Source organism: Siphonobacter sp. BAB-5405, from assembly GCF_002872335.1.
In the GTDB taxonomy this organism is placed as follows: Bacteria; Bacteroidota; Bacteroidia; order Cytophagales; family Spirosomataceae; genus Siphonobacter.
This window is the reverse complement of sequence record NZ_NJAG01000027.1, coordinates 1-57,671: the sequence shown is the minus strand read 5'-3', so window position 1 is coordinate 57,671 and position 57,671 is coordinate 1. Positions and strand designations below refer to the sequence as shown.

At 45.6% G+C, this 57,671-nt stretch carries 51 protein-coding genes, 2 tRNA genes and 2 pseudogenes (1 of these 55 running past the window's edge); 18 read left to right on the top strand and 37 right to left on the bottom strand.

What is annotated here, in order from left to right:
• Positions 1-915: the 5' portion of an anthranilate synthase component I family protein gene (locus BWI97_RS18450; protein ID WP_233207903.1), read on the bottom strand. 501 nt of this gene lie to the left of the window's left edge; only the first 915 of its 1,416 coding nucleotides appear in the window; it begins with the start codon at positions 913-915; the stop codon falls past the left edge of the window.
• A gap of 346 nt (positions 916-1,261) precedes the next feature.
• Between BWI97_RS18450 and BWI97_RS18445 the strand changes: the two genes are divergently transcribed.
• Positions 1,262-1,648: a hypothetical protein gene (locus BWI97_RS18445; RefSeq protein WP_102202283.1), complete on the top strand. Its 387-nt coding sequence runs from the start codon at positions 1,262-1,264 to the stop codon at positions 1,646-1,648.
• A gap of 76 nt (positions 1,649-1,724) precedes the next feature.
• Here BWI97_RS18445 and BWI97_RS18440 read toward each other — a convergent pair whose 3' ends face one another.
• Positions 1,725-3,194, bottom strand: a complete 1,470-nt coding sequence (locus BWI97_RS18440; protein ID WP_094808300.1) for a Gfo/Idh/MocA family protein — start codon at positions 3,192-3,194, stop codon at positions 1,725-1,727.
• A gap of 45 nt (positions 3,195-3,239) precedes the next feature.
• Positions 3,240-4,181 carry a sugar phosphate isomerase/epimerase gene (locus tag BWI97_RS18435; RefSeq protein ID WP_094808299.1) on the bottom strand — a complete coding sequence of 314 codons (942 nt, stop codon included), beginning with the start codon at positions 4,179-4,181 and terminating at the stop codon, positions 3,240-3,242.
• 357 nt (positions 4,182-4,538) lie between these two features.
• Between BWI97_RS18435 and BWI97_RS18430 the strand changes: the two genes are divergently transcribed.
• Positions 4,539-5,810 (top strand): 4-hydroxy-3-methylbut-2-enyl diphosphate reductase, encoded by a 1,272-nt coding sequence (locus BWI97_RS18430; protein ID WP_102202282.1) that lies wholly within the window; start codon positions 4,539-4,541, stop codon positions 5,808-5,810.
• An 82-nt stretch (positions 5,811-5,892) separates the two neighbouring features.
• Here the strand turns inward: BWI97_RS18430 and BWI97_RS18425 are convergent, their stop codons facing one another.
• Positions 5,893-6,708 carry a 3'-5' exonuclease gene (locus BWI97_RS18425; RefSeq protein ID WP_094808297.1) on the bottom strand — a complete coding sequence of 272 codons (816 nt, stop codon included), beginning with the start codon at positions 6,706-6,708 and terminating at the stop codon, positions 5,893-5,895.
• A 202-nt stretch (positions 6,709-6,910) separates the two neighbouring features.
• On the opposite strand from BWI97_RS18425, the gene guaB reads away from it, so the two are divergent.
• Entirely contained in the window at positions 6,911-8,380 is a 1,470-nt protein-coding gene (gene guaB, locus BWI97_RS18420) for an IMP dehydrogenase (protein WP_094808296.1), read from the top strand.
• Positions 8,381-8,564: 184 nt separating this feature from the next.
• Here the strand turns inward: guaB and der are convergent, their stop codons facing one another.
• Positions 8,565-9,872 (bottom strand): ribosome biogenesis GTPase Der, encoded by a 1,308-nt coding sequence (gene der, locus BWI97_RS18415; RefSeq protein ID WP_102202281.1) that lies wholly within the window; start codon positions 9,870-9,872, stop codon positions 8,565-8,567.
• A 178-nt stretch (positions 9,873-10,050) separates the two neighbouring features.
• Positions 10,051-10,950 (bottom strand): GTPase Era, encoded by a 900-nt coding sequence (era, locus tag BWI97_RS18410; protein WP_102202280.1) that lies wholly within the window; start codon positions 10,948-10,950, stop codon positions 10,051-10,053.
• 151 nt (positions 10,951-11,101) lie between these two features.
• On the opposite strand from era, the gene BWI97_RS18405 reads away from it, so the two are divergent.
• Positions 11,102-11,174 (top strand) — tRNA-Met (locus BWI97_RS18405).
• Between the two features lie 37 nt (positions 11,175-11,211).
• Positions 11,212-11,283 (top strand) — tRNA-Arg (locus BWI97_RS27710).
• Between the two features lie 438 nt (positions 11,284-11,721).
• Here the strand turns inward: BWI97_RS27710 and BWI97_RS18400 are convergent.
• From BWI97_RS18400 to BWI97_RS18375, 6 genes are all read right to left on the bottom strand, one after another.
• On the bottom strand, positions 11,722-12,924 hold the full coding sequence (locus tag BWI97_RS18400) for a VapE domain-containing protein (RefSeq protein WP_102202279.1): 1,203 nt from the start codon (positions 12,922-12,924) through the stop codon (positions 11,722-11,724).
• Positions 12,925-12,951: 27 nt separating this feature from the next.
• Positions 12,952-13,326, bottom strand: coding sequence for a hypothetical protein (locus BWI97_RS18395; RefSeq protein WP_102202278.1), 375 nt, complete (start codon positions 13,324-13,326; stop codon positions 12,952-12,954).
• A 138-nt stretch (positions 13,327-13,464) separates the two neighbouring features.
• Complete coding sequence (locus BWI97_RS18390) at positions 13,465-14,310, bottom strand: hypothetical protein (protein ID WP_102202277.1); 846 nt, start codon at positions 14,308-14,310, stop codon at positions 13,465-13,467.
• On the bottom strand, positions 14,298-14,771 hold the full coding sequence (locus BWI97_RS18385; protein ID WP_102202276.1) for a hypothetical protein: 474 nt from the start codon (positions 14,769-14,771) through the stop codon (positions 14,298-14,300). Before BWI97_RS18385 ends, BWI97_RS18390 begins: the two co-directional genes overlap by 13 nt.
• Positions 14,768-15,163, bottom strand: coding sequence for a hypothetical protein (locus BWI97_RS18380; RefSeq protein WP_102202275.1), 396 nt, complete (start codon positions 15,161-15,163; stop codon positions 14,768-14,770). Before BWI97_RS18380 ends, BWI97_RS18385 begins: the two co-directional genes overlap by 4 nt.
• A gap of 163 nt (positions 15,164-15,326) precedes the next feature.
• Positions 15,327-15,557, bottom strand: coding sequence for a hypothetical protein (locus BWI97_RS18375; protein WP_102202274.1), 231 nt, complete (start codon positions 15,555-15,557; stop codon positions 15,327-15,329).
• Positions 15,558-15,683: 126 nt separating this feature from the next.
• Here BWI97_RS18375 and BWI97_RS18370 point away from each other — a divergent pair, with 126 nt between their 5' ends.
• Positions 15,684-16,445: a helix-turn-helix domain-containing protein gene (locus BWI97_RS18370; protein ID WP_102202273.1), complete on the top strand. Its 762-nt coding sequence runs from the start codon at positions 15,684-15,686 to the stop codon at positions 16,443-16,445.
• A gap of 235 nt (positions 16,446-16,680) precedes the next feature.
• On the top strand, positions 16,681-17,469 hold the full coding sequence (locus BWI97_RS18365) for an HNH endonuclease (RefSeq protein ID WP_158242788.1): 789 nt from the start codon (positions 16,681-16,683) through the stop codon (positions 17,467-17,469).
• Between the two features lie 470 nt (positions 17,470-17,939).
• Here BWI97_RS18365 and BWI97_RS18360 read toward each other — a convergent pair whose 3' ends face one another.
• From BWI97_RS18360 to BWI97_RS18325, 8 genes are all read right to left on the bottom strand, one after another.
• On the bottom strand, positions 17,940-19,547 hold the full coding sequence (locus BWI97_RS18360) for an SIR2 family protein (protein WP_102202271.1): 1,608 nt from the start codon (positions 19,545-19,547) through the stop codon (positions 17,940-17,942).
• Between the two features lie 42 nt (positions 19,548-19,589).
• Positions 19,590-20,546: a hypothetical protein gene (locus tag BWI97_RS18355; RefSeq protein ID WP_102202270.1), complete on the bottom strand. Its 957-nt coding sequence runs from the start codon at positions 20,544-20,546 to the stop codon at positions 19,590-19,592.
• A gap of 5 nt (positions 20,547-20,551) precedes the next feature.
• On the bottom strand, positions 20,552-21,451 hold the full coding sequence (locus BWI97_RS18350) for an NACHT domain-containing NTPase (protein ID WP_102202269.1): 900 nt from the start codon (positions 21,449-21,451) through the stop codon (positions 20,552-20,554).
• Between the two features lie 836 nt (positions 21,452-22,287).
• Positions 22,288-23,124, bottom strand: coding sequence for a DUF3800 domain-containing protein (locus BWI97_RS18345; RefSeq protein WP_102202268.1), 837 nt, complete (start codon positions 23,122-23,124; stop codon positions 22,288-22,290).
• Positions 23,125-23,259: 135 nt separating this feature from the next.
• Complete coding sequence (locus tag BWI97_RS18340; protein ID WP_102202267.1) at positions 23,260-23,466, bottom strand: hypothetical protein; 207 nt, start codon at positions 23,464-23,466, stop codon at positions 23,260-23,262.
• Entirely contained in the window at positions 23,447-23,767 is a 321-nt protein-coding gene (locus tag BWI97_RS18335) for a hypothetical protein (RefSeq protein ID WP_102202266.1), read from the bottom strand. The genes BWI97_RS18340 and BWI97_RS18335 overlap by 20 nt, the downstream gene beginning before the upstream one ends.
• Before the next feature lie 3 nt (positions 23,768-23,770).
• Positions 23,771-24,295 (bottom strand): hypothetical protein, encoded by a 525-nt coding sequence (locus BWI97_RS18330; protein ID WP_102202265.1) that lies wholly within the window; start codon positions 24,293-24,295, stop codon positions 23,771-23,773.
• 286 nt (positions 24,296-24,581) lie between these two features.
• Entirely contained in the window at positions 24,582-24,887 is a 306-nt protein-coding gene (locus BWI97_RS18325; RefSeq protein ID WP_102202264.1) for a hypothetical protein, read from the bottom strand.
• 193 nt (positions 24,888-25,080) lie between these two features.
• Here BWI97_RS18325 and BWI97_RS27705 point away from each other — a divergent pair, with 193 nt between their 5' ends.
• Entirely contained in the window at positions 25,081-25,224 is a 144-nt protein-coding gene (locus BWI97_RS27705) for a hypothetical protein (protein ID WP_158242787.1), read from the top strand.
• A gap of 25 nt (positions 25,225-25,249) precedes the next feature.
• Here the strand turns inward: BWI97_RS27705 and BWI97_RS18320 are convergent, their stop codons facing one another.
• The 9 genes from BWI97_RS18320 to BWI97_RS18275 all read right to left on the bottom strand — a co-directional run bounded on the left by BWI97_RS18320 (position 25,250) and on the right by BWI97_RS18275 (position 34,976).
• The gene (locus BWI97_RS18320) at positions 25,250-26,152 is read right to left on the bottom strand and encodes a toprim domain-containing protein (RefSeq protein ID WP_102202263.1); all 903 of its coding nucleotides are present in this window, start codon (positions 26,150-26,152) and stop codon (positions 25,250-25,252) included.
• A gap of 353 nt (positions 26,153-26,505) precedes the next feature.
• On the bottom strand, positions 26,506-27,597 hold the full coding sequence (gcvT, locus tag BWI97_RS18310; RefSeq protein WP_102202261.1) for a glycine cleavage system aminomethyltransferase GcvT: 1,092 nt from the start codon (positions 27,595-27,597) through the stop codon (positions 26,506-26,508).
• Positions 27,598-27,683: 86 nt separating this feature from the next.
• Positions 27,684-28,193: an HAD-IIIA family hydrolase gene (locus BWI97_RS18305; protein ID WP_102202260.1), complete on the bottom strand. Its 510-nt coding sequence runs from the start codon at positions 28,191-28,193 to the stop codon at positions 27,684-27,686.
• A 182-nt stretch (positions 28,194-28,375) separates the two neighbouring features.
• Positions 28,376-28,840, bottom strand: coding sequence for a hypothetical protein (locus BWI97_RS18300; protein ID WP_102202259.1), 465 nt, complete (start codon positions 28,838-28,840; stop codon positions 28,376-28,378).
• A gap of 161 nt (positions 28,841-29,001) precedes the next feature.
• Positions 29,002-30,114: a VCBS repeat-containing protein gene (locus tag BWI97_RS18295; protein WP_102202258.1), complete on the bottom strand. Its 1,113-nt coding sequence runs from the start codon at positions 30,112-30,114 to the stop codon at positions 29,002-29,004.
• A gap of 52 nt (positions 30,115-30,166) precedes the next feature.
• Positions 30,167-31,324 (bottom strand): glycoside hydrolase family 172 protein, encoded by a 1,158-nt coding sequence (locus BWI97_RS18290; protein ID WP_102202257.1) that lies wholly within the window; start codon positions 31,322-31,324, stop codon positions 30,167-30,169.
• A 107-nt stretch (positions 31,325-31,431) separates the two neighbouring features.
• Positions 31,432-33,012: a hypothetical protein gene (locus BWI97_RS18285; protein ID WP_102202256.1), complete on the bottom strand. Its 1,581-nt coding sequence runs from the start codon at positions 33,010-33,012 to the stop codon at positions 31,432-31,434.
• Positions 33,009-33,389 carry an RNA polymerase sigma factor gene (locus tag BWI97_RS18280; RefSeq protein WP_369826605.1) on the bottom strand — a complete coding sequence of 127 codons (381 nt, stop codon included), beginning with the start codon at positions 33,387-33,389 and terminating at the stop codon, positions 33,009-33,011. The genes BWI97_RS18285 and BWI97_RS18280 overlap by 4 nt, the downstream gene beginning before the upstream one ends.
• A 942-nt stretch (positions 33,390-34,331) precedes the next feature.
• Complete coding sequence (locus BWI97_RS18275) at positions 34,332-34,976, bottom strand: NAD(P)-dependent oxidoreductase (protein ID WP_102202255.1); 645 nt, start codon at positions 34,974-34,976, stop codon at positions 34,332-34,334.
• A gap of 100 nt (positions 34,977-35,076) precedes the next feature.
• On the opposite strand from BWI97_RS18275, the gene BWI97_RS18270 reads away from it, so the two are divergent.
• Positions 35,077-35,493 carry a helix-turn-helix domain-containing protein gene (locus tag BWI97_RS18270; protein ID WP_102202254.1) on the top strand — a complete coding sequence of 139 codons (417 nt, stop codon included), beginning with the start codon at positions 35,077-35,079 and terminating at the stop codon, positions 35,491-35,493.
• A 56-nt stretch (positions 35,494-35,549) separates the two neighbouring features.
• Here the strand turns inward: BWI97_RS18270 and BWI97_RS18265 are convergent, their stop codons facing one another.
• Together BWI97_RS18265 and uvrB are read right to left on the bottom strand one after the other, a co-directional pair.
• On the bottom strand, positions 35,550-36,092 hold the full coding sequence (locus BWI97_RS18265; RefSeq protein ID WP_094808140.1) for a hypothetical protein: 543 nt from the start codon (positions 36,090-36,092) through the stop codon (positions 35,550-35,552).
• 72 nt (positions 36,093-36,164) lie between these two features.
• A pseudogene (gene uvrB, locus BWI97_RS18260) lies at positions 36,165-38,181 on the bottom strand (excinuclease ABC subunit UvrB).
• Positions 38,182-38,386: 205 nt separating this feature from the next.
• Between uvrB and BWI97_RS18255 the strand changes: the two are divergent.
• On the top strand, positions 38,387-39,295 hold the full coding sequence (locus tag BWI97_RS18255; RefSeq protein WP_141217297.1) for a hypothetical protein: 909 nt from the start codon (positions 38,387-38,389) through the stop codon (positions 39,293-39,295).
• Positions 39,296-39,377: 82 nt separating this feature from the next.
• On the opposite strand, the gene BWI97_RS18250 is transcribed toward BWI97_RS18255, so the two are convergent.
• Both BWI97_RS18250 and BWI97_RS18245 read right to left on the bottom strand, forming a co-directional pair.
• Complete coding sequence (locus tag BWI97_RS18250; RefSeq protein WP_102202253.1) at positions 39,378-40,370, bottom strand: aspartate-semialdehyde dehydrogenase; 993 nt, start codon at positions 40,368-40,370, stop codon at positions 39,378-39,380.
• 306 nt (positions 40,371-40,676) lie between these two features.
• The gene (locus BWI97_RS18245; RefSeq protein ID WP_158242786.1) at positions 40,677-41,276 is read right to left on the bottom strand and encodes a 5-formyltetrahydrofolate cyclo-ligase; all 600 of its coding nucleotides are present in this window, start codon (positions 41,274-41,276) and stop codon (positions 40,677-40,679) included.
• Between the two features lie 164 nt (positions 41,277-41,440).
• On the opposite strand from BWI97_RS18245, the gene BWI97_RS18240 reads away from it, so the two are divergent.
• A complete protein-coding gene (locus tag BWI97_RS18240) occupies positions 41,441-42,154 on the top strand; it encodes an outer membrane beta-barrel protein (protein ID WP_102202251.1) in 714 nt (237 codons plus the stop codon).
• Positions 42,155-42,227: 73 nt separating this feature from the next.
• On the opposite strand, the gene BWI97_RS18235 is transcribed toward BWI97_RS18240, so the two are convergent.
• From BWI97_RS18235 to BWI97_RS18225, 3 genes are all read right to left on the bottom strand, one after another.
• The gene (locus tag BWI97_RS18235; RefSeq protein WP_094808151.1) at positions 42,228-42,851 is read right to left on the bottom strand and encodes a thioredoxin family protein; all 624 of its coding nucleotides are present in this window, start codon (positions 42,849-42,851) and stop codon (positions 42,228-42,230) included.
• A gap of 249 nt (positions 42,852-43,100) precedes the next feature.
• Positions 43,101-44,573, bottom strand: coding sequence for an amino acid permease (locus tag BWI97_RS18230; RefSeq protein ID WP_094808135.1), 1,473 nt, complete (start codon positions 44,571-44,573; stop codon positions 43,101-43,103).
• 178 nt (positions 44,574-44,751) lie between these two features.
• Positions 44,752-45,525 (bottom strand): TerC family protein, encoded by a 774-nt coding sequence (locus BWI97_RS18225; RefSeq protein ID WP_094808134.1) that lies wholly within the window; start codon positions 45,523-45,525, stop codon positions 44,752-44,754.
• A 274-nt stretch (positions 45,526-45,799) separates the two neighbouring features.
• On the opposite strand from BWI97_RS18225, the gene BWI97_RS18220 reads away from it, so the two are divergent.
• The 4 genes from BWI97_RS18220 to BWI97_RS29255 all read left to right on the top strand — a co-directional run bounded on the left by BWI97_RS18220 (position 45,800) and on the right by BWI97_RS29255 (position 49,614).
• Positions 45,800-47,917 (top strand): thioredoxin family protein, encoded by a 2,118-nt coding sequence (locus BWI97_RS18220; protein WP_102202250.1) that lies wholly within the window; start codon positions 45,800-45,802, stop codon positions 47,915-47,917.
• Positions 47,918-47,965: 48 nt separating this feature from the next.
• Positions 47,966-48,667 (top strand): L,D-transpeptidase, encoded by a 702-nt coding sequence (locus tag BWI97_RS18215; RefSeq protein ID WP_102202249.1) that lies wholly within the window; start codon positions 47,966-47,968, stop codon positions 48,665-48,667.
• 5 nt (positions 48,668-48,672) lie between these two features.
• On the top strand, positions 48,673-49,242 hold the full coding sequence (rdgB, locus tag BWI97_RS18210; RefSeq protein ID WP_102202285.1) for an RdgB/HAM1 family non-canonical purine NTP pyrophosphatase: 570 nt from the start codon (positions 48,673-48,675) through the stop codon (positions 49,240-49,242).
• 324 nt (positions 49,243-49,566) lie between these two features.
• Positions 49,567-49,614: a hypothetical protein gene (locus BWI97_RS29255; RefSeq protein WP_369679064.1), complete on the top strand. Its 48-nt coding sequence runs from the start codon at positions 49,567-49,569 to the stop codon at positions 49,612-49,614.
• 380 nt (positions 49,615-49,994) lie between these two features.
• On the opposite strand, the pseudogene BWI97_RS29250 reads toward BWI97_RS29255, so the two are convergent.
• Positions 49,995-50,285 (bottom strand): annotated as a pseudogene (locus BWI97_RS29250) (MlaD family protein); the annotation flags it as partial.
• A gap of 323 nt (positions 50,286-50,608) precedes the next feature.
• On the opposite strand from BWI97_RS29250, the gene glyA reads away from it, so the two are divergent.
• The 3 genes from glyA (at position 50,609) to BWI97_RS18190 (ending at position 57,653) form a co-directional block, all read left to right on the top strand.
• On the top strand, positions 50,609-51,904 hold the full coding sequence (glyA, locus tag BWI97_RS18200; RefSeq protein WP_102202248.1) for a serine hydroxymethyltransferase: 1,296 nt from the start codon (positions 50,609-50,611) through the stop codon (positions 51,902-51,904).
• A 161-nt stretch (positions 51,905-52,065) separates the two neighbouring features.
• Complete coding sequence (gene tatC / locus BWI97_RS18195) at positions 52,066-52,956, top strand: twin-arginine translocase subunit TatC (protein ID WP_094808130.1); 891 nt, start codon at positions 52,066-52,068, stop codon at positions 52,954-52,956.
• Positions 52,957-53,702: 746 nt separating this feature from the next.
• The gene (locus tag BWI97_RS18190; protein ID WP_102202247.1) at positions 53,703-57,653 is read left to right on the top strand and encodes a S8 family serine peptidase; all 3,951 of its coding nucleotides are present in this window, start codon (positions 53,703-53,705) and stop codon (positions 57,651-57,653) included.
• Positions 57,654-57,671 lie beyond the last annotated feature (18 nt).

Sequence of the window (57,671 nt, the reverse complement as noted above, 5' to 3'; positions counted from 1 at the left end):
CAGTTCAGCGTCGCGTTCATCATCGCCTGTCCGACGGAAGGTACCCGCGATAGGGTGTATTTCGGCCAGTCCGTTTTTGATGAAAATCTGTTTTTCGGGCGAAGAGCCGAAAATATGGTACGTGCCGAAGTCGAAGTAAAATAGATACGGCGAAGGATTGATGGAACGCAGAGCCCGGTATACCTGAAAATCGTCGCCTTCAAACGTACGCGAAAAACGGCGGGACGGTACAATCTGAAACACATCGCCGCGTAAGCAATGGCCAATGCATTTGTTGACGACTTCCCGCATTTCCTCATCCGTCCGATTGGTTTCCTCTTCGCCTTCCAGCTTAAACTTCCCGGAAGACGTTTTAGGCGTCTGAATCAGAAACTCCAGTTGACTTAACCCTTCCGTATTCTTGTTTTGCGTATTGCCGTACTGATGTTCAAAGAGGTACACTTCGTTTTTAAAGTGGTTGAACACGATGACGTACCGATAGACATAGTAGACAATCTGCGGAATGGCTGACTCGGGGCTTTTGGGCTGAATTTCGATGTCTTCGAAGTATTCCACCGAATCATAGGTCATGTGGCCAAAGAGTCCGCCCGTAGGAAAGGGAAAGCCCGCGTTTTTTTCTTCGAAACAACCCGCAAAATTCCGCAGAGCAGCTACGGCGTCTTTCCGGCGTTCGAGGGTAAACTGCTCGGTAGTACCGTCAGGAAATTTTTGCGTTACAACGTCTTCGTCCAGGATAAAGCTGGCGACGGGATCGCAGCCAATAAAACTCATACTGTTCTGCATGGCGTGGTAATCGGCACTTTCCAGCAAAACGGTGTTCGGAAACTGACGCCGTAAGCGTTGATAGGCACTCACGGGCGTCAGCATATCGGCCAGCAAGCGGCGGTGATGGGTCGTAATTGAAAAGTTTTTCACAGTACGTTGATTCGTTATTCGCACGGGTGGGCAGACCGCCGCTTTACCAGCTAAACTACCTCCGTGTGAAGGTTACTAAGGGATTTAAACGCACAACGCCCGACTGTTCGGCTGAACAGCGCGTTGTGGCTTGTGCTTATTGATTCGCTTACATGACGCAAAAAGAGGCTGTTCAACGGAGAGATCCCAGTTGCCACCACCAAGCTTTTGCGAATGAAACGTTCATAGTCAGATGTATTAATTTCGACAAACTTAAAAACTATTTCAGAGTTTGGCTAAAGTATGGACATTTTTTTTGTAGTTCCGGCCAGCAAGCTGAATTTTGATTTTTACAACACCGATTTATATGCGTAGTCTCCTCTTTTTTTCCTGCTTTTTGCTATTGCTCACAGCCTGTAAACCTAAACCCGACCTACAGGGATTCCCGGTAGATAAGTGGAAAGCCGACAAAGGCGGCTGTCAGGGTGTACGGCAAACCTTAGTACCGGATTTCAAAAAAATCCGGCAAATCCTGAAAGGCACTACTTCCAATGATTTCGTGGAAATTTTCGGTAAACCCGATATTAATCAAATTGCGGACCGCAATGAGGAGTACTACGTGTACTTCCTCGAAACAGGCCCGCATTGTGAAGACATTACGAAACGATCAGAGGCGGCTTCCGTAGCGATCCGGTTTTCTTCCGTAGGTCTGGCCTCGGAGATTACGTTTCAGCAGGGTACGCCAGTGAAATAATTTGAAAGAGTGGATGATAGAAGGAGTGAAAACTAAATTCCTTCTATCATCCACTCTTTCTATCATTCAATATTCATTACGATCCCAGTGACCAGCCGGAGCGGTACTCGCGTTTGACAAACTGGTTGGCATCTTCGAAGTTGGTAATTCGCATGGATGGTCCATCCCAAAGTAATTTCTTACGACCGGGGTAAGCGAAACCTTTACCATCGGCGTTCGGCTTGCGAACGTTGTAACTACGAATAGCCAGGTTACCCATCAGTACCGTTTCCGTCAGCGGACCTGAGTAGTCAAACGAGGACGTTAACTTCTTGTGGGTTTCTGAGCCAAATCCTTCTTTACAGGCCCGTACCCAGGACGTCTGGTGACCACTTTCAGGCATTTTCTGGATTTCCGTTTCCGTCCACTTGTACTTGGCCAGATCCTGCTCGCTCATCTTCTTTTTATTGAAGTAGAGCTTCGGTGCGTGTCCGTAGGTTCCGCAGGTCATAATACCTTTTGACCCCATCAGGATTACACCATTCGCACTGTCGGCATCCCCCAGGGGCTCATCGGCAGGGATCAGATCCGGGTGGAAGGCCCGAATACCACCATCCGACCAGTACATGGTTACTGCTGACTTATTCTTCTTCGTTTCGGGGAATTTCAACTGTACGGAGCTTGAGGGAGGACAACCTTCGGGAATGTATTCCGGCGTCCAGTCCTTCGTGAATACAGCACCCGCCGAACATTCTACTTCCGTCGGGTAACCCAGACCCAGTACCCGGAAAGCCGGGTCAATCAAGTGGCAACCCATATCGCCCAGTGCTCCCGTACCGAAGTTCCACCAGCCCCGCCACTTGAAGGGGTGATACGCTGGCGTGTAATCTACGTACTGAGCCGGACCAATAAACTGATCCCAGGCCAAACCCTCGGGCATCTCGTGCTTGCCCGTAGGTACCGGAATACCTTGCGGCCATACCGGACGATTCGTCCAGATGTGTACTTCATTCACCGTACCGATCAAACCGGCGTTAAACCAGTTGACCATCTGCCAGCTACCCACGCTGGAAGCACCCTGATTACCCATCTGCGACACGATTTTGTACTTACGAGCCGCTTCGGTCATCATACGGGCTTCGTAAATATCGTGCGACAAGGGCTTCTGCACGTAGACGTGTTTCCCCGCCTGCATGGCAGCCATAGCAATTACGGCGTGGGTGTTATCGGGCGTTGAGATGGTGATGGCATCAATGTTCTTGCCTTCTTTGTCCAGCATTTCCCGGTAATTCTGGTAACGTTTGGCATTCGGGAAGCGTTTGACGGATTGAGCGGCTACATTCCAGTCTACATCGCAAAGAGCTACTACGTTTTCAGCCCCATTGTTGTAAGCATTCCAGATATCACTGGCTCCTTTACCACCTGCTCCAATGGAAGCCAGATTCAGTTTATCCGAAGGAGCGATAAATCCTTTTCCCAGCACGTGCCGGGGAACAATGTAAAATGCGGCTGCCGACAGGGCTCCCTTTTTGAGAAACTCGCGGCGAGAGGGAGATTTTTTTTCCATAGTATGTGTACTGCGTAAGGTCCAGGACCCAAAACTGTTTAAAAGTTAAGCTAATGTAGACCACTTTTCGAGCAGAACTTTCGACTTGCGAATGCCCTCTTCTTCCGAAAGTTTATCGCCTTCGTACTCAATGCCGACAATACCCCGGAAGCCCGATTTTTTTACGATGTTCATGATTCGACTGTAATCCGTCTCCACGCAATCTCCTTTTTCGTCAAAATTGTAGACTTTCGCGGATACGCCTTTGGCAAAGGGCATGAGTTCTTCCGTACCCTTGTAGCGGTCGTACTCTTCTTCGCACTCGAAGTAATTACCCGCCTTGTGTTTCATACAGAAGTTACCGAAGTCCGGAAGGGTACCACAATTTTTCAGGTTTACACCCTTCATGACGTCGCTCAGCCACTGACCGTTGGAAGAGTACCCGCCGTGATTTTCGACAATGACGTTGATGCCCGTTTTAGCAGCAAACTCGCTGAGTTGGTGTAACCCTTCAATAGCGTTTTTCTTCACCTCTTCGGCCGTACCTTCACCCGCGGCGTTTACGCGAATGGTCTTACAGCCCAGAAACTTGGCGGCGTCCACCCACTTGTAGTGATTTTCGACGGCCTTTTTGCGTTTGGCAGCGTCTTTATCACCCAGGTTTCCTTCGCCATCGCACATGATCAGGTGGTTCTTTACCCCATTGTCTTTACAACGTTGCAGTAATTCCTTTAGATAAGCGGTGTCATTGGCTTTATCCATAAAAAACTGATTGACGTATTCGACGATGCTGATGCCAAACTCCTTTTTGGCCATGACCGGAAAATCAAGATTGGTCATTTTTTTAGAGCGTAAGGCCCGGTGCAGGGACCACTCCGCCAGGGAGATTTCAAAGAAGGGCTTTTTGGCCGCCGTTTCGGCCCACGCATCCATCGTTGAGGAAGCGGCAGTAGTAGCTACAGCTGCGAAGCCCAGGTTCCGTAAGAAGGAACGTCGGTTTTGATGCATATAGAAAAGGTTTAGAGCAAACGGCTTATTCGGGATGAAAAATAAAGAAGTTTTCCGGAATTGTAATGCGTTGGCGATAAAACGGAAAGAAATGCCGACCACTGGATTGCGTCTGAAAGCTTGCGTTGGCCCATTCTCCTCCGAATTTCTAAATTTCCGTTTCGCAAGCCCGCCGAACCAATCAAATTATACTTATTTTTGAAGGCTGAATCTAGGTATAAAATATTCATTTTCAGATTCTTGGATCATTTTGTATTTATCCGGGAAAAGGAATTTTTACAGTCTTTAGGAGGTTTTATCAAAACATAAAGCAAGTTCTGAAAACTGTTTATTCACAAACTTGTTCTTACTAGAGAAATGAGCAGTACCGCTAGTACGCTGCCGCCACGGGCAACGAAATTCAAGAAAATGAAGTCGTTTCAAATCCCCGATACATTTAAGAGTCCTATCATTGGTGCGATTAAGGAATTCCGTCGCAAACAGGATAAGATGAAGAAAGACTTCACACCGACGCTGATCGATTTCGGCCCGGTGCGGTTTCTTATTGCCCGTCACTTTGGATTCTGCTATGGCGTTGAAAATGCCGTAGAAACGGCGTACCAGATTATCGCGAACTATCCTTCCAAGCATATTTATCTCCTGAGCGAAATGATTCATAACCCGGAAGTGAACCGGGATTTACAGAGTCAAGGCGTTCAATTTATCATGGATACATCCGGTCGGCAGCTGATTCCCTGGGAATCGCTTACCGCTGACGATATTGTGATCATTCCGGCCTTTGGTACTACGCTGGAGATTCAGGCAAAACTTGCCGCGATTGGTATTCAGACCGAACAATACGATACGACCTGTCCTTTTGTGGAGAAAGTCTGGAAGCGGGCTTCCTCCATCGGTCAAAGCGATTATACGGTAGTCATTCACGGGAAACCAGCCCACGAAGAAACCCGGGCTACGTTTTCACACGCTCGTCAGAATGCTCCGACGGTTGTGGTAAAAGATATGAAGGAAGCGGAGCAACTGGCTTTGTACATTCGTCAGCAAAAACCAGCCGAGCTTTTTTACGAAGAATTTAAGGATCAGTACTCGGAAGGATTTGATGTTCGTCGCGACTTACAACGCATTGGTGTAGTGAATCAGACGACGATGCTGGCTTCCGATACGCAGGCCATTGCCGATTACCTGCGACAGGTAATGATGGAAATGTATCCCAGTGATGATACCACCGCTCACTTCGCCGATACACGAGATACCCTTTGTTACGCAACGAATGATAACCAGTCGGCTACCTATGGCTTACTGGCAGAGCAGGCTGATTTGTGCGTAGTCGCGGGGGGATACAATTCCTCGAATACCTCGCACCTGGTGGAATTGTGCGAGCAAAAGCTACCGACGTATTTTATTGAAAATGCAGCGAAGCTTCTAAATACGACGCTCATTCGTCATTACGATCTGCACGAAAAAACGGAGAAAGTTTCTGAAAATTATTTACCGATGCATTCGCCGGTTACGATTATGCTCACCTGCGGAGCTTCGTGTCCGGATAAGGTAGTAGAAGATATTCTGTTGCGGCTGCTTTCCTTTTTTCCGGAAGCCCGGACGATCGATGCAGCCATGGAAGCATTTGCATAGATTTTTTATCGTACTCTATTTTGATTATCCTTCTGAGTACAAAAAAAACGAGCCGGTTATTCGACTCGTTTTTTTGTGGGTACTATTTCATTAACGTACTGCTTTTCAGTTTTATATCGGTCAGTTTTCGTTTGGTATCCAGTGTAAAGTCACCCTGCATCATCCAGTCGTAGTAGCTGGGCTCCCGCTTAAATACTTCGAGTACGGGTTTGCCGGTATGCTTACCAAAGTTGAAAACGACGACGCCTTCATTGTTATACTTCATTCGCTGGGCGAAGTCGACGAATTGTCCGGATGTCAACTCGTGCAGAGCATCCATGTCGTTCTTGACCGGAATCCAGGTTTCGTCTTTATTCTTTTCCACTTCTACCCCTTCGTAGCGTTTGATCATGCAGTCGAGTACTTCCAGCGTAGCCAGTGTATCTGCCTCGGCAGAGTGAGCATGTTCAAGTTTCTTGCCACAGTAGAACTTATAAGCTGCTGACAGGTTACGCGGTTCCATCATGTGATAGATGCGTTGAGCGTCAATCAGGCGACGGTTTTTCGTATCAAAATCAATACCCACCCGCAAAAACTCTTCGACCAGCATGGGTACGTCAAACTTATTGGAGTTAAATCCCGCCAGGTCACACCCTTCCAGAAATTGAGCCAGTGATTTGGCCAGTTGCTTGAATTGAGGTTTATCCGCGACATCTTCATCGTAAATTCCGTGAATCAGGCTCGTCTCCAGCGGAATAGGCATGCCCGGATTGACCTTTTCGGTACGTACCTGTACTGATCCATCAGGCATGGCTTTGGCAATGGAAATTTCTACAATACGATCCCGTATCAGATTGATGCCGGTAGTTTCCAGATCAAAAAAAGCGAGCGGCTTACGGAGTTTCAGACTATGTTGCACGGTGTTCCTCAATTACTGACAAATACAAAAATACATTAATTTCCCGGGATATAGACTTTTGCCCCCTTTATGAACATCCCTGAGAATGAAAACGTCAGCTCCGGACGTCTGTTAATTTTGTATTAAATAATTTGCAGTTTTTCTAGTCACGAAAAAAAATAGTATCTTCGTCCGGCAAATAAGAATAGCACCGTTATTTGCCATGTTGGACTCCTCCAAGTTTCTTTTTGAAGCACTTACCTACGATGATGTGCTTCTGCTGCCCGCTTATTCGGAAGTTCTCCCCCGCGAAACTCGCACCGAATCATACCTCACGAAAAACATACGCCTGAACGTTCCCTTAGTTTCCGCTGCCATGGACACGGTTACTGAATCGGAAATGGCCATTGCGATGGCTCAGGAAGGTGGTCTTGGCATTATTCACAAGAACATGTCCATTGATCGTCAGGCGGAAGAAGTGCGGAAGGTGAAACGTTCTGAATCCGGAATGATCCTGGACCCGGTAACGCTTTCCGAAGGCGATACGCTGGCGGATGCTCACCGCCTGATGCGGGAAAATAAAATCGGCGGGATTCCCGTCGTTGATACCGAAGGTAAACTGATCGGTATTCTTACTAATCGCGATATTCGTTTCCAAACCAAATTAAGCCAGCCCGTTACCGAGATCATGACGAAGGATAAACTCGTCACGGCTCGTGAAGGTATTGATCTGCAGGCAGCGGAAGCCGTATTGCAGGAACACCGGATTGAAAAACTTCCCATTGTTGATGATTCGAATAAACTCGTAGGGCTGATTACCTACAAGGATATTCTCAAGAAGAAAAATCACCCCAATGCCTGCAAAGATTCCCGTGGACGTCTGCGGGTGGGTGCGGCCGTTGGCGTAACCCCCGATTTGCTGGATCGCGTAGCCGCTCTGGTCAAAGCAGGTGTAGACGTGATTAGTATTGATACGGCTCACGGTCACTCACTGGGTGTAATCAACGCGTTGAAATCAGTAAAAGCGTCGTTCCCCAATCTGGATGTGATTGTGGGTAACGTGGCTACTGGCGAAGGTGCCAAAGCCCTGGCCGATGCCGGAGCAGATGCCGTGAAGGTAGGCGTTGGCCCTGGATCGATCTGTACGACTCGCGTGATTGCGGGCGTAGGTATGCCTCAGCTTTCTGCCGTATATGAAGCAGCGAAAGCCGTAGCTGGTACGGGTGTCCCCATCATTGCCGATGGCGGTATTCGTTACTCTGGTGATATTGTAAAAGCCATTGCCGGTGGAGCCAGCTCAATCATGATGGGTTCCTTACTGGCAGGTACGGACGAAGCTCCGGGTGAAATCATCATTGCTGAAGGTCGTCGTTTCAAGAGTTATCGTGGTATGGGTTCCGTAGAAGCCATGGAAGAAGGTTCGAAAGACCGCTATTTCCAGGATGCGGAAGATGACATCAAGAAGCTGGTACCCGAAGGTATCGTAGGCCGTATTTCGTACAAAGGCCGCGTAGGTGATATTCTGTACCAAATGGTCGGTGGACTGAAAGCAGGTATGGGTTACTGCGGTTCCCGCGATATTGAAGCACTACAAGCAGCTAAATTCGTGAAGATTACGGCAGCTGGTGTTCGCGAAAGCCACCCGCACGATGTAGTGATCTCGAAAGAAGCTCCGAACTATAGCGTGAAATAGATTTGGTTGTGGGTTGGTCGTTAATCGTTGTTGGTTGATCGTCCGTTCCAATACCATTAGTTCCAAAGAAAAAGGTCGCCTGTTGAGCGACCTTTTTCTTTATTCTTCTAATTGAGTAAAAATCAATGGTGTGGTTTATAGGTAAATCTTCTAACAATAACCAACCATCAACTAACAACTACATTTATTTTTTCCGGAAGAACATCGTTAACGGTACGCCCTCGAAGCCGAAGTGAGCCCGGAATTTGTTTTCCAGGAAGCGTTCGTAACTCTCTTTGATATACTGGGGATAATTACAGAAGAGTACAAACGTCGGACTTGGCGTCGGTAACTGCGTCAGATACTTAATCTTCACGTACTTACCGTTGATTGCTGGTGGTGGATACGCTTCGATTTCGGGCAGAATTACATCGTTGAGTTGTGAGGTAGCAATCCGGCGACGACGTTCTTCATATACCTCCCTCACTTTCTCCACTACTTTGAAAATCCGTAGTTTATCTACTACCGAAGTAAAGACAATGGGAGCATAATCAATAGGAGCCAATCGCTGACGAAGTTCTTTTTCCCAGGCAGGAGCCGTTTTCGAATCCTTTTCGATCAAATCCCACTTATTGATCATCAGTACGATACCCTTCTTCGCCCGGTGTGCCATCCCGATGATGTTCATATCCTGAGCTTCCAGTCCCCGTTCCGCATCCAGAATAATGATGGCAACGTCGCACTCATCCAGAGCCCGCATGGAACGCAGCGTTGAGTAAAACTCAATGTTATCGTTGACGCGAGCTTTCCGCCGCATCCCTGCCGTATCCGTAATGATAAAGTCATTTCCGTACAGGGAATAGCGGGTGTGGATCGCATCACGCGTTGTACCGGCAATGTCGGTTACAATACTCCGTTCCCGGCCCAGAATGGCATTGAGAAACGATGATTTTCCTACGTTCGGACGACCCAAAATGGCAACCCGGGGAATACCTGCTTCCGGATCTTCTACGCCTTCATCTTCAAAGTGAGCAACGATGGCGTCCATTAGGTCACCCGTGTTGTTACCGTTTTCTGCCGAAATCGGATACGGATCGCCTAAGCCTAACGCATAAAACTCAGCCGCTGCGTGCATTTTATCCGTTGTATCGGCCTTGTTGGCGACTAGAACAACGGGTTTTTTAGAACGACGTAATACATTAGCGAAATCTTCATCCAGACCCGTCAATCCCGTAATACAATCTACCACGAATACTACCACGGTAGCTTCGTCCATGGCGATCTGTACCTGTTCGCGAATGGCTTCCTCGAAAATATCTTCCGAACCAACCACATAACCGCCCGTATCAATCACGGTGAAGTACTTCCCCGTCCAATCGCCATACCCATAATGGCGGTCGCGGGTTACCCCCGAGACGTTGTCCATGATGGCTTTCTTCTGCTCAATGATCCGGTTAAAAAGTGTGGATTTACCCACATTGGGACGCCCCACAATGGCTACAATATTTGACATGATGTGTTAGGAGCTTTCACCTCTCACAGGCTACGACTCCGTTAAGAGACCAGCCGTTTCTCGGCTGCGTCGGTTTACGGATGGAGCAATGGTTTCCACGAACGGCTCACGACAAACGGTTTCCCGCCTACCCTCGCTCACCCAACGAATCCGGTATAAAAGGAGTCGTTCGCAGCCATTACTCTTGAATGTACCCAAACTCGCGGAGCTTGTTGGCTTTACTTCGCCAGTCGGGCTCCACACGAATGTAGGTTTCCAGGTGAATTTGTTTTCCAAAAAAGGCTTCCATTTCCTGCCGGGATTCAATCCCCACTTTCTTGATGGAAGCTCCCTTATGCCCTAGCAGAATAGCCCGCTGGCTGCTTCGCTCTACGTAGATTTCAGCCAGAATGCGGATGATGTTTTCTTCTTCTTTAAAGGAAGTAATCACCACTTCGGTACTATAGGGAATCTCTTTTTTGTAATTCAGAAAAATCTTCTCGCGAACGATCTCAGCCGCAAAAAAGCGTTCGGGCCGGTCCGTCAGCGATTCCTTGTCAAAGAAGGGCGGATGCACCGGAATCGCCTTGATGATGAGGCTAAACAATTCCTCCAGGCCCGTCTTATGCAAAGCAGAGATGGGTAGAATGGTCTGCGTGGCGAAACGGTTCCGCCAATGGGCGATTTTTTCCTCGACCTGTTCCTGCGTTGCCAGATCTACTTTATTGATTAGCAGAATCACGGGCGTATCCTGAATACGCGTCAGTTTGTCGATGACATCGTCTTCGTCGTACTGCTCAAAAATATCCGTCACAAAAAGAATCACATCCGCGTCTTCCAGCGAGCCGCGTACGAAATTCATCATCGACTGGTGTAATTGATACTGAGGCTTGATGATCCCCGGCGTATCGGAGTACACCAGTTGAAAAGGCACCTCATCGTGTACACCATTCACAATCCCCATGATCCGGTGACGGGTCGTTTGGGCCTTCGAAGTAATGATCGAAAGCCGCTCTCCTACCAGAGCATTCATCAGGGTTGATTTACCCACGTTGGGTTTCCCGACAATGCTGACGTATCCCGTTTTATGATTATCCATGTAACAAAATCAAAACTATAAAAATATTTTTCAGCTTAGCTGACTGACAATCAGTTAAACTAAAAAAATAAATGGGTACTCCAATCTGTTTTTTTTACAAAGGTATTGATTTTAACGGAAAGTGCCGTATATTTGCAGTCCAATAACACACCGCGGGATGGAGCAGTTGGCAGCTCGTTGGGCTCATAACCCAAAGGTCACAGGTTCGAGTCCTGTTCCCGCTACAAAAAGCCGTTCGCATCTGGGCGGCTTTCTTTTTAGGGTCTCGTCGTACAACGGATAGTATGTAAGCCTCCGGAGCTTGAGATTTAGGTTCGATTCCTAACGAGACCACACCAAAATACTTAAAGCCCTGAATTTCAGGGCTTTTTTCTTGCCCCATAGTTAACCCATCAGTAACCAAAACCAGTAGTTCGTTTTGTGTTACTTGGCTAAACATCCGTATCGAGTTGTCATTCATCGCGGAAATGTTCTATTAGTTATGTTTTTCTGATTTTTAAAAGTGTGTTTTTTTTTGAAAAGTTTTGGAAAACATCTTACTACACTACTACAAGCCCTTAACCAATTCACTTACAGACATTTAAGTGTAGTAACTTCTTCTTTTTATCTTACTACAATTCAAGTTTCACCCTACTACAAAGTCACTCTTTTCTTAATTTGTAGTAAGATGTAGTAGGATGTAGTAACTTTCTGTTTCGTTATCTTACTACAACTATTATTCTCATAATCAGAGATATACAGTTATTTTGTAGTAAGTAGTAACTTGAATGTCTAATTATTTCTAAAAGTGTACTGCCTTACCCAATAGCCTTTTCTAGGAAAAATACTATTTGTACGATCTGTCGTTTGCGGAAACCTCAAAAACGCTAAAGCCCGGCCAAAGGTTACCGGGTTGAGTTTGTGCGAATGAGCGGAGAGATAGGATACTCTTTCCATCATTTCCGATGAAGTAAGGAACTCTGCCTCCGTATGGTCTTTCTCTTCCGGAACGAAGTATCGACTGATTAGCTCGGTTTCAGGGTTCGACCGCTGGAAGCCTCGATTGATCTTTTCCGACCGTTCTATTTCTTCCCGATTCATCTCATACGTAAAGCCACTATTAAGCAATCCGTACGCCTGCGACCAGACCTGATCCATATCGATGTCCTGCTGATAGCCCCCCGGCCCCCCGTTATTGTGGATAAAGCCCTGTACTTCGAAGATCAACCACCGTACGTTACCCGTGGTATCGGTCAGGAACTCACTTTCGTTCGTTGAAGCCACAAAAGAGGCTCGCCGGATGCCATCTGATTCCCGCTTGGCATACGGCAGCCGTACCCGGATGATATGATCCGTGAAAAAGGACTTGGCTTTGTTGATATCCGTTTTGGAAAGTGTCGCCAGTTCGTCCAGGTTGATTAGGAAGTTCCGGCATAGGGCAATGCGGCCATCCTTATTCTCAAAGTCTACGTTCTCTTTATAGTAGGCTTTGAGCGGGCCAGAAGCCAGAAACCGTAAAAACGACGTTTTACCGTCGTTCTGAGACCCTACCAATGTAAGGCACTGTTTATTAAAAGGACTAGCTCCGATACCACAGGCAACGGCTCTCACCAGCCATTTACGAAACATGGCCGTAAACCATTCCGGATCGGGCGTTTTGACGTATTCACAGAGCTTGGCGATGTAATCCGGATCTTCCTTCGTCCAGGCCGGTAGCGATTTGAAGTAATGAGCAATGGGATCGTAGCGTTCTACCTGACTGGAAAGCAACAGTGCCTCGAGTCTTTTCTCGAAGCCGTTGAAATTCTTATCGTACAGTTCGCACTTGAGGTCGTTATCATTCAAAGCACTGTACACCTCTTTACTGTCCTTAGGCCGGACTTCTAAATCATTGGAAATAACATTGAGACGGATTTCGTATCGATCAAACAGGTATTGCTTCAGCCGTTGATAGGAGTTTTGTTCCCCTTCCGGCTTATCAGTATTTCGTGCCATTAACGACAGGTTTGCAGGTATATAGGATTATGAACGAGGGGTACGAGGCGTGAAGGGTTTGCCCGAGGGTAAAGGTCTGGTTCGCTTACGTCCCTCTCTCCGGCCACCCTTCCAGGGGAAAACCAATTGTTTGTACAGGGTTGACAGAAACGCATCACCGCTACCGTCGATGGCCGCGTAAAGCTGGCTTTTTCGCTGGTCTGCGAGTTCAAATTTGGCTTGACCTGGTTGCCTTTCAATGGATGGGCGGGACAGTGGCGGTTCTGCTTCGAAACGGGCAATCAGACGGGTAAGATCATTAACAGGAAAAGATCGTTGGTAGCAGTCCAGATCGGGGGTGCTGCCGTACGATAAGGAAGGATCGACACTTGCAGAAGTGCTGATTACGTGTAATTTTGCCATTGAGCTTTAGATAATTAAGGTTCATTTGGTGGGCTATCAACTCCACTGAACTTCATTATATTGGGTTGGATATTCTTGAGGGGTTACATGGCCTTTTAAAAGAATGGGAAGCCTGACGTAACCACACGTCAGGCTTCTTTATGAATTCGCTTTTTTCTTCCGGGCTTCAGCTACCGCTTTGGCTACGGTCTCCGGTTTCAGACGAGCATAGAGGCTCAGCGTCGTTTTACTGCTGGTATGGCCGAGACTGGCAGCTACCACGTCCGGAGCAATGCCGTATTCATTGAGCATCAGATCAGCGTGACTGTCCCGAGCCGTTTTAGTTGTCAAGGAGAACCCTAAATCGATACTCCGGGCTAAATACTTCAGCACCCGGTTTCGATGCTGATTTTCGTTGATGGGCAACAGTCGTCCGGTGCGGCGTACTTTAGGGTGCTGCTTATACCGTTCAATCGTTTCCAGACACTCATCATCCAGTATCGGGAATGCCTGTACCCCCGATTTCTGCCGCCGTACGTCCAGATAATACAGACCCTCTGGCGTTTTCTTTACCTTCTCAGGCGTGAGATTGGCCAGATCCACATGACTAAGTCCGGTGATAATCTGGAAAAGAAAGATGTCACGCTCCAGCCGTTCCGATTCATCAAGGCCTTTCAGGTGGCGTAACTTTTCCAGATCTGCTAAGGTGAGATACTCTTTAGGCTTGGGTTTGCTGGTATGGGTGAAGGTTTCCAGCGGATTACGTTCGATGTGTCCATCGAGTAGCGACAGTTGCAGTACGGCACGTAGCTCTTTGATGTGCCTTGCCATCACGTCCGGAGCAAACGCCCGAATCTTGCCGAAGTAGTGCTCCAGATCGTGTATGATGCTGGGTTTTATGTCGGTGACTTTCAAATTAGGCTGTTTCCACTCGACGAAATCAATCAAATTACCGAGCCGTTTACGTACGGCTCGGTCAGTACTAGGTCGGATTACTTTTGCCATGAATGCTTAGTTTTACCTTCGATAAACGGAGCGTAGCGAACCTGATAATGCCGTTCGATGGCTTCCAGAAGCGTTGGCGGCTGGGCTCGATCTCTCCCACTCACTTCGTTCCGGACCTGTTTCAGGTCAACGGGTAACCCGGCTACTTCAAGGCGGGTAACTATAGCAATGATCTGCCCTCTGATCTGCCGGAGCCGTTCGGTCTTAAGCCGATCCCCGTCTACTTCGAAGCGATCCGGAATGAGCTGCCCGGCTTCTACCTCAATACCCGTTGCGAGTTGTATCGTCTCCTGTTCCGGGTACTTTATCTTTAAATATATACTGCCTTTTTGTCCCCGATTGTAAGCCGAAATGCTTACGCCCATCCTTCGACGTTTATCCTCATTCGGTAGCGAAGACTGGGCTTCTTGCAGTTTGGTCTCAAACTTTCGGTCTGTAGTCCCTTTGGAAGGCTTTCTCATTCCTTGGATTCATTATTAATGTATTGATCTTCAATATTTTTATATAAGATATTCACCCGATCCGCAATGGGGATGCCCTGAATTTTCATCCAGTCCAGCCCGTGCAGAAACCGTAGCCAGTCATTTTCATTTACTCCGGATATGATGGTGAGCTGCTTCCGGATTTCTTCCATCTTTCGCTGAAGGATCATATTTTCCCGAAGCAAACCCGAAAGCTGAGCAGCCGTTTCGTAGGAGCAGGTATGAATGACGTGGCCCACTAATGCCGATGCCCGCACACAGCGTTGTAGGATGGCCTCCGGCATTAGATCGTTAAAATTTGTTACAGGGCTTTCGTAGCCATCAATAGACTTGAAATCGTCTTCTGGGTTGTTTACTTTTGTGGTGTCCATAATTGTTTAAGTTTTAAACAGTTAGTCCCCCGGCTGGTCTCGACTCCCACCGGGGGATTTTTTTTGATTAGCTATTAAAATGGGTCAGTTTGTTTCGACGCTCTCTCGTCCATAATCGTCTGATTATTGCTTATTTACGGTCTCAACTACCGTTTCAATCAAACTAGATCAAATCCTTTATTTCACATTCTAAAAAGGCACTAAGAGCCTTTAACTCGCTGGGCCGGGGCTGAACCCTACCCGTACGGAGCTTCCAGAAACGTAGCTGTGCAATACCTAGTTGGTTGTGAAAGCGATCATCCAGCTTGATCGTCAGACCTTTCTTGGTCTGGAACTGGTCAAAGGCCTTTTGGATGGGTGTTGTGCCAGTGAGAGTGGCTATTTGCTGATTCATATGCTATACTTCTTATTTTGACTACACAAATATCTAAAAAAGAACTTTTCAATTCCAAATTTGGAAGTGAAAAGTTCCAAAATAGTTGTTAAACGCTTACTAATTATGTGAGAACTTTGTATAAATATGAAAATGATGGAGCTTACAAATAGAATAAAACTGGCCAGGGGAGAAAAGCGACTAACTCAAGCTGACATGGCGGAGAAACTGGGAATCACTCCTAGTTTTTACCATAAGATGGAGTCTAGAGGGCATAAGCTTAGCATTGAGCAGGTAGAGAAGATAGCTGGTGCTCTGGGAATGAGTTACATTGAATTACTGACCTACGGAGAAACGCCAAAAGGTTCTACTGATCAGGGAGAAGTAGCAAAGCTGGTTGAAGAAAATCAGCGGCTTAACCAATGGTTGAATGAAAGAGGCGAACTGCTGGATACTTACAAGAACAAGTATATGCAAGCAATTGAAGCTATACAAGCAGCTATAGACTTGCATTATTTTGAAGTATTAATACGTCATCCTCTCAAAAACGAAGTAGATATATATATAAAAGACGAGAATGGTAATAAAATAAAAACTGCTGGAAAGACATATGAACCCTCTAGAGAAACAGAGTTAGAAATATATAGAGCAGTAGTAAACAATAATATTGTAAGAAGTTTACTTAAATCAAATTTAATTCAAAAAGAAGAGCATTATATAGAATATTATAATGCATTAGAAAAATTTGATCAGGAACAATATGATCAAACTGCCAAAGAAATAGGCTTTGAATCTGGAGAAGCCTTGAAAAAGCATTTGGAAGATATAAATAAAATTGCAATAGAAGAAGGATATGAAGATTGGTATGACAGAAAAATAAAGCTCGAGAGCAACTCTAAACAAGTTTAATATGAAAATTAGCGAAATTTTCAACCTTAGGAAAACTCAACCAGAACTTGTTATTTGAAACAGGAAATTAAATAATGCATTACATAGATTATCAAAAGATTTTCTCAAATAAGTTGGATGCAAGTAAATTTGAATTTCGTTTTTCTAAACCTCTATTTAATTTATATAGATAAACAGAAAATAATGAGCATGGGATTATTATATGCTTAATCACTATTCGAAAAACTACAAAGAAATGAGTAATATATGTATATTTTGTGATAATGAAAATGAAGCTAAATCTGTAGAGCATATTGTTCCAGAATCACTAGGTAATACTAAATATATCATGCCTAGAAATTCGGTATGCGACAATTGCAACAAGAGATTTTCAAAATTTGAAGAAAAGGTTTTAACAAAAACTGTTTTTGCCTTCGAAAGAGCTCGCTTTGCTATTAAGACGAAAAAAGGTAATGCATCTATAGGAAAATTAAATAAGTTAGAATTTTCAGGAGATAAAAATTTTAGAAAGAATATAGTAAGTATAAGGGGAATATCCTTAGATGACTTTAAAGAATTTGACCCTAATACTGGTTCAGGTCAACTAGTAATACCAGGGTTTGTTGGAAGTGAAAATGCCACTTCCAAATTCTTATTAAAAGTAGCACTCGAAAGTTTATACAAATCTCAAAAAAGCACTTTCAAAAGTCATAATTTTAATCAACTAAAAGAATTCCTAAATACTAAAAGTAATATTGACTGGCCTTTCATTACAACTTCTATTATTATGCCAGAATTTAAAAGCATTCCTCGGTTCGAGGATAAGCATCATTTAAACGAAATAAAATGTTCTATTTCATTTTGTAAATTAGATGATAAAAATCTATTGTTTAAATTCAAATATGGAGGTGTCACTGCTATAATAAATATGTTAGACCGTAATCTAGACTGGATAAAAAAATACAGAACACTCGATGAAACATTAACTGTTCTGCCTGAACATTATAGGAAAAAATTATCAGATTCAACAGAAAATAAAGAATAAAACTATATTTCTATTCTTTTTGGAAAGTAACTTTAGGATCTCCATATAGATGGATACAAGCCCAAGCTGCTGGGGTAGGATAAATATCTCTAACAACTTTATTATATTATAGACATAAGAATGTTCTTTCTTTAAATTGCTTAAATGATTCTTTATCTAAATCTTTCAATTTAATTTTTGACAATCCTTATAGAATAAATGGATAAGATTTCAAAATGATGATATTCTAACTTTCTTTTATAAAGTTTTAGCTAACAATTATGCAATGGACTTTATAGAATACATTCAAGGAGAAAAACCCAATATCCTTGACCTAAATGTTTGGGAATTAATGGCCTTTAAACCATATATAGCTAATCTAAGAATTTATAGAAACTTATGTTACTAATGTCAGAACAGGTCACAACTGATATAGTTTAATTAACTTATTATTCTATTTTAAATTATCAAAGTAATATTTCTTAATGGACTTAACTTATATTATCAACTATTTTCATAATATCATCTACAATCTTTTTAGCACGTTCACTAGATATTTCTTTGAGGCTATGAGCTAAAATATTTCTTTCACGAGATACTTGTAAAATTGTATGAAAATCTTCTTGACTTATAATATCTTTTTCTAAAGCTTTGTACAATATCTCTTTGCTTGATACACTACGACTATAATTTTCAGATTCCAATTTCTTCCTCAAAACGCTATCAATAAGTGTAAAAGCTGAGATTACTGCAGAACGAAATTCTTCCTTGTTAAGTAACCTTATAGGTTCATCATAAAATGAGCTTAAATATATTTCAGATTTATTTTTAAACCATGAGCTTATTTTATCTAGAAAATTGTCTTTTTCCTCATATATATCATCTGGCCGCTCTATATTAGCAAGATCTAAAATAAGTATAAAGTCCTTGTTATACGATGAAAATATTTCATCATTTTTATCTTTAATAATTAATAAGTTTTTTTTCTTTCTTAAAAGAGCTATCGACAATTCGTTTACAATGTTATTATCTTCAGAGGATAAATCAAAGACCAGAAACTCTGCCTTTTGAATGAGTGCTGTAACTTTAGCTATATTATTATTATCTACCGTGATAAATTCATCTAATGTAATGGGTACCAATCCATACTTTTCAACTATAGGAAATACATTTTTTTTATAAAAACTTAAATCGCTTTTAGGAAGTCCAAAATAGCATAATCTATTAAGATTATCATCTTGAATAATAACTTCAGATAGAGTATTTTCATGAGTAAACGTACCAGAGCTAATTAACTGCTTGTTCCAAAATGTATCTAGTTGCTCAAATATATTTTGAAATAAATCTGAATAAGTAATATTCTCTAAAACGTTTATAACTTTTATACCACGACGTTCAAATTTAGAAATTTCATGTTGTGGTGAATTAAGCTTGATCGTATAAGCAGGTCTTCGGTAATTACCTAATCTACTACTTACAATCTTGAAAATCTGTCTAAAATCAGGATCGTCTATACTATATCCGATAAATAAAGGAGTTTTTACTATTAATTGATTAGCTATAAAAGTAGCGAAAAGGGGATTATTCTCTAAAAATAAATCATAATCTTCTTCTGTAGCGACTACTTTATTAGGGTGATTAAAATCTCCATGAAACTTTAATATTGATACAACATCTTTATGGAAAGAGATAGATAATTGACTTTCATCTAATATAGGTCTGCAAAAAGGATAACTTTGTTCTAGTAAGTAATCAAAATTTGTAGTGCAAATAAGTTTAAACGGTAATTTTGAAAATGCTGCATGAGCCTTCCCAGGCTTTATTTGATCTACTAGTAATAATTCTGTAAGTTTTTCTATTAATTTAATCCTAGTGAACTCATGTGAGTATGCAGAAATAATATCTAGTGCATTTGAAGATGCAAAATCAGGTAAATATTCACTTATTTTTTTTCCTAATCCATCCCAAGTTAACATTTGTTCTCCCTCAGGAATTATTGCATTTAAGGAGAAGCCTGACCCAATAATTGGTAGGCAGTTGCCCTTAACAATATCTTCTAATAATGGTTTCGGAAAATATTTTGTAAGAAGGTCTTGCATAACAAAATAGTTACTAAGGAAAAAAATACTTTAATATTCTATTTATATTAAGTCAACTAAGCCTTTATCTAAATCTTGAGTTTCATCGATATATGATACACAAGATTTAATACTATTGTCTATATAGTCACTCAATTCTCGTATTGCCTCAATTATTTCTTGACACTGCATAATTTCATCCATGAAGTCTCTAGGAACTTCTCCATTAATATCTATATATTTAACAACTGATTTTCCTCTTTTATTTTTAGAGGTAAAGCTATTTAATTTTGACTTGCTACTACACTTATTGAAGTATCCGCTATATACTTTTCGAGTCAGTAATGAATGTATTTTCTGTGTGTAATCAATGTGAAAATATATGGATCTATATACTAATGTGGCATTCAAATTCAAAATCGTCGCATAAGTAACTTCATTATCACCTTCTACAAGATTTGGTAAATTTATTTCACAGACAAAAAACATTAAAAAACTTTTAACCAATTCATAATCACTATTTGTATTCAATAAACCCCTTAATTCTTTAAACAAAGGCAATTTATAATATTTATTATAATTTAATGTATCAATTTCTTCACACAATGATATAAAATTCTCTGTTTCATTGACACTTTTTGGAACAGAGAACTTTTGTATTACTTTAGTATAAACTCTTTCCTTTTCCAATACATTCAAATTTGAAACGAATAGTGCTGCAAAGTATTCTTGTAGCGACCTATGTGCAAATGACACTAAGCCATTATCATCTATCCAAAGAGCTATAGCTGATTTTAAATCTTCAACAAACAGCATATTTTCGAATTTAATAGAATTTATTCTCTTCTTTATTTCATTAAGTTTAGACATCAAATAATCACTTTCCCAATCAAATTGGTTTTCAAAATAAGATAGGAAACAAAAGGCTCTTAATACTTCTTCAAATTGTTCTTGTGTTAGACCACTCCTTTTTTGTCTAACAAAACCTAACTTTGTTTTACTATCATGTTCTGAGAACAACGAATTTATAACTCTCCTATAAAATATATATTTTTGCCGGGAATAGATGCATTATTCTGAAACGTTAATATGTATAAAGAAAGTAATAACGGATTAGTGAGAAAACTTTGAATATGAACACTTCTATTATTAGTTATAGAAGTAACTATTTTATCAGCTAATTCTTTTTCAGTGAACAATTGCTTATATATAAATCCTTCTATATCACCATTTTTTAAACCTAATTTACTCATATTGTAATTATAAAATAAGGGCATATGTTCTATTCCAGAATACGGTCTTGATGTTAATATGAAGTAATTATTACCATACTTATTTATAAAAGAACTTAACCCGGTTATAACTTTTTGCTTAAGTTCATTATTTAACTCATCATAACCGTCTAAAAAAAAGATAAATTTACCTTTCTCTAATAATCTTTCCAAAATAATTTGATTTTGGCTTAATTTATTCTCAAATATTCTTTCATAAATATATTCTTCTATTGAATTTTTATAATCATTAAGATACCTTAATTCTACCAATATAGGAATTCCAAAACTAGTATAGATAGAATTCAAGAAAAGGTGCTTCATTAAAGTTGTTTTTCCACTACCAGCATCTCCAATAATCGTTACATATTTACCACTTTTGAAAATTGATCTTATGTTATCAGTTTTAATATCTTGTTTATCATTATTTATTTTTAAATTATAATATATATCATATAAAAAAACAGGTGTATTTCCTCTCAGTAAAGTTTTAACATATGAATATTTATTTTTTTGCTTTTCTAAATAGTTACTAATTTCATTTTTAATTAGTTGTACAAATTCATCTTCTAAACCTTTGAATAATTCTTTAGATTGTTTAATGAATTCACTTATGAAAGTTGTAATAAGGGTGGCAATTATTTTTTCTTCCATTTTATTAAATGATAATGGGATTTAATAGTTAATAATAGTACGTATAGATACCTATACAACCCACGTATACCTCGTTCTTAAATTTGAACATTTAATACTAATTTTCAAATTATTAGTATTTTCTTCCAATAATATGTTTAAATCGACGTATAAGCAACTAAATAATTGTACTTCTCTTGTTTTTAGTTGATTGTGTTGATATATTCTACTTTAATATCATTTATAATGATCTCTTTTTCCTGCCATTGCCACCCGGTACATGACGTTCTTAAGGATGAGAATGATCGCCTTTACCATCCACTCATATTACTCCAGGTCGGGTCTGGAGCTATACGAGCTGTCTAATCTGAAATTCGAGGTCGATGCTTAGCTGAGTCATCTTCGTTGGGGGTTTGAGTGGGGGTGTCTTGCTTTACTGGCTCCTCTGGCTTTACGGCAGCGGGCTTTACTTCCCGCAGGGCCGAAAGCTCCGACAGCATGGGACAGCAACGGTTTTTTGGTAAATGACGTTTTAGAAGGATGTGCTATAATTATGAATACTGACCAGCAGATACTAAAATACCCTTATAAATACAAAAAATGAGTCACTTAGTAAGTGACTCATTTTCAACAATTTATACCATAAGATAATTAATTCTATAAATCATGTTTTTAGTCTTAAGACTGCTTCTAGTCAGGCTTTAACTGGTAAATCAAATAAATTCATATAATTTTAGAGTTAGATGTTTTTTTTGACATTTTTTTTTATTATAAAACATATTTCTTTACTTTTGTAAAGCTCTGTAGCTATCGAAGACCCAAGTTCCACTTGGGGGATTTATGTAGATAGAACGGAGCTATTTTTTTGTCTTTATCTGAGAGTTATCCTTCTCGTGTTCCTTGGGGATGAAAAGCCAGTGTCGATAAGGATCTTCCCATAGGCTAGTCATTCCATTATTCATACCTGTATTAGCTCCGACATTGAATCCCGTATGTAAATCTCTGATTCTCAGATTTATATACTTATATAGTTTTTCTTTTGCAATAGTTCTTTTTCCTCGCTTCCAACTTCCAACAGGCTTCTCTAAATGCTTATCGTTTAAGCGGAAAGCCATTGCCCCTAGTATCACATCCATGAACTGAAGGGGTCTATGGGCTTTGGAATCGATCTCAGCAATATCAGATTTTCTAATCTTTATTTGAGCTGCCTTAAAATCACGGGTTTTCTCTAAACCTTTAATGAATTCTTTAAACTGTTTCGTTCTTTCTATTTTATCTGGCAAATAGTCGAAATAGGCTCTGATATAAATAGGCTCCCCTGTTTTATTGGAATAGGGCAGTCCGAATGCATGTTTGAAGAAGTGGTAATAAAGAATAAAAAACTCTTCTTCTATCTGTCTGTGAGTCAAATTAAGAGGTTTATAAAAATTCTGAGTAAACATTACTCTCATTTTAACCTTCCCTTCTTTCATTAAATCAAAAAAAACACCTACGATAGCCTTATATTTATCTAAGTAGTGTTCTGTAACCTTTTGCCACTTGATTTCGCTATACAATGCCTGTTCTTCACATACTTGCTTCAATCGTAGCTCCACTTCTGACAAGTGAGTCGATTCGACTAATACTCCTCCATAAAAATTAGAAAAATGCTTTCCTTTTTTCTCCGATTCATCACACCAAATAAAATACTCCATGGCTATTATCCAGTATTCAAGTTCATTTACCTAGCTTCAATTGCAAGTTATGAACGGTATATTAAAATATACAACTAACAATTTAGAAGGAAATATTTAAGAAAGAAAAAATTACGTTTTACACAGTTAGAATCTCTAATTTTCAATTGAAGATTTTTTTTGATCTGTAAAAATCTCAAACCCATAATGCTCACTCTCCTCCCCCGCCATCGCCACCCGGTACATGATGTTCTTGGGGATGAGAATGATCGCCGTTATCATCCGCTCGTGCTGCTCGGGATCGGTCTTTAACCACACGGGCTGTCCAATCTGATATTCGAGTTCAACGCTTAGCTGAGTCATCGTCGTTAGGGGTTTGAGTAGGGGTTTCCTGTTTAACTGGCTCCTCTGGCTTCAAGGAAGCGGGCTTTATTTCCAATAGGGCTGAAAGCTCCGGCAGCGTGGGCAAAAGCGGCTCCCCTGCGACCGGCGTTTCTTCTTCCGGCTTACTAAGTTTCAGATAAGCCCAGATGCCGTATAAGAGTAGTAAAAAGCCTATGATGAATAACCACCCGCCGCCTGCACTGTCGTCATCGTCACTGGGCTGTTGAGCTGGATAGTAGCTAAAGGAGCTACCCCTTGGAATAAACTGAATCTTTGCCATCGTTTAGCTGTGTTGCACCTGAAACGCCTGAATGAGTCCTAAGACCACCTCCGGCATATCCTGAATCGTTACTTCTCTGATCTGTCCGCCCACCCTTAGATCAAGCTCATGGCCTTTGACCTGGGCGAATAACCCTTGCAGTTCGCTAGTCTCGTACTGAGCCAGCCGGGCTTTAAGCTGCTGCACCCGATCGGACTCACTGCCTTGACTATTGTGCTGGGCTTTATACTCTTCCACGGCTTTACGAGCGGCCTCCTGTCGGGCTTTCTCCTGATTCTGGCCTGCCAGCTCCTGAGCCTTTTCTAACGCCTGCTGAAAGGTCGTTTTCTCCTGTCCGCTTTGCCACTGAAGGTTGTGCAGGTTCTCTTCCAGCACGGCTACCCGCTCGGTGATCTGCTGGTAATCTTCCAGCCGGGCAAGGATCAGTTCAGACAGGGAAGTACCTAATGCCTGAGCTTCTCTGAGCAGGCTTGATTTTCGGTCCGGACTCACCCGGACGCTAACGGTAGTAGTGAGGGCTTGACTCATGGGTGTATCGGGATTGCCCGGCATTTACCGGGAAAGGTGGAATTTGTCACACGCGGTCACACGGCGTAAGACGGATGAGTAGATGTTGTTTACCGGGGTTTACCGGAGCTGTAAACAGCGTCACACAAAGGCCGTTTTACCGGGCCTTTCCCGGTGTTTTCCCGGTGAAAACGGCCTTTTTTGATGGGATTCATCTGCACCGGGAAATACCGGGAATGTGCGACGGTGTCATACGGCGTAACACAGCGTCATACGCGGTCACACCTTCCCGGAGATTTCCGGACGTTTACCGGGAAGGGTCTTCTTTGCTCTCTTCACTACTGAGCGTATAGCCTACCATCAGCCCCGCCAGAAAGAAGCCCGGACCGCCCAGCAGACACGGCAGCAGGGGCAGCGTGATCTTTAAAGCTTTTTTGAGGTAAGGGTTGATCTGATCGAAGACGGGTTCTTTAGGTACATCAGCAAAAGGAAACGGGCCGACAGGGGACGTTTGTTTCGGAGCCGCTGAGACATCAAGCGAAGGAAAAGGAAGTTTGGCGGCAGGCTTGGGCTGCTCTTGCCAGGGAAACAGGGGTGTCGGGTGTTGGTTCATATCAGGGGGTTGGATAAAAAGAGTGTTTACCGACCGTATGACACGGGTGTTACAATACGGGTTTTATGTCACACAATCGGTAAACCCTGGCAAGTTCTCCCCTTTTACTGAACGCCTTTGAACGCTTTTGTACCGAGCTGAACGTTTACGACAGAGTTCGTAGAAACGTCTGTATCTCATCTTCGGGAAAGTCATGGTAATCACAGAAGTCCTTGAGTCTAACCTTCCCGTGCAGGTGAGCCGACGCCGGATACAGGGTTTTAATCAGGCGGCTGGTCACAAAGGCCGACGTGCGGCCACACCGCAGGACAAGCTGGATCTCTTCGAGGGTGATTAAAAAACGGGGCGGGTGCTGCATGGGATCAAATCAGGGGAACGTACCGAGTGGTGGGATGAGCCATCAGTAATTCATTGAAATCCTTATGACCCTTGTAAAGCGTTGAACAGTCGTGGACTGTAAAGCCCAGCTCTTTGAAGCGAAGCAGTGCCCGTTGCCCTTCCCGGTCGTCATCAAGAAAACAGTTGAGCTGCGTGCAGTTCCAGCTATCCAGCACGGGCAACGCGGCCCGAAGGTGCGAAGTGGAATTGAGTACAATGGTATGATAGCGGGGCATGTCCAGATCGTAGTAAGCCAGAGCGGAAAGGAAGTCGAAAAAGCCCTCGAACACGCATACTTTCCCGGGTAGGCTTCCTTCGAAGGTGGTGATGCCTGCGGGTCGGGTCTGAAACTTGAATCCCGTTCCATTGCGAAGGGCAAAGCCTCCCGCGTCATTGGGAAAGCCCAGAGCAAAGTATCGTTTGCCGAGCCGCTGGTAATGGACCTCTTTGACGTAATCACTGGCGAGTCCCACCGGAATACCCCGGCTCTCCACGTAACGAACGAGTACGGGATGCTTGAGGGGCAATGTCTCCAGCACCTGTAAAGGGCTTGGGGAATCCGGCTCTGAGCCGCTAAAAGAAAAAGCAGGGGTAAAGGGAGTACCCTCGAAACTGGACAGGCGTTCGACCGCCGTTCTGAAATTGATTTTTTCTAAGAGCTGACACAGCCGGATCACGTCACCCTTGTCTCCTTCCCCGCCAAAATCAGCGAACACGTTTTTGCTCAGATTCACGAAAAAAGAAGGGGTGGATTCTTGTCTAAGAGGTGAACAGTACACGAGTTCATTCCCGGACTGGTAGGCAGGTGAAATACCCCGTTTTTGTAGATATTCGGCGATTAAAACGCGTTTGGCCTGCTCGATTAAGTCTGTTGATAGTCTTTCCATCTTCTTCCTTTTAGCGGCCTAACATTGGATTAAAAATGAAAGCGGTAACCTGCCAAAGTTGGTAACCTTGTCTTTGGTAGTAAGTGAACGCTGGTAAAAAGACTTTTAGAAGGAAAACAGAGCAGCTATTGAATAAGATCGCAGTAACCTTATTCGTCAATGGAAGTAAAAAGAAGAGATTTTGCTTCTGGTTATGAAGCAGTTGTAAACCTAGTTCGGTCCCTAACGAGACCACCACATACAACACCTGCTCAATTCGAAATTGAGCAGGTGTTTTTCTTTTAAGCCTTTTATCCAACGAAAAGCCCTGACAGAGCAATCTGTCAGGGCTTTTCGTTATCATTCATTTATATCTACTTCAAAAACGGCAACTTCACGACTACCGCCTTCAAATACTTATTGCGAATGTTAATATAGATTTCGGTGCCTACTTTGCTGTATTCTGTTTGTACGTAGCCCATACCGATTCCTTTGTTCAGACTGGGCGATTGCGTACCAGACGTTACTTCACCGATGATCTGACCGGCGGCTGTCATGATTTCGTAGTGCTGCCGTGGAATACCCCGATCAATCATCTCGAAACCGACCAGCTTACGAGTAACACCGTTTTCTTTCAGCTTCTTGTGAAAATCGCTGTACGTAAATTCTTTGTTGAATTTTGTAATCCAGCCCAGGCCTGCTTCAATGGGTGAAGTACTGTCGTCGATGTCGTGACCGTACAGACAATAGCCCATTTCGGTACGTAGCGTATCACGGGCTCCCAATCCAACGGGTACGATGTCGAATTCGGCACCGGCTTCCATGATGGCATTCCACATGGCTACTGCCTGGTCGTTAGGCACGTATACTTCCATGCCGCCCGCTCCGGTGTAACCCGTAGTTGCGATGAGAATGTTTTCAATTCCCGCGACCGTACCTTCCTTGAAGGAGTAATAAGGCATTTCTTCCAAATTCAGCTCCGTCAGTTTCTGCATCGTTGCTACGCCCTTGGGGCCTTGTACAGCAAACAGGCTGTATTCATCCGATACATTTTCAAGCTCAGCTCCTTCGGTATTATGTTGCTGAAACCAGTTCCAGTCTTTTTCGATATTCGAAGCGTTCACTACCACAAAGTAGTCGTCTTCTTTCCGACGGTAGATCAACAAATCATCTACGATACCACCCATGTTGTTGGTAAGACAGGAGTACTGGACTTTACCATCATACAAAGCGGCTACATCATTGGTGGTAATCCGTTGCAGTAAATCCAGAGCTTTGGCTCCTCGTACCCGGAATTCACCCATGTGCGAAACGTCGAAAATCCCGACGGAATTTCGTACCGCCAGGTGTTCCTGAATTAAACCGGAATAGGAAACGGGCATTTCAAACCCGGCAAAGGGTACGATTTTGGCTCCTAAAGCTACGTGTACGTCGTGTAACGGAATTTGACGAAGTGAATCTGACATTAGAAAGAATACATTAGTATGAGCAAAAATAGTGGAAATTGAAACGCTCCCCACCTTTTTTGTTCTCAAAAGAAAATATATCCTCTTTAGCCTACCAACAGAGCCGAAGCTTCCCAAAGATTGGTTCGTAAGGCCTCTGCTTTGGATTGGGTATCCGGGTCAGCAATACGGATTGTTCGTACGCCTGCTTTATGACCCGCCTGAATGTCACGTTCCTGATCACCGATCATCCAGGACTGTGTAGGATCAATGTGATATTTGGCGATGGCTTTTTCAAGCATCAGCGAATCGGGCTTCCGTAGTAACGAATTACTGCTATAATCCGGGTGATGAGGACAGAAATAGAGGGCATCAATCAAGTGCCCGCATTTTTCCTGTAAGTGTTCGTGACACTTCATTACGTCTTCCCGCTTGTATAGCCCTTTCGCGATACCTGCCTGATTCGTAACTACAATGAGTAGATAGCCGGCACGCTTTAATCGTTCCAGTGCTTTAATGGTATCGTCCGTTATAATGAGTTCATCCACGCAGTATAGATAGCTCGGGCTATCCTGGTTTAATACACCATCCCGATCTAAAAAGACGCACTTATTCATAGGTTGATTAATGTTTTTATGTCAGCGAAACCGATAAATAGAACTATGCTTATATATTATTGTACAAATAAGCAAAAAAACCATCAGTTTGTTCGTCTGGTCGAGGTATTTTTAAAATTATTACAAAAAAAACCTGCCAACTTAAACGGCTGGCAGGTTGGTATTGTTGCTGGTTTATTTCACTAGAATCGGAATAAGGGTCGCGTACTGAAGGGAATACGACTGAGCATCAGCACTAAAGCGATACCGAAGAAAATAAGGGAGGATTTATGCTTGACCAGATCCGAACTTGCTTTCTTGGCCTTGCTGTACCCAATGTGCACTAAAGCCAGAGCAACAATCATGATAGCGATGTGTTCTACAGCAAAATAGCGAATATCCGCATTTTTCATAGCATTAATTCCTGGCGTCTGGAATGCGGCTAAGCCGTAAACTGGACTCAATACAAAATAAAGTACTAAGCCTACCAGTAATTGGACGTCGCAGGAGATCATAAAAAACAAACCTGCTTTGCGATCCGCGTCGGTATACAGACTTCGGGAGGAGACACCCCGAGCTGACCGGGCCAGGGTTAATACGGCCAGAATCAGCACCACCCAGCGAAGCCAGGAGTGAATAGATAAAAAGACAGTGTAAGCAGCTTCCATTTCGTATGCGTCGTTTATAGTTTGTCAGTGTTGGGCGACCCCACGCAGGGCGATCCATTGGACAGGCAAACAAACAGCCCAGGCGGCAAATCACCAAACGATACGGACTTAATCAGATTGAAAAATCGCAATTTCCGGGCATCTAGCCCATTTATGTTCCGTTACCGTTCATTCCAGAAAACGCTAAGTCCATCTTTCCCGGCTGTAATGAGTTCTGGATAACCATCTTTATTCAAATCCTGTACGACCATATAGATGCCCGTTCCTTTCGTTTCCCCAAAAGGTCCGAACGTGATGATATTCTTCTCGAATTTGCTACCGTTCCACGTGAAGTAGTACATGCCGTATGGATCGGCAGCTCCTGGATCATTCTCATTATGAGCCCGGTATCGTTTACCCGTAATCAGCTCGGGCTTACTATCGCCGGTAATATCCCGCCAGTGCATTTCGTGAAACTGTGAATGTTCTGAATCAATCGAGCGTTTTTCCCAAATGTGGCGGTCACCATCCATCTTGTGTTCGTACCAGTCGAGCCCATAGTCATGAGCCTGCCCCACAATGAGGTCGTTCCGCCCATCGCCATTTACATCTACTACCAGAATGGGTACACTGGCCGACCCCAGCTTGAAATCGGGGTGAAAGGTCCAGGCTTGCTCAAAGGGTTTGGCGGGAGCTTCCAGCCAGCCGTCGGATAAAATAAAATCCCCTCTCCCATCGCCGTTCACATCACCGAAACCCAATCCATGGCCCTGCACTTCGTAAATTATGTGACGAGTGAAGGTTTTTTTATCCCGGTTGAAACGGTATACCTTCAATGCCTGACTCGGATTGTTCGGAACGATTTCCAGCGTACCATCCCCATCAATGTCCCAGGCTCGGGTCGTTTCTACATTACCACAACTATCAATCACATGTTCGGGCCACTGTTTATCCGACTTACCGGGGTTTTCCCGCCAGCGAATTGACTTGCCCCACCAGCCGCCGGTAATAAAGTCCATACGGCCGTCTCCGTTGATGTCGTACGGTATGGTTGAGAAATCATCGTAGTATTCGCCTTCGGTTTTTACCTCGCCGATGAAATGACGCTTTTTGAACTCCGGACCTTCGTACCACCACGCTCCCGAGACCAAATCAGGCTTCTTATCGCCATTGACGTCGAAAACACCGACCGACTCATAGCGTTCTGGGGCAATTTTCTGTTCACGAAATTTTCCTTTATCGGGATAAAAAATCATGACGACCAGGATGAACATTCCTCCAATAACCGTTCTCATAGGCAGTTGTATGATGAATGAATCTAGCCTTTAAAAATCTGTACTACGCCTCTTAGTTGATCTCCAAAGCGTTCTTATCCGGCAGTCGGGGAAATGCCGCATGTGGTTCGGTCTGGTACCAGAAAATGGTGCTTGCCACATCGGAATTTTGCTGGAGATACCGACCCTCACTCCGCCAGCCCAAATCCTGAATCGTTACTTTCAGGTCTTTCTCGAAACGAATAGGGTCCGTCAGATGCCAGCGATACAACCCGAACCGTTGCTGGGATTTATAGGTCCCATCGGGGCGAATTACCTGCGGAAGACCCGCGTACGCCGTTGAGAACTCGACGTATTTCCCCGCCCGGTCGAAGTTGTAACTTCCACAGAAATAATCCTCCGTACCCGTACCGGCAATGGTGGGAAACGCTTTGTCTCCGTCCATGTAGAACTTGATTTCTCCTTCACCCCACCAGCCGGTATTACGCACACCCCAGGCCAGATACGTGCCTACGTACTGCCCTTTTCCCCTGATACCATCGACAAGCGTAATGACTTGCTCCGTTGGGTGACCATTCGCCCGGCGGAACTGAGCGTGGAAATACGCCGCATCGTCGGGTACGTCCGTCAATGTATAATCGACCTGATAGTAGAGTCGCATCTCACGCTCATCAAGATTTTCCATCGTAATCCGGCATTTCTTTCGAAAAGGCATGGGCCAGTAACAGTTAAAGGCACTGCCCGGATTAACCGTAACGGCCAATGAATTCAGCGGAGCATACTCGCCCCAGCCCATGCCGAAGAAATCACCCACGGGTACTTCCACGGAGGGCGTCGTTTCATCATCCCAATACAAACGAAGGATACTGAATCGCCAGTTGCCCGTAGGCGTCATCCAAATGTGCTGAATTTGACCCGAACCCGTAATTTCGGCTAGTGTAAACACCTGCTTCGATGGAATGATAACAAAGGGATTGACTTTCCAGCCCCGGCCCAAATCGCGGGCTTCACGACGGGCATTGGCCTGATTAGGCCGTCGGTCAGAGGTATCCGCCATGGCACCTTTGCCGCGTTCACCCGTAAAGTTTTCGGGACTGATGGATCGGGTTTGAGCGTTGGAAAGGCGATACAGATTAGATAGACCGACGTCCAGACCATTCCAGGGTTTTGTTTGAGCCTGCGTCAGGGTACAGGTCAGGGAGACCATTAGTAGAAGCCAGTACTTTTTCATAGTAAGAAGAGGTTATAGTCGAAAGGTCGTGAATCCTCCCCTTACTCGCAATGATGGATTACTGTAAGCAGCAAAAAGGCCTGCCGTGAGTACGGCAGGCCTTTTCTTTATTTTCCGAACTGGTACAGGGCTCGAATTCGTAAGCCTGCGGGGGTCTGTTCCTTTCGATACGAACAATTTTCCAGGGATGGAGCCAGATACGCTTCAGTTTGTACGACCAGATGATTCCAGCGTTTTTCAATGCCTACGCCCACATTAACATTGTTTAGCACGGGTTCCTTGGGCTTGAAATCGATCTGACTTTTCGCAAAAGGAAATTCGTTCTTGACTACATCGAATTGCAGTTGTTGCGTCACGTTCAGATCCAGCGTACTGCCAGCCATTGCCAATAAAGTCCAGTCCTGTTTCAGCGGAACCCGGTAATTCAGTTCAATGGGCATGCGTACGACCGAAGCCTGCGTTTGAATATTTTTGATTTTAAATAGCTGCGGCGGCAGGATAATCTTATGCTCTTTTCTGAAATTCCGGGGAGGCTGATTTTTCTTATGATCCCATTCGACTTCATCCCGGTATCGCGGTCCTTCTACCGTTCCCCAGCTTAAGCCTAGTGAAAGGCCCCAGTGTTTGCCAACGATTACGCCCGCGGCCAGTGATTTCCCAAGAAAGTTCTTTTCCAGGTCCACGCCCGCTCCGGCTCGCAGAGCTACCGTATTTTCCCGGGGAAGTCGTAGTTTGGGTGCTTTCGCTACCTTTTCGGTTTTCTCCGTAATCGGTACGTAATTCGTCCATTTGTAATTTTTCCTCGTTGCAACAGGTGAATGCAGCGGAGGTAAGGTAACGTCAAAGGTTAACCGGGGCCGCAGTCGGGCAGCTTCCACCAAATTTTGACGATTTTCAGGTATGCTTTCAACGGGTTGTTTTAATCCTTTTTTCTCAGTACCCGTTAATTCATTTTCGTAATCACCTGGAAATGTTTCCCGAATCGAGCTTCGTTTCGCTTTTCCGGACGAGTTTGGTGTACGAACAAAGGACGGATACTCGATACCCGAGGACGTAACATCCGCCCGAGCACCTTCTGTCTGGTTACGCAGAGGTTGATTAGAACGGATGATTTTACCGGAAGCGGTACGCATCGACTCCGTAGTACGAACGTCAGTGGCAACCGCTTCACGCTGCTGCCGATTTTCTTCAAACGGAGTAGGATCTAAACTGGTCGTTTCCTTCTCCTGCGATCCAGAAGCCGGTCGGACTTGGGAATGAGTTATCGTAGCCTCATTTGCTTTCTTCCTACTGTTGGGTTCTACCTCTTTTTCAGAGTAATCAGAAAGAGCTGGATTAGCGGGTGTCTTGACAGAAGGTACAGGTGAGTCATAGGCTGGGGTCTGAACAGCCGCCGATTCTGACCGCTGTATTTCTTTCGTTTGCTGAACTTCTTTTCTTAATTCGGCTACCGTCTGGGTAAGCTTTTGGTTTTCCTGATACTGAATGAGATTGGTCACAACGAGCAGCGTAGCTACTAAACCAGAAGCTCCGTAGCCAATCCACTTAGCTCCGCTCCGGACCCACCAGGAGGCAGGCATCTGTTGTTTCGTAAACGTTTGAAACTTCGCCCATTCCTGTTCCTGGAATGGCGGTTCGATTCCCTCCAACTTTCGTCGGATGGCTTCATTGAAACGATCCGTTTTCATTGTAAAGATGTATTTCCCCAGTTTCGCTGAGCGACGTGGGGATACGATTCAATAACCAGTTGCTGAAGAATCACGCGAGCCCGGGCAAAATGCGAGCGTACGGTTCCTTCCTTTAAATTCAGTTGATCCGCGATTTCACGAAGCTGGTACCCATCCACCACGTGCATGAGAAAAATAGAGCGATAAATGGGTCGGAGCTGTTGAACCAGTTCTAAAATTTCCTCCGCCGCGATCTGTTCAACCACATCATCGTCCAGAGCCGGTTCCGGAAAAGATTCAAAGCCAATTTCGCTGTGGAATTTCTGATGTTTTCGGAAATAGCTAATGGCCGAATTGACCATGATGGTCCGTAACCAGGCTTTAAAAGGCAATTGCAAATCGTAATGATGCAGGTTTTTAAAACCTTGAAAACCCTTCGTTTAAAATTTCCTCTGCTTCTTCTACGCTTGATGAGTACCGTAAACAAATGCTCTTGGCATAACTGAAATACTGTTGGAAAAGCACCCGCTGGGCCCGCTTGTCTTCTAACAAACAGGCCTGAATAACCCCTTCGAGGTCATCATCAGTGAAGGATGATTTTTTCCGGAAAACAAAATCAGTTAATAGTTAAGGTTCTTCAATGGATCTGTACGCGAAGGATTGTCTGGCCGTTGCAACCAACCGATAAAATTCTGCTAAAAAATAACCCGGCCTCTTTCTACGCTACAAATTTTACTGATTTTCAATAAGTTGTTCTTAATGTATCCTTAAAATAATGTAATCCTTTTTCCTGACTGCAACGCAGCATAGGGCTTCGGCGTATTAAGTAGATACTGGAACCATGCACACCCTAAAACTTACGGTACAGAACTGATTAGTAAAACGCTGGCTTTTGAGTAGTCATCAGTACCTTCTAATTTTCAACCAAACGTACACCAGTATGGAAATGTTCTCACCTGACGCATCTAAGTCTAAACATAAATCTTTGATCGAATTAGATACTCCTCAACGTCAGCATTCGCTGGCAGAATGGATACTTGAAGCTCTAGTTATCAGTATGAGCATTTTTATTGCCTCTCTAGTATTCTAAAAATCAATAGCTTATACAAAGAAAAGCCCCTCGTTCCCAGCAGGATCGAGGGGTCTGTATAGTCAATGTGACTCCACCGCCTTGGTGTCACGTTACTGAATTTGTATCAACAATAAAGCTTCAGGTCGCCACCTCCGCCTTATTGTTGATACAAAGTTGAACGTTAACCACGACTAATTTTTAGAACTTCGATGGATAGTAACATTTACAGTTTTTTTGGATAGAATTAAGCCTTTACTGGTATTAACTACTAATAGCCTACGGTAAAGCGTTTTTGGGAAAACTGTTGGTTTTCAAGTTCATCTACAATCGCTACGGCTAAATCAGCCACCGTAATGCGGCTCTCCCCTTTTTCATCCGCAACGGGTGTATCCAGTTCCGTGCGGTACTGACCCGTCCGTTCGCCGGGAACCAGCTGAATCGCCGGACTCAGGAAAGTCCAGTCCAAGGCTTCCTCTTTTTTAATGACATTCAGAAAATCGCGGGCAGCTGTTGCTCCGGCTTTCCAGTCAGCTGGAAACTGAGGCGTATCTACCAGTTGAAGGCCCGGAGCGGCGTATAAACTTCCGGCTCCACCAACTACGAGTAAACGGGGTACGCCGGCAGCTTTTGTACCGTCGAGAATGGCCTGTGATCCTTTTAGAAAGTCATCGTATAGATTAGGGTTTGTCCAGCCCGCGTTAAAGGCACTTACTACGGCGTCGGTTCCGGCCACGAGTTGCTGTACTTCTGCTGAATCCATTACATCCCCCGTCTTGAGGATGAGAGCCTCCGAAGTATTCGTAATTTTTTCCAGGTTACGAGCAATCGCCGTTACCTGGTGTCCCCGGTTCAAAGCTTCCGACAATACGGCTGTTCCTACAAAACCGCTTGCTCCAATCAGTGCAATTTTCATAGCAATTAGTTATTTTTGTTTCCTTAGTTACTTTTAATAACTCAAAAGTAAATCAAGGTTTTAATTCCGACAAGAAGGTATTTTCAGATAACCAAGGCACATGACAGTAACTATTATTGATAGTCAGGCAACTCCTGTTCAGGAAAAGATAGAAAAAATTTTCAGCAAGACCGACGATTTAGGAGTATGCCCCGTTCGCGGTATTCTGGATCGCATTGGGGACAAGTGGTCTTACCTAACCATCCTACACTTAGGCAATTCGGGTAAGCTTCGTTTTAATGAATTGAAAGCTCAGATTGGTGATATTTCGCAGCGAATGTTAACGGTTACGCTACGAAGTCTGGAGGAAGATGGACTGGTTCAGCGGCACATCTACGCCGAAGTTCCGCCCCGGGTGGAATATCAGCTTACGGCTTTGGGCGAAAGCTTACTCCAACGCATGATTGATCTGGCCGAATGGGCTAATATGTATAAGGCAGAAATTGTGAAGGCCCGCAGTCGGTACTCAACGAATTAGGGGCTTATTTAAAACAAGATCCCGGAAATCTCAAATTCCCGGGATCTTGTTCAGGTTTACTGAAACCGACTTTTAACTTCCTGGATTTCCTTGAAGTACTCTTCTCTTTTGAAATATTTAGGAGCTGCTGGATGAGCCCAGTAGCAGAAATGAATGTCTGGAAAAGATCTTTCTTTTAATGCATCCTGTACGTACCAACTAAGTTCTTTGCCTAATACAATGACGATTTGAGGAGCTAACTGATCTAATGTAGAAAAGAAGGATTCTTTGGCCTGATGCCACATTGTTTCACTCGGCCGGATTCTTGAACCTGCTCCAACTAATTCCTGGACATAATTGTAAAAAACTACACTGTGCCAGAACTCCTGACGCTTTTCATCGTCCATCCAGCCTGAGTGACCAGTAATGGTATTAGCAATGGTCGTAAAAAATCGTAATCTCTTTTCAGGATCAATAGCGTATTCTTTAACTACCCATTGCGTAAAATCTTCCGAGTACTCCTCTGGCTTCCCATAATGCGATTCACCTAAGATTAGAATACGTGGTGTACTTTCCTTATACTTTTCCCCTACCCAGGGAAGAAAACCCGTTTGTGACATAAGATGTAGGTTATAAAAAATCCGCTGGTGAGATCGTCGCCAGCGGATTCAAAACTAACCGATTATTGGGATTTATAACATCTTCTTCAAACTCATCATTTCATCCCGAAGTTTGGCAGCGTTGAGGAAGTCCAGCTCCTTGGCGGCCTGCTCCATTTCTTTCTGTACCTGCTTGATACGTTCGTTGATGGCATCTTTATCCATGTACGCCATGACCGGGTCAGCGGCCAGCGAAAGTTCCTGGGGTTCCACGTAGTATTTCTTCGTTGGTTTACCCATCACGTCCGCTACGCTGGTTTGCTCCATAATTGACTCTTTCGACTTACGAACCGTACGCGGCGTAATCCCGTGGTCGGCATTGTACTCCATTTGCAGGGCCCGGCGTCGCGAGGTTTCATTGATGGCTTTTTCCATGGAGCCCGTAATACGATCGGCGTACATGAGCACCTTACCGCGGTCATTCCGGGCGGCCCGGCCAATGGTCTGGATCAGCGAACGAATGTCCCGTAAGAATCCTTCCTTATCCGCATCCATAATGGCTACTAGGGATACTTCCGGTAAATCCAGACCTTCGCGAAGTAAGTTTACGCCGACCAGTACGTCGAAGATTCCCAGCCGTAGTTCGCGAAGAATTTCTACCCGCTCGAGGGTTTTAACTTCCGAGTGAATATACCGGCATCTTACGCCAACCCGATCCAGATACTTGGAAAGTTCTTCGGCCATCCGCTTCGTAAGCGTCGTAACCAGTACGCGTTCTTCCCGGCGAATACGGTCGTGAATCTCGTCCAGCAAATCATCAATCTGATTAATACTGGGCCGTACTTCAATTTCAGGATCCAATAATCCCGTCGGACGAATGATCTGCTCGACGACGACCCCTTCACTTCGCCGCAACTCATAATCAGCCGGCGTTGCGGATACGTAAATCGTTTGAGGAGCCATGCCTTCAAACTCCTGAAAAGTCAGCGGTCGGTTATCCAGGGCACTGGGCAAACGGAAGCCGTAATCCACCAGGGCTTCTTTTCGGGAGCGGTCACCGCCCCACATCGCCCGAATCTGCGGTACGGTTACGTGACTTTCATCAATTACCATCAAATAATCTTCCGGGAAGAAGTCCAGCAAACAGAAGGGTCGCTGGCCGGGCAGGCGGCGGTCGAAATACCGCGAGTAGTTCTCAATTCCCGAACAGTACCCCAATTCCCGCATCATTTCCATATCAAACTCCGTACGTTGCTTGATTCGGTCGGCTTCCTGCAGGCGAAATTCTTTCTCGAAGAATTTGATTTGCTCGACCATATCGTCCTGGATTTCGTGCATGGCCCGGGCCAGCGTGTCTTTTCCGGTTACGTAACAGGTTAGCAGGGAAAATAGAAACCCGGTTTTCTTCCCCGATTTTTTTTCCGGTTTGCGGATTAATCCGGTGAATGGCTTCAATTTCATCCCCGAAGAACACAAAGCGATACCCAAATTCTGCGTACGGCAGGTGTACATCTACCGTATCTCCTTTTACGCGGAAGGTTCCTCGGGTAAATTCGGCCTCCGTTCGTGAGTACAGAATTTCTACCAGTCGGTACAGAAACTGATTCCGGGAATAGATTTCACCGACGCCCACCCGCATAATGCTTCTACGAAACTCTTCGGGGTTTCCCATCCCATAAATACAGGAAACGGAAGCCACTACAATTACATCCCGTCGTCCGGACATCAGGGCCGAGGTTGCCGAAAGTCGTAGCTTATCAATTTCCTGGTTGATTGCCAGATCTTTCTCGATGTACGTATTGGTCGTAGCGATGTAGGCTTCGGGCTGGTAGTAGTCGTAATAACTAATGAAGTACTCGACGGAGTTATTTGGGAAGAATTGCTTGAACTCCCCGTACAGCTGAGCCGCCAGCGTTTTATTGTGACTGAGAATTAAGGTAGGACGATTAATCTCCTTGATCACATTGGCTACCGTGAAGGTCTTTCCCGATCCCGTAACCCCGAGGAGTACCTGAGCCGGTTCATCCCGATAGATGCCTTCAAGGAGTTGCTGAATGGCTTTGGGTTGGTCGCCCGTGGGCTGGTATTCAGAGGTTAATTCAAAATTCATGGCGTTCGGAGCGGCTTTGTTAAGCGAATGAACCGAAGGGACGCGGGTCCGTTTCGAATCAGTGAAACTACTAAAAAATGACCAGAAACCGAAGGTTGGGGCCATCCAGACAGTAACGTCTAAAAAATGCTTTCCATTCCAACGATTTTGAAATTTTCAGGGTCTTTCGTGTAGTTTTGTCCTCTAATCCTATCCTGCATCTATCATGACTTATTTCTGCCGAATTACTCTATTCTGTGGCATCATTGCTGGCTTAGCCAGTTGTGCAACCGTGTACAATTACCGTCTGGGAGCAGGACTTCACGCCCATGATTTAATCTATCAGCCTAAACCGATGGCTTCACGGGATAGTGGCCTCAATACGGCAACCTATGTAGGCGGCGTAGTACTTTGGGGGAACGGCTACAAGGAAGGATTAAAAGGCGGTCAAACAGAAGATCAGCACCGACTTGGACTTTTACAATTCAATAGGGCTCATAGCTGGAATGCAGCTACATTGTCCTATGGAACCTTTGGCTATCTGGGGCAGTATACCATTAGTCCTAATTCATTTAGCAAATACGACACGAGTACGGTTGGAGGGATTCGCCAAGTCAACCGATTACCCAGTGCCTATGCAGGTACCTACAACTTTTACGGATTTGGTTTCCGCGGCAGTGCCCAGTTAAACGCCATCTTAGGAAAAAATACAAATTGGCGGTTTATTGGAGTAGACATGGTATATAGCCGGGAATACGGTGAGTTATCCCGACTACGTCAAATCATTCCGCAGCAAAGTGTTCCTAATGGATTAGGTAGTTATTCTAATGGTAAGGATAACTGGTACATTGCCCGACAACCCAGTCTGTTTACCATTGCGGCCACTACTGAAATGGTATTCAGCTCTGATCCAGCGAGAGACCGCTCTTTTAGTTTGAAATATAGTATCGGAACCTCTTCACACCCTTATGACAACTCCCAGTGGTTCACGATCCGGAGTTTTGTGGCTGCCTATCAGTATCGACAACACATCGCTTCGCTAACTTTCGGCAATGAATTGCGTAAACCTGCTACCCATCTTTCCTATCATTACCGTTTAGACTACAAGCAAAAAAAGAAAGCGAACCGGTACTAATCGGCTCGCCTTCTTTGGTAGGATTGCCCAGGGTTTTACCCTGGGCTATTGCTATTAAACGCTTTTAACGTTTGAAATCTGATTATACTAATTCATTCGTATTCAGGTACTCAGCGATCTGAACGGCGTTCGTTGCCGCACCTTTCCGCAGGTTGTCAGCAACAATCCACAGGTTGAGCGTATTGGCTTGTGACTCGTCCCGACGGATACGACCCACGAAGGTATCGTCTTTTCCGTGAGCGGTGAGCGGCATGGGGTACACCTGGTTTTTCGGATCGTCCTGCACGACTACACCCGGAGCTTTTTCCAGGATAGCCCGTACTTCTTCCAGATCGAAATCGTTTTCGAACTCGATGTTTACGGCTTCCGAGTGACCACCAATCGTGGGAATACGTACCGTCGTAGCCGTTACTGCGATGGCATCATCTCCCATGATTTTCTTGGTTTCATTTACCATCTTCATCTCCTCTTTCGTATAGCCGTTATCCAGGAATACGTCGATGTGCGGCAGTACGTTCAGGTCGATGGGGTGCGGATATACTTTTTTCACGCTGTCATCGCCTTTACGCTCGGCAAACAACTGATCTACCGCAGCTTTACCCGTACCCGTAACAGACTGGTACGTCGAAACGACTACCCGTTTGATTTTGTACTGCTGGTGCAGGGGGTTCAATACCACCACCATCTGAATCGTTGAGCAGTTGGGGTTGGCAATGATTTTATCTTCTTTCGTCAGCGTGTGAGCGTTGATTTCCGGTACTACCAGTTTCTTGGTAGGGTCCATCCGCCAGGCTGAAGAGTTGTCAATGACGAAAATACCGGCTTCAGCAAACTTGGGAGCCAGTTCCAGTGACGTACTACCACCCGCCGAGAAAATAGCAATCGCAGGTTTGGCAGCGATGGCGTCCTCGAAACTTACTACGGTATATTCCTGTCCCTTGAAGGTCACCTTTTTACCAACAGACCGCTCGGAAGCGACCGGAATGAGTTCGGTGATGGGGAAGTTACGTTCTTCCAGTACTTTCAGCATCTCACCACCTACAAGACCGGTGGCTCCAACAACAGCGACTTTCATTGTTTTGTAAAAAAGAAATTAGGGTGAAAAATGAATTCTATTTCTGTAATACGCTCATCCTCAACAACCATTTTCGTGCCAGCGTTGAGGTAGGGGCATAAAAAAATTCGTCACCGTGAAGGAGAGAAAACCGACAAAACAATTCTGGCAAACGAGGGTCGAGGCCCCGCTCACTCCGAATGTTCTATTTAATTTTCTTAGTGTTCACTGTGACGAATTGTCGAATTGGCCGCAAAGTAAGGGGTTTCTTACGGACTGGAAAAATAGAAGCCTTATTTTTTTATTTTTCTTTTAGTAAATCCCAACTTATAAATGTGGTCTACTTTCTTCAAACCTCCAAATACTCTTTGGCGTAACGCAAGCCGTGAGGGGAATATCAAAGTTATCCACATCGCTAATGCTTTCCACCGGTTCAAAGAAAGAAAGGCCAATTTTCAGTACATCCGGTCGGCACTGGGCCAGAAAACGGTCGTAAAAACCCATCCCATACCCTACCCGATACCCCCGACGATCAAAAGCCAGGAGCGGTACTAATACTGCATCCAGTTCTTCAGGAGCTATCTGTAACCCTAATTGTGGTACGGGCTCCGGAATACCCCACTCATTTTCAAGGATTTCGGTCTGATCCGTGTACCGATAGTGTACCATCTCGCGAGCCTGAGCATCCGACCGGGAAATAGCGATGTGGACATGTGGATAACTTTGACGCAAATTGTGGATAACTATATAGTTGTCCACTTCCTTTTGTCGTCGAATGGGTAAAAAGGCATGTACGGTCTTACTATCTTTCAGTAAATCAGCTTCAATTAATTGATTGGACAATGCTTGGGTGTGGATAAGTACATCTGTATCGTCCAGGTTTCGCCGACGTTGCCGGAATTCCCGTCGTATCTCTGCTTTGGTCATACGTATATTTTCAAAATTCATCCGCTCCTTCTACCCTTCTTCTGGAAAAATACCTTTCATACGGGTTTTCGTCACCTTCTCCTTGCGGCGTTCATCTGTTTTTTGAATTCGAAAATACGGATTCCATTCCAACAACTGACGAACCTCTTAATTCTCGTATAGCCATGAAACGTTCATTGATTGCCTTCGCTACTGTCGTTTTATCCACTGCTGCTTTATCCGCCTTTGCTCAAATCAGTACGGATACCTTACCCGTCTCGACAACGACCAAACCCTGGATGCCTGCCCACAAGAGCGACTTAGAAATTTCACTGGGCCTCAACACCTTTGCCGGAAAAAATGCTCAAATGACCAATGGTTACGAACTTCGTCCCTTAGGTAGCCGCTTTGTTTCGCTGGGTGCCATGCACCGTTTCCGGATTGTAAGTGGACAAAAGTCTGCCTTTGCCTTGAAAACGGGTCTGGAAGTAAGCTGGAATAACTTTATGCTCGAAGGAAACCGGGTCATTAGCACTACGGGTGGACAAGTGGCTTTCACGGACTCTGACGTACCCCTGGCTAAAAGTAAACTTACCGTCGCGTATCTGAATATTCCCGTTATGCCTACAGTCGTTTTCCGCAAAGGAGCCGTGAGCCACATCAGTTTAGGCGGCTACGCAGGTATGCGACTCGATAGCTATACGAAAACCAAAACGCAGTCGGGTAGCAAAGACCGCGATCATGGTCGCTACTATGTGAATAACTTCCGTTACGGCGTAGGCATGAGTGTAGGCTTCCGTTGCGTAGGTACGGTATTCGCCGAATATGATTTGAATAAGGTATTTGAAGCGGGCAAAGGGCCTCAGGTAAGTGCCGTAAATTTTGGTATTCGCCTGTAAAGCTTTTACGTTTTTCCATCAAAAAAGGCTCGCGATGATTGTCGCGAGCCTTTTTTTGGACCCTGAACCTATCTTATGCCTCTTTCCACTGAATGGCACAACCCACGGGTTTGGTCACGTTCAGCATAACAGGCTTTCCCTGTAGCAGGTTATTAACGGCATCTTCGACGTAACGTCTGGTTACACTACCGGGATCCTGAGAACTATCATCAATGGTACCAATGTATTGAACCGTAAATTTGTCTCCCTGCCGCTGGAGTACAAACACCTGTGGCGTACGGGTGGCTCCGAAGGCTTTAGCCGTTTTCTGCGTATCGTCGAGCAGGTACGGAAAGGTATATCCTTTCGTTGAAGCACGGGCTTTCATATTATCAAAGGAATCTTCTTCGTACGCCGCCGGATCGTTGGGATTGATGGCCACTACCGGAAACCCCTGCGAGCGGTATTTCATATCCAGGGCAATGATACGTTCTTCGTACGCTTTGGCAAACGGACAATGGTTCGTTGTAAAAACTACAATTACGCCTTTATTTCCTTTCAAATCTGAAAGGCGTATCGTGTTTCCATCTACATTTCGTAGCTGAAAATCTCCCACCGCCTCGCCAATATTATACCCTCGTTGCTCCAGAGGTTTATCGGCTGCTCCGGCAGGGCTCCAGGCCCAAACCAGGGCCCAAAGCAGCCAAATTGATTGCATACGTAACATAGTATTCATAGTGGTCAGATACATAAAATAGAATGCCGAAGCATACAGTGGCGGATGTTTTGCTGTACAAGATTGTGTTTGTACGGATGAATAACGAATGGTCAGCAAAATTTATTTGTGTAACGGGCCTGAACAATTGATTTTCAGTCGTATAACAAAAGAGCGACGCAGAATGATCTGCGTCGCCCAAATTTATTTTTTGTTCGGATGAAACGGTTCGCTTTCCGGTTTCAGTCCTGTTTATTTGCGTTGCAGTTTACTGCGACGAACACTGTACCCGAAGTAGATGACCAAACCGATACCCATCCAAACAATCAGACGCATCCAGTTTTCGTGACCTAAACCGTAGATCATCAGCAGACAGGTCAGAGCACCCAAAATGGGAACTACGGGTGAGAAAGGTGTTTTGAAAGGACGTTCGATATTCGGATCCGTTTTACGCATGATAACCACCCCAATCGATACCAGAACGAAGGCAAACAACGTACCGATACTGGTCATATCGCCTACGACATCACCCGGTACGAAAGCCGCGAAGATGCCTACGAATACGAAGAAAAGGAGGTTTGAGCGGTACGGCGTGCGGAATTTCGGGTGCAGTTGGCTAAATACTTTCGGCACCAGACCGTCATTAGCCATTGAGTAAAATACCCGTGACTGACCCAGCAACATCACCAGAATTACGGAAGAGAAACCGGCCAGAATGGCTACCGTAATCATCGTACCCAACCACTGATAATCGTGCATGTATTTCTGGATGGCGTATACAACCGAGGCTTCTTTACCAGCCGTCCGGAATTCGCTGTAATGAGCAACACCGGTCAGTACGTGACCAAACAGAATATACAGAATCGTACAAACCACCAGGGAAACCAGAATACCGATGGGCATATCCCGACTCGGATTTTTTGCTTCCTGAGCGGCCGTTGACACGGCATCAAAACCAATGAAAGCGAAGAATACGGTACCGGCCCCTCCGACAATCCCCCAGAAACCACCAAAGTCATGGGACACACCGGCTCCGTCCACTACCTTGGTTTCTTCAGGAATGTAAGGCATGTGGTTGGCCGGATTGATGTACTGCCAGCCTAAAGCGATAAACAGGATCACAATTGCCACTTTCAATACGACAATAACGGCATTAACCGTAGCCGATTCCTGTACGCCGCGAATGAGCAGCAAGGTTAAACAGAACAGGATGAATACGGCAGGAATATTCATGATTCCCTGCGTACCCAGTTCCGATACCTGAAAGGGAGAATGGCACCACTGATAGGGTATTTCGGTGCCAAATAAAGTCGCTAAGAGCTTATTCAGGTATTCCGACCAGGCAATGGAAACCGTGGCGGCTCCCAACGCATACTCAAGTACTAAATCCCAGCCAATCGTCCAGGCCACAAATTCACCCATGGTTGCGTACGAATACGTATAGGCAGATCCCGCAATGGGGATCATGGAAGCAAATTCAGCGTAACATAAACCGGCCAGAGCACAGCCCACGGCGGCTAAAATAAATGAAATCGTAACCGATGGACCTGCACTTTCGGCCGCCGCTGCTGCCGTACGTACGAAGAGTCCAGCTCCAATAATTGCACCAATCCCTAAAGCCACGAGGTTTCCAGCCGAGAGGGTCCGCTTGAGCGAGCCTTCGCCTGAGGCTTCGGCCTCGTTCAACAGTTGTTTCAGGGGTTTTTTTACCCAAATATTAGCCATACAAATGTTCCGTTAGGAGTAAATTTTAGAATGATGTTTGGTTTGTGAATGAAGCGGCAAATATTATTTGTCAAATATGCAAAAAAACAGAGCTTGGCCGCAAACGATCGCTCAATTTTTAAAGGATGCTTTTTTGCGTATAATCTGGGTTGAAGTCACGAAAATAGGTTGCAGAACATTACTCATCTGCTACCGTATGTCGTTTGGGAAAATTGAATAACCAGGAGGTCAGAATGGGTACCAAAAATAAAACGACCGTAGCAATGGATACGTACAAATCCGCTTCTTCGCTTTCCATAAAGTGACAAATGGCTGTTTCCTTGAAAAAGTGACAGGCCGCCGAAGACATCAGTTTCATACCCAGTAAACCGATGACCAGAAAGGCAATGCCTTCCAGAAACGGAAAACGCTCCATGAGTCGCACGAAAGACTGAGCCACAAACCGCATGGCCAGAATGCCGATGAAAACGCCCGTACAAATCAGGTAGATGTTGTCGGTAAAGGCTACCGCCGCGAAGACGTTGTCGATTGAAAAAGCCAGGTCCATCACTTCTACCAACGCTACTGTTGCCCAGAATTTACCCAGTAAGCCAATGGTATTGCGATACAACCAGGAATCCTTCTTCTCGATGTGTTCTTCTTCGTGGGGCTTGTCACGACTCAGGAAATAATTGAAGCACAGATACAGCAAATAGAGCCCGCCAATGGGTTTTAGCCACCATACTTTCACCAGCCAGGTAGCGGCAACTAAACAAATTCCCCGGAAGATATAGGCACCAATGATTCCGTACTTGAGGGCTTTCTTCCGCTGGTCCGGCGAAAGATCCATGACCATCGTGGCGAGTACAGCAGCGTTGTCTACGGAAAGTAAACTTTCAATCAGGATCAAATTTAAAATTACAAACCCGGCCGCTTCCAGATCATTGCCGAATAACTGGTGTAGAAAATCCATTATGGTTTTTGTAAGAGAAAATTGCGAGAGTTGCCCCTTACGCAAGGCAAATTTACGGCATCGAGCCCGAAAAGCTTCTTTCTTAAGCGATCCACCGGCAATTATTTGCTACCAATTGCGTCATATGCCTGATTAGAGCATACCTAAAACTAAACTATACTGACTTATTTTGCGTTGCCGAATCATTCAGGTACCATCAGACCCGATACGAATACTGAAGAGCCCCCACTCTATTCCTTCGTATTCGTACCATTATACGCTTTTAAGCTTCTTCATGAAAAAATTAGTAGTTCTCAGTCTTTGGATATGGACGGCCGTGGCCGCTCAGGCTCAGGTTGTCAAACCCTATAGCCTGAAATTTTCCCTGTCGAAAAATGAAGTAAAAGTGGGTGAAACCGTCGATATTCTCGTCGAAGCCGACGTGAATGAGGGCTGGCATATCTTCTCGCCCGATCAGGATCCGGACGTAGGCCCTTTACCCACGATACTCAAGCTCAAGAAAAATGACGCCTACGAAGCCGTGGGTAAACTTCGGACGACGAGCAAGCCCAAGGAAAAAATGGACGAGATTTTCGATGGAAAAGTCCGTTTTTTTGAAGGGAAGGCCACCTTTCGCCAGAGTGTCAAAATTTTAAAGGAAGGAGCCAAACTCGAAGGGAACATTGGTGGACAGGTTTGCCAGGACGATGGTTTGTGTATCCCCATCAATGATGGTGACTTTAATTTGAGCAAACTCAAGGTAATTGCCGCCGCTAACACAGCCGTACCGACCGAGACGGTCACTGCTACTCCAGCAACGACACCCCCAACGACTGCTTCGGCTCAGGATACGACGACGGCGGTCCCCGCTACCACGGCTGTAGCAACGGATACGAATACCACTACGGTTGAAAGTGCCGCTCCTGCGGTTGCTCCTACTAGCGAACCCGCCCCTGACAAACCTGCCAAAGGCGTTTCGTTTGGCGATTTAGTACTGGCCTTTCTAGCCGGACTAGCGGCAGTAGCCATGCCCTGCGTATACCCCATGATCCCGATGACGGTAGCCATGTTTACCAAACGCGTGGATTCGCGGGCGGAAGGAATTACGAAAGCCCTTTTCTACGGCTTATCGATCATTCTCATTTTTGCCTTCTTTGGTACGCTGATTTCCGCTTTGTTTGGAAGTGGTTTTACCAACTTCATCAGTACGCACTGGTTACCCAACGTATTCATTTTTACGATTTTCGTTCTGTTCTCACTTTCGTTCTTGGGAGCGTTTGAACTGACCTTACCGAGTGCTTTTGTGAATAAAGTAGACGCTCAGGCCGACAAAGGTGGCTGGGGTGGTATTTTCTTTATGGCCTTTGCTCAGGCTCTGGTTTCGTTCTCCTGTACCGCTCCGATCGTAGGTACGGCGGCCATTCTGGCGGCCAGCGGTAGTATCTGGGATTCGGCCTTACTGAACATCAGCTTCGGCACGGCCTTCGCTTTACCTTTCGTGGTGGCTGCGTTTATTCCCAGCTTCCTGAAAACCATGCCTAAATCCGGCGGCTGGCTGAACACGCTGAAAGTGCAGTTAGGTTTTCTGGAATTAGCCATTGCCCTGAAATTCCTGAGCGTACCCGATCAGACCTACCACTGGGGCCTGTTGAACCGGGAAGTATACCTTTCGCTCTGGATTGTCATTTTCACGTTGATGGGATTGAACCTGATTGGCAAAGTATTGATGTCGCACGATAGTCCAGTGGATCGGGTGTCGATTCCCCGGGTGTTGTTTGCGATTGTTATTTTCTCGTTTGCGGTTTATCTGGTCCCCGGCCTGTTTGGGGCTCCGCTCAAACCACTTTCGGGCCTGTTGCCTCCCGAAACTTCTCAGGAGTTTAACCTCCACCATAATACGCCGACCAGCAGTACACCAGCTTCGTCGGGTATACTTCCGGCTGATCGGAAATACGTGAGCTTCTTTAAATTGCCCCACGGCCTGGAAGGCTTTTTCGATTACCAGGAAGGCCTCGCCTACGCCAAGCAGGTGGGCAAACCCATCTTTATTGACTTTACGGGTCACGGTTGCGTGAACTGCCGGAAGATGGAGGAAACCGTCTGGAGTCAGCCGGAAGTACTGAAACGACTTCGGGAAGATTACATCATTGTTTCGCTGTACGTGGATGACAAAACGGAACTGCCCGAAAGCGAGCATTACACGTCGAAAGTAGATGGCAAGCAGAAAACGACCATCGGCGATCAGAACCTGGACTTTGAGATTGCCAAGTACAATTTCAACGCTCAGCCCCTCTACGTACTCATTGATCCAAACAATGATGCAAAGCCCCTGGTAAAAGCCGTCGCTTACGAACCCAATGTGGAAACGTTTGTGAAGTACCTGGATGAAGGGAAAGCGAAATTTCAGAAATAATATACGGGCCATTCGTCACTAGCGAATGGCCTTTTTCTTGTGTATTGCATGCAAAGACTCGTCTTTCTCCTACTGATCTGGAGCATCACCGGACAGGCCCAAACGCTAGATACGCAGCAATTGCTCGTTGTGACGACGCCTACGTTGACCAGCGTAACCGGAACATTGCGTACTTACGAATGGAATCAGATTCAGCAGCAATGGAAGCAAGCACGACCACCTCAGACTGTCGTCGTAGGAAAAAATGGACTAGCCTGGGATCGTAAACACCCGCTGGCTTCGCCCCCGTATAAACAGGAAGGCGATGGAAAAGCCCCCGCCGGTGTCTTCCGACTGGGTACAGCTTTTGGTACAGAACCCAAACCCGCTTCTCTCCACTGGCCGTATGTGCAAACCAATCGTTCCTGTTTCTGCGTGGACGATGCCCGTTCCCGGCATTACAATCAACTTGTCCATACCGATTCCGTACGTAAAGACTGGACATCGGCGGAACGCATGTTTATCCCTGATTACAAGTACGGCCTGGTACTTGCTTATAATACCGATTCACCGCAAGTGGGTGCAGGTTCCTGTATTTTTATGCACCTTTGGGAAAACCCTACGCACGGTACGGCGGGCTGTACAGCCATGACCGAGACGGATATGCTATCCCTTTTACGCTGGCTTGACCCGGTAAAAAAACCGTTATTGATTCAGATGCCGGAGCCGGATTACGACCGCTTAAAACGTTTATACGCTTTACCCGAATGACTGAAATGAAATTAGTAGTTGCTACCAACAACCGTCATAAGCTCGAAGAAATACAGGCTTTTCTCTCTCCCTCCATTCAGCTCTTAACCCTGGCTGACATTGGCTGTACCGAGGAATTACCCGAAACCGGTCGTACGCTGGAGGCTAATTCGCTGCAAAAAACCAAGTATCTGGCCGATTATTACCAGGTCGATTGCTTCGGCGATGATACCGGACTGGAGATCACAGCCCTTCAAGGCGAACCCGGCGTTGACTCGGCTTTTTACTCCGGTTCGCGGGATGCCCAAGCCAATATGCAGAAAGTGTTGACCCAACTACAGGGCATTACTGATCGCTCGGCTCGTTTCCGTACGGTGATTACACTCATCATTCAGGAAGAAATCTATCAGTTTGAAGGAATTGTGGAAGGAACCATTCTGGAAGCTCCGCAGGGGGAACAGGGATTTGGCTACGATCCTATTTTCGTACCCGAAGGCTACGATCGCAGTTTCGCCCAAATGAGTGTTGCCGAGAAAAATGCCATCAATCACCGGACCCGGGCGGTTGCGAAGATGGTGGAGTTTTTGAATCAGTAGCGATTTCCAGTAGTCGATCATCCTTAGGTTAACTCATAAAAAAGGCGGCAAGAATAGATTCTTGCCGCCTTTTTTAATACGGATGAAAGGGATAAGCCCTATTGCTCTGCTTACTTCTCTCCATTGCCCAGCGTATCACCTGCGGCTTTATTCTTCTTTTTACCCCCTCCAAATACCGAGAAGTGTACGTACCGTTTGGGTTGTTGGCGTAAGTCTACCAGCAGTTTATCCAGATCTTTGATAGACTGGTTCATGTTGGTATACAACTGATCGTCTTTCAACAGTTTTCCTGCCGTACCCTGACCATTTTGCAAACTCTGTAACATGGCCTGCAATTCGGCTACGGTCTGGTTGGCCTTGGCTACCGTCTGACCCAAGCGTAACGCATTGAGTGAATCGGCAAACGTATTGGCTTTAGCCATAATGGGCTGAATACTTTTCTCCGTTTCAACCAGCTGAGCCGAAAGGCGATTCAAATTTCCGGTAATGGAAGAAAGATTTTTCCGGTTCTCGTTGAGTGTCGCCCGTAATGCTAAACCCGTCTGATCCACATTGGAAAGCAGTTGATTCAGTACATCGCCCGTTTGTTTAAAGCGGGAAACGACTACGTTCAGGTTACGAATCAGCGAATCCGCATCCGTCATGATGGGCAAGGCTTTATCCTGTAAAGCCGCCGTCAGACCTGCCTGTTTGGATGACTTCAGGGTATCGCCGGGCACAATCGCCGTACCCTTGCCGATTTGGAGCTGAATGACTTTTCCACCGATCAATCCATTATCCCCCAACGCGGCTACGGTATTGTTCGTCAGCGGAATTTCCTGATCCAGGGTCAGTACCACCAGAATCTTATTATTGCGATCGGTAAGAATGCGGGTTTCCTTTACTCGCCCTACGGCTACCCCATTCAGCATCACCTGATTAGAGGCCGTCAGACCGTCTACACTATCATAGAGAGCGTAAAAATCGCGGGAAGAAGAAAACAAATCGGAACCCTTTAGAAAGTTAAATCCGAAATATAAAATGACGCCCGAGACGAGGGTCATCAATCCAACCTTAATTTCTTTAGACATGGCTTTTTTCAATGTTCAGTAAACAATAGTCAGGCGTTGTTGAAGGTTCGAACGCTATAGGGCTGACTATTCCGACAGAAAACTCCCAAAAGTAGCCGATAAGCGGGAAATTGCAGAACGTGTTTATAAAAACACTGAGCCAGCCGCAAGAAACCCACGCGTATTTGGCAAGCTTAGCTTTCCGGTGTACCTTTGTGTTTCGCTATCCTTCTTGGTCCTTGGGAAGGACAATTAGCTGACTTTCAGCTAATTTTTTAGCTAATCGACTCATCTTTTTACAACCAGCTTTTTTGCCCATGTCAACGGTCACCGCTTCCCGCATTGAACGCGACACCCAACTTTTCGATCTCATTGAGAAAGAAGCTCATCGCCAGGAATACGGCATCGAACTGATTGCTTCCGAAAACTTTACCTCTAAGCAGGTGATGGAAGCTCAGGGAAGTGTTCTGACGAATAAATACGCTGAAGGTTTGCCTGGTAAACGTTACTACGGCGGATGCGAAGTCGTTGATCAGGTTGAACAACTCGCTATTGATCGGGCGAAAGAATTGTTCGGAGCTAGCTGGGCGAACGTACAACCGCACTCCGGAGCACAGGCGAACGCTGCCGTTTTCCTTTCGTTCCTGAATCCCGGTGATAAAATTTTAGGCTTTAGCCTAGCCCACGGTGGTCACCTTTCGCACGGTTCGCCGGTCAACTTTTCCGGAAAATATTTCCAGCCCTTCTTCTACGGTGTAGAACAGGAGACGGGTTTGATTGACTGGGATAAAGTAGAAGAAATTGCATTGCGGGAACGTCCCCGTCTGTTGATTTGCGGAGCTTCGGCGTACTCACGTGATTGGGATTACGTTCGTCTGCGGGCCATTGCCGATCAGATTGGTGCTTTATTGCTGGCTGATATTTCGCACCCTTCAGCCCTGATTGCCAAAGGCTTGCTGAACAATCCAATGGAACATTGCCACATTGTAACCACGACGACGCACAAAACGCTGCGTGGTCCTCGCGGTGGTCTGATTCTGGTTGGAAAAGACTTCGAAAATCCCTTCGGTATTAAGTCGCCCAAAGGTGAACTCCGTACGATGACGAGTCTGCTGGATTCAGCCGTATTCCCCGGTACGCAGGGTGGTCCGCTGGAACACGTAATCGCAGCAAAAGCCGTAGCCTTTGGTGAAGCTTTGACGGAAGAATTCGGCGAATACGCTCTCCAAGTAAAGAAAAACGCTCAGGTGATGGCTCAGGCTTTCATCGATAAAGGATACCAGATCAGCTCCGGCGGTACAGACAATCACCTCATGCTGATTGACCTGCGTCCGAAAGGCTGGACGGGTAAACTGGCCGAAAATACGCTGATTAAAGCTGACATTACGGTTAACAAAAACATGGTACCCTTCGACGACAAGTCACCCTTCGTAACTTCCGGTATGCGGGTAGGTACGGCGGCTATGACGACGCGTGGATTGAAAGAAAATGATATGCTGCAAATTGTGGAGTGGATCGACGACGTACTCACCCACAACGATAACGACAGCTACCTGGCTGAAGTGAAGAAAAAGGTAAACGCTTGGACGGAAAACTTCCCGCTATACCGTTAAAATAAGCTTACGTGTGAAGATCGTTTGAAACAGTTGAGAAGGCTTTGAAGTTTCTTCAAACAAACTGCTTCAAACGATCTTTACGTTTATAGAGGTGGTTCGTTTTGCGTAACATACGAACCTGTTTACATTTGATCATTACACCTACTAACTGAGATACAATGCCTCTGGATCAACACTGGGACGAACAAGAGGAAGAAGGCGGCGGCGAAATGACCTTCATTGAACATTTGGAGGAACTTCGCTGGCACATCATCCGGGCACTCGCAGCAATTATCATTTTTACCGTTTTAGCTTTCGTTTTTAAAACCGAACTGTGGAATGGCGTTATTCTAGCTCCCAGTCGCCCCGATTTCTGGACTTACCGTAAACTTTGTGAATTCGCCGAAGTGGTAAGTGCTCCCGATTTGTGCGTTAAAAAAATTGACTTCATCCTGATTAACCGGGAGATGACAGGTCAGTTTATGATGGCCATTACGTATTCCTTTTTCATTGGTCTATCGCTGGCTTTTCCGTACGCTTTTTGGGAACTCTGGCGATTCATCAGGCCCGGCTTACGCGACGTCGAAGTCAGTGCCTCCCGTGGAGCGGTATTCTGGGTAACCTTCCTGTTTTTCTGCGGTGTACTTTTCGGCTATTACGTGGTAAGTCCGCTGGCGATCAACTTCCTGGCTGACTTTAAAATCGATGAATCCATTGAAAACCAAGTGGATATTTCCTCGTACGTAAGTTTGCTGGTGATGATGGTACTGGCCTGCGGACTCACGTTCCAGTTACCCATGATCATCTTCGTACTCTCGCAAGTAGGCGTAATGACGCCCAAATTCATGCGGGAATACCGGAAGCACGCGTTCATCGTGATTCTGATTATTGCGGCAATCATTACGCCTTCGCCGGATATCTTTAGCCAGTTGCTGGTAACGGCTCCGCTGCTCCTGCTCTACGAAATCAGTATTTTCGTTTCGGCTCGGGTCAATAACAAGCGGGAAAAAGCTCGGTTAGCCAGCGAAATTGCCGAAGAAAACGAGATGCGTTTCCGTAATAATCAATAAGGTATTTTTATATGCTAAAAAGCCTTCGATGTAGGTCGAAGGCTTTTTTTATGTCTTTTATTGGATGTGTTTTTTATGATGGTTTAATTTATAGAATAAGAAGTCCGATTTTAATAGACTGTTTTTCGTGCCGCGGAGACGGCTGGTTTTTTAGTTCTATCGCGAACGCCCCTGACTTCCTCTTGCTCTAGGCCACCGCATTGCCGAGGAAGTAGGCGGCTTTTCGCGATAGAACGGGGATCGGGTTTATGTCGTCCATCAAGGTGTTCGACTATAGTTAAACAACTGAAAATCATCAACCAATAACTATTGTCAGAAGATGAAAACCTCTCCTGCCCCTGAGCAACGGAGTAACCTGTCTTGCCCATTCCATGGGGGCCATCCTATGGGGGAAACAATGCGTTGGCCCTGAGCTAAGCTAGACAGTTACGGAGAGGTCCAGCCTGGAAGGCTCAGGGGCTACCGAACAGACAGTAAGAAGTATCCAAACTCCGTCTAAGTGAATAACAAAGTTCCAAAAGAGTAAAACGCTGTGGAATGGAAAGAGGCTACTAGCCAACCATGCTTGCCGGACCAAACTTAATTTGTTCAAGTTGCCACAAATAAACCACCTCTAAACGATAACCCTTTACCCCACTTTACCTTTTTCCACCCACGAGTCTTATCCACATTCGCTTACTCATCACCTTACGCAACGCCCGCTGATTGAACGGCGTATTCCTAATAGAACCGCTTCCTGCCCGGACATGAAAAAACTTGTATTACTTGGCTTAAGCTTCTTTGCCTTACCCTGGGTATGGGCTCAGAAACCGATTTCTTTATATACGAATACTACCACCAAACAACTCGAAAAATCCGCTCGTCAGGTAGCGGATGCGGAACAACAGTCGTACACCAGAGCCTTAAGCTTAGCTCAGAAACGAGGCTGGTTCATTGAAAAGATGTACGCCAACGGTCGCCGCGTGAAATTGCAGGGACTGGATGCTCTGGGAGAACCCATCTACCTCAGTACCTTTTCAAACGTGGTAGCCGCCGCCACTACGCGTACCAATACCCTGCAAACGGGCGGAAGTCTGGGCCTCAACCTGACCGGGGGTAGTAGTCGGATGAGTGGACGTCTGGGTATCTGGGATGGTGGTGCCGTGCGTCTGGATCACGTAGAACTGACCGGGAGAGTAACCCAGGTAGATAACGCAACGACGGCCAATGCTCACGCTACTCACGTATCGGGTACGATGATCGCCACGGGTGTGAATCCGGCGGCGAAGGGAATGGCGACGGGGGCTTCGCTACGAGCCTGGGACTTTACCAATGATCTTTCAGAAATTACGGGGGCCGCCTCGGGTCTACTTATCTCCAACCACTCCTACGGACAACTGGCCGGCTGGGATCTGGATGAAGATGGTACGACCTGGCGTTGGTACGGCAGCGATGCCGTCAGCGAAACGGAAGATTATAAGTTCGGTTACTACGATTCGAAAGCTCAATCGCTCGACAGGCTGGCCGTTAACACGCCGAATTACCTGATCTGTTTTTCAGCCGGAAATTCAAGGGATGCCGCAGGCACGAACAAACCCGCCGATGGAGCTTCGTATAACCTGGGTTCGGGTTCGACCACCAGTACGAAAGTCCGTAAAAGCAATGGAGCTTTTGATAATATCCCGACCTATAGTACGGCTAAGAATATTCTCACCGTCGGAGCCGTAGGTGGCCTTCCCAATGGAATCAATCAGGCTTCTGATATTCAACAGGCTTCGTTTAGTAGCTCCGGTCCTACCGATGATGGCCGTATCAAACCCGATATTATGGGCGATGGCGTGGGTCTGCTCTCGTCTACTTCCACGGCAACGGATGCGTATACAACCTTATCCGGTACGTCGATGGCTTCGCCCAACGTATCGGGTAGTTTGTTTTTATTACAGGAATTATACGGGCAACTGAATGATAACCAGTTTATGCGTTCCTCGACGCTAAAAGGGCTGGTTATTCATACGGCTGAAGACGCCGGAAATCCTGGTCCGGATTATAGTTTCGGTTGGGGATTACTCAATGCAGAAAAGGCCGCTACGGTGCTGTTAAACACGGATAAAAGCCATTCGGTGACGGAACGTCAGCTCACTTCCGGCCAAACGTATACGCAGCAGGTAATCGCCTCGGGTCGTGGTCCACTAACCGTTACCATTACCTGGATTGACCCCGAAGCTACGCCAGTCGCCATCGGTCCATCGGCTTTAAATAGCCGTACACCCCGGCTGGTCAATGATTTAGATATTCGGATTTCCGATGGTACGACGACTTACCAGCCCTATATACTCGATCCCAATAACCCTACGCAGGCGGCTACTACGGGCGACAACATTCTGGATAATGTGGAGAAAATCTACATCGCCAATCCCATTCCTGGTCGGACCTATACCGTAACAGTCACGCATAAGAACAATTTGCAGGGCGGTACTCAGGCCTATAGCCTCCTGATGAGTGGCGTGGGTGGTACCGCCTATTGTTCTGCTCTGGCAACTACTACCAACGTTAGTAAAATCAGTAAGGTCGTTTTCGGAAACTTCAGCCGTACCCTGCCCGATGGCTGCGGTAGTAATCAGGTATATACGGATCAGGTCGCTGAAATTTCAGTGGGACAAACTCTTTCGTATGAAATTTCAGTAGCCAACTGCAATGGCCAGAACACGCAGAAAACGGTTCGGATGTTTGCAGACTGGAACCTCGACGGCGATTTTGACGATAGCAATGAAACACTGGCGACGTCCGGTACCCTGACGAGTGGAGGCGTGTTCAACGGTTCCCTCATCATTCCGTCTACGGTTCGTGTAGGACAACTTATTCCACTACGCATCATTAGCCGGGAAGGCACCACCGCCCCTACGGCCTGCGGTAACTACACGGCTGGGCAAACGCAGGAATACCAGCTCAAAGTAGTAAAACCCGCCCGGGACGCGGGCGTAACGGCATTGCTTTCCCCCGAAAATAACTTTTGTCCAAATGGCGGTATCGCTCTTCAGGTCGCGGTGCAGAACTTTGGTACCGAAGCTCAAGTGAACGTACCCGTTACGGCACAGATCAGTGATGGCACTACGGTCGTTGCTACGTTGCGGGGACAGGTGAGCCTCAATGCTTTTCAGCAGAAAAATGTCTGGCTTACCAGCGATTTCACGGCTACAGCCAATAAAAGCTATACGATTACGGTACGTACGGAATTGGAAGGGGATCAGCTGAGTACGAACAATGCCCTTACCCAAATCCGTACGACCGCTGCCGTCATTGCTCCACAAGCGACGGCTCAAACCTGCGGTACCGATGGGAAAGTGACGCTTCGGAATACGGCCACGGGTACGGCCTTCTGGTATGATGCTCCCAGCGGTGGTAATCTGATTGCTATTGGAAATGCTACTTCACTGGAACAGAAACCTGCGTCCGGAACCGTGTACGTAAGCCTGAACGAATTCAGCAGCACGGTAGGACCCGCGACTAAATCGGTTTTTGCGGGAGGTGGATATAACCAGTTTTCACCCGCCCTGACGGTACGGGCGGAGGTTCCGGTTGTACTGGAAAGTGCCCGGCTGTACATTGGCAACTCCGGGAAAATTACGTTTACGGCCGTGAATGCAGCCGGAAGGAATGTCTCCAGCGTAACCCTGGACGTTACCGCTACTAGAAACCCCGCCGCCGCCGGAGCCAGTACTGACGATCCCAACGATACCGGAGCGGTCTACCCCTTGAACCTGACTCTGCCCGAAGCGGGTAATTACCAGATCCAGATTTCGTATGCGAATGGGGCTACAATTTACCGGAACCTGAGCAGCAGTACAAAACCTTATCCCTTCTCCCTGCCTAACGTCTTTTCAATTACCGGAAATACGGCCGGTTCGGCTGCCAACACCTATTACTACTACCTGTATGAGTTGAAAGTACGGGCGAACGGATGTACGAGTAGTCGTCTGGCCGTTCCCATTACTTCGGGTGCCGTGACTTCACCCGCCCGAATTACAGCCGGAGCGAATGCCATTCTTTGTCAGAACAGTTCATTGACCTTACAAGCCAACACGGGTACGGGTTTCGTCTACCAGTGGTACCGCGAGAATCAGCCTATTTCGGGAGCTACCGGAGCTACGGTTACGGTCACACAGGCCGGTAACTACACCGTTCGCGTATCCGAAGCTTCGGGTTGTGAAACTACGTCTTCGCCGACCAGCGTTCAGGTACAGGCCGTTTCCGTCCCAACTATTGCCCGGGAAGAACTCAAACTTACTTCCTCTCAGGCAACGGGTTATCAATGGTACCGCAACGGAACCTTGATTGCGGGAGCCACTAATCAGAATTATCTGGTGGGGCAGTCCGGGTCGTACACCGTGCAAACCACAAATGCTGCAGGATGTACGGCCATCTCCGAACCCACTACCGTAACCATTACCGCCCTTGCTGAGCAAACGCAGTTCCTCTTTACGTTACAACCTAATCCCGCTCAGGAACGCATTCGCATTACCTATCAGGCCGTTGGTCTTCAACAGGCAACAGCCCGAATTTACAGCAGTGACGGAAAGCTGCTTTCTACACAAAGCATAACCGTTGAGGGAAATCTTTATCAGACCGATGTGGAGGTAACGCACTGGGCTCCGGGCCTGTATCTGGTGCAGCTTTCGGATGGGAATCGAGTCGTCAGCAAGCGATTTATTAAAAACTAAATACATAACCACAAAAAA

What these genes read in the sequence shown, in the direction of transcription:
- BWI97_RS18445 (WP_102202283.1), top strand. Translation starts at nt 1,262, where the DNA reads ATGCGTAGTCTCCTCTTTTTTTCCTGCTTTTTGCTATTGCTCACAGCC.
- BWI97_RS18440 (WP_094808300.1), bottom strand. Translation starts at nt 3,194, where the DNA reads ATGGAAAAAAAATCTCCCTCTCGCCGCGAGTTTCTCAAAAAGGGAGCC.
- BWI97_RS18435 (WP_094808299.1), bottom strand. Translation starts at nt 4,181, where the DNA reads ATGCATCAAAACCGACGTTCCTTCTTACGGAACCTGGGCTTCGCAGCT.
- BWI97_RS18430 (WP_102202282.1), top strand. Translation starts at nt 4,539, where the DNA reads ATGAGCAGTACCGCTAGTACGCTGCCGCCACGGGCAACGAAATTCAAG.
- guaB (WP_094808296.1), top strand. Translation starts at nt 6,911, where the DNA reads ATGTTGGACTCCTCCAAGTTTCTTTTTGAAGCACTTACCTACGATGAT.
- der (WP_102202281.1), bottom strand. Translation starts at nt 9,872, where the DNA reads ATGTCAAATATTGTAGCCATTGTGGGGCGTCCCAATGTGGGTAAATCC.
- era (WP_102202280.1), bottom strand. Translation starts at nt 10,950, where the DNA reads ATGGATAATCATAAAACGGGATACGTCAGCATTGTCGGGAAACCCAAC.
- BWI97_RS18400 (WP_102202279.1), bottom strand. Translation starts at nt 12,924, where the DNA reads ATGGCACGAAATACTGATAAGCCGGAAGGGGAACAAAACTCCTATCAA.
- BWI97_RS18395 (WP_102202278.1), bottom strand. Translation starts at nt 13,326, where the DNA reads ATGGCAAAATTACACGTAATCAGCACTTCTGCAAGTGTCGATCCTTCC.
- BWI97_RS18390 (WP_102202277.1), bottom strand. Translation starts at nt 14,310, where the DNA reads ATGGCAAAAGTAATCCGACCTAGTACTGACCGAGCCGTACGTAAACGG.
- BWI97_RS18385 (WP_102202276.1), bottom strand. Translation starts at nt 14,771, where the DNA reads ATGAGAAAGCCTTCCAAAGGGACTACAGACCGAAAGTTTGAGACCAAA.
- BWI97_RS18380 (WP_102202275.1), bottom strand. Translation starts at nt 15,163, where the DNA reads ATGGACACCACAAAAGTAAACAACCCAGAAGACGATTTCAAGTCTATT.
- BWI97_RS18375 (WP_102202274.1), bottom strand. Translation starts at nt 15,557, where the DNA reads ATGAATCAGCAAATAGCCACTCTCACTGGCACAACACCCATCCAAAAG.
- BWI97_RS18370 (WP_102202273.1), top strand. Translation starts at nt 15,684, where the DNA reads ATGAAAATGATGGAGCTTACAAATAGAATAAAACTGGCCAGGGGAGAA.
- BWI97_RS18365 (WP_158242788.1), top strand. Translation starts at nt 16,681, where the DNA reads ATGAGTAATATATGTATATTTTGTGATAATGAAAATGAAGCTAAATCT.
- BWI97_RS18360 (WP_102202271.1), bottom strand. Translation starts at nt 19,547, where the DNA reads ATGCAAGACCTTCTTACAAAATATTTTCCGAAACCATTATTAGAAGAT.
- BWI97_RS18350 (WP_102202269.1), bottom strand. Translation starts at nt 21,451, where the DNA reads ATGGAAGAAAAAATAATTGCCACCCTTATTACAACTTTCATAAGTGAA.
- BWI97_RS18345 (WP_102202268.1), bottom strand. Translation starts at nt 23,124, where the DNA reads ATGGAGTATTTTATTTGGTGTGATGAATCGGAGAAAAAAGGAAAGCAT.
- BWI97_RS18340 (WP_102202267.1), bottom strand. Translation starts at nt 23,466, where the DNA reads ATGACTCAGCTAAGCGTTGAACTCGAATATCAGATTGGACAGCCCGTG.
- BWI97_RS18335 (WP_102202266.1), bottom strand. Translation starts at nt 23,767, where the DNA reads ATGGCAAAGATTCAGTTTATTCCAAGGGGTAGCTCCTTTAGCTACTAT.
- BWI97_RS18330 (WP_102202265.1), bottom strand. Translation starts at nt 24,295, where the DNA reads ATGAGTCAAGCCCTCACTACTACCGTTAGCGTCCGGGTGAGTCCGGAC.
- BWI97_RS18325 (WP_102202264.1), bottom strand. Translation starts at nt 24,887, where the DNA reads ATGAACCAACACCCGACACCCCTGTTTCCCTGGCAAGAGCAGCCCAAG.
- BWI97_RS27705 (WP_158242787.1), top strand. Translation starts at nt 25,081, where the DNA reads ATGGTAATCACAGAAGTCCTTGAGTCTAACCTTCCCGTGCAGGTGAGC.
- BWI97_RS18320 (WP_102202263.1), bottom strand. Translation starts at nt 26,152, where the DNA reads ATGGAAAGACTATCAACAGACTTAATCGAGCAGGCCAAACGCGTTTTA.
- gcvT (WP_102202261.1), bottom strand. Translation starts at nt 27,597, where the DNA reads ATGTCAGATTCACTTCGTCAAATTCCGTTACACGACGTACACGTAGCT.
- BWI97_RS18305 (WP_102202260.1), bottom strand. Translation starts at nt 28,193, where the DNA reads ATGAATAAGTGCGTCTTTTTAGATCGGGATGGTGTATTAAACCAGGAT.
- BWI97_RS18300 (WP_102202259.1), bottom strand. Translation starts at nt 28,840, where the DNA reads ATGGAAGCTGCTTACACTGTCTTTTTATCTATTCACTCCTGGCTTCGC.
- BWI97_RS18295 (WP_102202258.1), bottom strand. Translation starts at nt 30,114, where the DNA reads ATGAGAACGGTTATTGGAGGAATGTTCATCCTGGTCGTCATGATTTTT.
- BWI97_RS18290 (WP_102202257.1), bottom strand. Translation starts at nt 31,324, where the DNA reads ATGAAAAAGTACTGGCTTCTACTAATGGTCTCCCTGACCTGTACCCTG.
- BWI97_RS18285 (WP_102202256.1), bottom strand. Translation starts at nt 33,012, where the DNA reads ATGAAAACGGATCGTTTCAATGAAGCCATCCGACGAAAGTTGGAGGGA.
- BWI97_RS18275 (WP_102202255.1), bottom strand. Translation starts at nt 34,976, where the DNA reads ATGAAAATTGCACTGATTGGAGCAAGCGGTTTTGTAGGAACAGCCGTA.
- BWI97_RS18270 (WP_102202254.1), top strand. Translation starts at nt 35,077, where the DNA reads ATGACAGTAACTATTATTGATAGTCAGGCAACTCCTGTTCAGGAAAAG.
- BWI97_RS18265 (WP_094808140.1), bottom strand. Translation starts at nt 36,092, where the DNA reads ATGTCACAAACGGGTTTTCTTCCCTGGGTAGGGGAAAAGTATAAGGAA.
- BWI97_RS18255 (WP_141217297.1), top strand. Translation starts at nt 38,387, where the DNA reads ATGACTTATTTCTGCCGAATTACTCTATTCTGTGGCATCATTGCTGGC.
- BWI97_RS18250 (WP_102202253.1), bottom strand. Translation starts at nt 40,370, where the DNA reads ATGAAAGTCGCTGTTGTTGGAGCCACCGGTCTTGTAGGTGGTGAGATG.
- BWI97_RS18245 (WP_158242786.1), bottom strand. Translation starts at nt 41,276, where the DNA reads ATGACCAAAGCAGAGATACGACGGGAATTCCGGCAACGTCGGCGAAAC.
- BWI97_RS18240 (WP_102202251.1), top strand. Translation starts at nt 41,441, where the DNA reads ATGAAACGTTCATTGATTGCCTTCGCTACTGTCGTTTTATCCACTGCT.
- BWI97_RS18235 (WP_094808151.1), bottom strand. Translation starts at nt 42,851, where the DNA reads ATGCAATCAATTTGGCTGCTTTGGGCCCTGGTTTGGGCCTGGAGCCCT.
- BWI97_RS18230 (WP_094808135.1), bottom strand. Translation starts at nt 44,573, where the DNA reads ATGGCTAATATTTGGGTAAAAAAACCCCTGAAACAACTGTTGAACGAG.
- BWI97_RS18225 (WP_094808134.1), bottom strand. Translation starts at nt 45,525, where the DNA reads ATGGATTTTCTACACCAGTTATTCGGCAATGATCTGGAAGCGGCCGGG.
- BWI97_RS18220 (WP_102202250.1), top strand. Translation starts at nt 45,800, where the DNA reads ATGAAAAAATTAGTAGTTCTCAGTCTTTGGATATGGACGGCCGTGGCC.
- BWI97_RS18215 (WP_102202249.1), top strand. Translation starts at nt 47,966, where the DNA reads ATGCAAAGACTCGTCTTTCTCCTACTGATCTGGAGCATCACCGGACAG.
- rdgB (WP_102202285.1), top strand. Translation starts at nt 48,673, where the DNA reads ATGAAATTAGTAGTTGCTACCAACAACCGTCATAAGCTCGAAGAAATA.
- glyA (WP_102202248.1), top strand. Translation starts at nt 50,609, where the DNA reads ATGTCAACGGTCACCGCTTCCCGCATTGAACGCGACACCCAACTTTTC.
- tatC (WP_094808130.1), top strand. Translation starts at nt 52,066, where the DNA reads ATGCCTCTGGATCAACACTGGGACGAACAAGAGGAAGAAGGCGGCGGC.
- BWI97_RS18190 (WP_102202247.1), top strand. Translation starts at nt 53,703, where the DNA reads ATGAAAAAACTTGTATTACTTGGCTTAAGCTTCTTTGCCTTACCCTGG.